Genomic DNA, 57443 nt, shown 5'->3' with positions numbered 1-57443 from the left:
TTCTTCGCGTTGATGTAGCGAACGAAGTCCTCGATGCCGCCCTCGTAGTAGAAGGTGACCTCGCGCGGAACGCCCTCTTCGTCGATGTGGTCGGGACGCTCGTCCCGCAGGCTGATCGACAGGCCCCGGTTCAGGAACGCCATCTCCTGCATGCGGCGCGACAGCGTCTCGAACGACCACTCGGTGGTCTCGAAGACGTCCGGGTCGGCCCAGAAGGTGATCGTGGTGCCGGTCTCGTCGGTCGGCTCGCCCTTCTCCAGCGGGCCGAGCGCGCCCTTCCAGTTGTAGGACTGCCGCCAGAAGTGGCCGTCGGTGCGGATCTCGGCGTCCAGGCGGGTGGACAGCGCGTTCACCACCGCGGAGCCGACGCCGTGCAGGCCGCCGGATACCGCGTAGGACTTGCCGTCGAACTTGCCGCCCGCGTGCAGCGTGGTCAGCACCAGCTCGACCGCCGGCTTCTTCTCCACCGGGTGTAGACCGACCGGGATGCCCCGGCCGTTGTCGGTGACGCGGACGCCGTTGTCGGCCAGCAGCGTGACCGTGATCGTGTCGGCGTATCCGGCCAGCGCCTCGTCGACCGAGTTGTCGACGATCTCGTAGACCAGGTGGTGCAGGCCGCGTTCCCCGGTCGACCCGATGTACATGCCAGGGCGCTTGCGCACCGCCTCAAGACCCTCAAGGACAGTGATCGAACTAGCGTCGTACGCCAAAGGAGATCCTCCTGCCGGGGACGCTCGCCGTCCCGCGATTGACGCGGTGTGCCCCGTAACACACGTAAGGGACGCCCACTACTCCTCGTCGGTGTCGGACAGAGCCTGGGCGACCCACGGCGGCGCAACATCCTGAACCTTCACCATCCTACCCGCTCAGAACCCGGAAAGAGGCACTGAAGGCCGCTGTGCGCGCGTGTGCCGCTCGAACGGGCCCGGAGATGCATCCCCCCATGGATCCAGGGGTGTTCTCCGCCCTACGGCACGCTCGCGCCGCGCCGCACCGGATCGCTCCGAACGCATGTTCCCATTCACCTCTGACACTCCCCTCCAGGCCTCTGACCTGCGCTCCCACACCCGTCCAGGACCGGAAAACGCCGTCCCACCAGCCTGCCGCTCCGAACCCGCCTTTCACACTCGGGCCCCAAACTGTGGATAACTCTCCGCCAACCCCTGTGTCGCCCAGAACACACGCGCACGAGCAACCCTGCGACGCCCCGTCCGACGGCCGCTCCGGGCACGCTTCTTGGACACGCGTGGGCGCGCACGCGTGTCCAAACGGGCAGACCTGTGCGTCGGGAGAGGACGGCCCGGCAGGGCTAGGGCGTGTCTCAAAGTCGGCGCCCGTGGCGAGCGGCGCGCAGTAAGGCAGGTGGCTTTGAGAACGCCCTAGCGGACGCGCCAGGCGCCGGTCCGGCGGGGGCCGGACGAGGGGCCGACGACCTTGACACGCTTGACGGTGCCGTGGCCGAGCTGTTCGTTCAGGCGGCGGACCAGCGTGGACGACAGCAGGCGGAGCTGGGTCGCCCAGGTGGTGGAGTCCGCGACGACGGTGAGCTCGCCCTCGTCGAACTTCTCGGGACGGGTGTGCTCGGCGAGTTCAGGGCCCACCAGGCCCGCCCAGTTGCCGAACACGCCGCCGACCGCGGCGCGCTGCTCCCAGCCCCGCGTCGCGAGCAGGTCGCGGATCGCGTTGCCGAACGGCTTGGGGTCGCCACCGCGCCCCGGCTCGCGAACGCGTCCGGTTCCGGGCGGGGCCTTCCGCTTGCGTCCCTGGCCCGGGAGGGTGCCGCGCTTCAACGCGTCCGCACGAGCCTGGGCCAGCGCCTCGCGCGCGAGCTCGATCCCCGACTTGGCCGGGGCTTCGGAAGCGGCGGAAGCCCCGGAATCCACCGATCCAGAGGGGTTATCCACATCCCGTGGATCCTTGTTCACCGTTCCTCCCCCTTCTGGAACCGGACGCGTCGCGCGGAGATCAACCCGCCGTCACTTCCTCGTCGTCCCCCGCCTCACCGGCTGCGGCGTCCGCACCCGTCCCCTTGGGCGAGGGCGAGCCGGCGATGACGGCGCCGTCCGCGACGTTGAAGGTGGTTCCGGTGAGTTCGGCCGGAACGTCCGCGGGTACGGCGGCGGTGATCAGGACCTGCTCGGCAGGCGCGACCATCTCGGCCAGGCGGCTGCGGCGGCCCGCGTCCAGCTCGGCGAAGACGTCGTCCAGGATGAGGACGGGGTCGTCCCCGTCCGCGCGCAGGAGCTCGAAGGCGGCGAGGCGCAGGGCGAGGGCGAACGACCACGACTCGCCATGGGACGCGTAGCCGCGCGCCGGAAGGTCCCCAAGGCGCAGGACGAGTTCGTCGCGGTGCGGGCCCACCAGGCTGACGCCGCGTTCCAGCTCCTGCTTGCGCGCCTCCGCCACACCGCCCAGCAGTTGCTCGGCGACTTGTGCACGGTCTGTGGACAACTCGACGCCCTCGCCCAGCGAGCTGCGGTACGTCAGATCGGCCGCGCCGCTGTGGGGGGCGAGTTCGGCATACGCGCGCGCGACGAGCGGACGCAGCGCCGCGACGAGTTCGACACGGGCGGCGAGAAGCTCCGCCCCCGTGCGCGCGAGATGCGTGTCCCAGACGTCCAGCGTGGCCAGAACCTCGGGGCCGGGGGAGCGGCGGTGCGCAGCCGCCGACTTCAGCAGGGCGTTGCGCTGCTTGAGAACGCGCTCGTAGTCGGAGCGGACACCCGCGAAACGCGGCGCGCGCGCCGTCAGCAGCTCGTCCATGTAGCGGCGTCGCTCACCCGGATCGCCCTTCACCAGCGCCAGGTCTTCGGGCGCGAACAGGACGGTCCGGAGCATCCCCAGGATCTCGCGCGGCCTGGGGACGGGGGAGCGGTTCAACCGGGCGCGGTTGGCCTTGCCCGGATTGACCTCCAGCTCGATCAGGGCCTTGCGGTCGTCCTTCACCACCCCCGCGCGCACGATGGCGCGCGGCGCGCCCTGCCGGACGAGCGGTGCGTCCGTGGCGGCGCGGTGGCTGCCGTGCGTCGCGACGTACCCGATCGCCTCGACCAGGTTCGTCTTGCCCTGCCCGTTCGGCCCCACGAACGCCGTGACGCCGCGCGTCAGCGGCACTTCGGCCGTCGCGTACGAGCGGAAGTCCTGGAGCGAGAGATGGGCGACATGCACGAGACACGAGGGTAGGCCCTCGCACCAGGCGTCCGGCACGCCTCCGGCCCAACACGTGTGTCCGCCGTCCCGCTCGCACAGGCTGTGGACAACTCCTCCGAACGGCCGAGCCCCGGCGTCCCCAGGGCGGGGATGCCGGGGCTCGGTCGGCCGGGGGCAGCAGTCAGAGCTTGGGCGGGACGACGTCCGCGCCGGGTGAGTCGGCGCCCTTGGCGGACTCGACGGCGTGGCCGCCGAACTGGTTGCGGAGGGCGGCGACGATCTTCATGGCGGGGGAGTCGTCCTGGCGGGAGGCGAACCGCGCGAACAGGGACGCGGTGATCGCCGGCAGCGGGACGGCGTGGTCGACGGCGGCCTGGACGGTCCAGCGGCCCTCGCCGGAGTCGTTGGCGTAACCGCGGATGTCGTCCATCTCCGGGTCCTCCGCGAGCGCGCGGTTCATCAGGTCCAGCAGCCAGGACCGGATGACCGTGCCCTCCTGCCAGGACCGGAAGGTGCCGGGGACGTCGGTGACGACGTCGGAGGCCTCGATCAGCTCGTAGCCCTCGCCGAACGCCTGCATCATCGCGTACTCGATGCCGTTGTGGACCATCTTCACGAAGTGGCCCGCGCCGATCCGGCCCGAGTGGACGAAGCCGAACTCGCCCTCCGGCTTCAGCGTCTCGAAGATCGGCATCATGCGCTTGACGTCCTCGTCGGACCCGCCGACCATCAGCGCGTAGCCGTTCTGGAGCCCCCACACCCCGCCGGACACGCCGCAGTCCACGAAACCGATGCCCTTTTCGGCGAGCTCGGCGCCGTGCTTCTGGTCGTCCACATAGTGCGAGTTGCCGCCGTCGACGACGATGTCGCCGGGCGACAGCACCTCCCCCAGCTTGTGGATGGTCTCGTGGGTCGGCCCGCCGGCCGGCACCATCACCCACACCGCGCGCGGCGCGGGCAGCCGCTCGATCAGCTCCTCGACCGACGCGACGTCGCTGACCTTCGGGTCACGGTCGTAGCCGACCACGGTGTGGCCGCCGCGGCGCAGACGTTCGGCCATGTTGCCGCCCATCTTGCCGAGACCGATGATTCCGAGCTCCATTGCTTCACTCCCCTGCCTGGCGCCGCCGCGCGCGTCACGCGGCGGCGGGATGGTCCCCTTGGTGGGCCCCAGGATGGCTCCTGGCGGCCCCAGATGGCCCCGGATCGTCCCGAGGTCCCCTGTTCTGCCCCCGGACGTGGCGCTTACCCAGAGAGTCGCACAGGCATGATCAGGTACCGGTAGTTGGGGTTCTCCCCGTCCTGCGGCGGCTTGCCCGTCAGGACGGCCGGCTTGGTCGGCGTCGTGAACGACAGCCGCGCGATGTCCGAACCGATCGCCGACAGGCCGTCCAGCAGGAAGCCGTGGTTGAAGGCGATGTCGATGTCCTCGCCCTCCAGCGTGGCCTCCAGGGCCTCCACGGCCTGCGCCTCGTCGCCGGTGCCGGCCTCGAGGACGACCTCGCCCTGGCGGAACGACAGCCGGACGGGCGTGTTCCGTTCGGCGACCAGCGACACGCGCTTGACCGCCTCGATGAACGGAGCGGTCGCGATCTCGGCCAGGCCCGCGTACTCGCTCGGCAGCAGCGAGCGGTACTTGACGAAGTCACCGTCCAGCAGCCGGGAGGTGGTGCGGCGGCCGCCGCCCTCGAACCCGATCATGCCCTCGCCCGCGCCACCCTCGGCGCCGCCCAGGGCGATCGAGACCTCGGCCCCGGCGGTCAGGGACTTGGCAGTGTCGGCGAGCGTCTTGGCGGGCACCAGGGCCACGGCGGAGAAGTCCGGGCGCTCCGGCTTCCAGTGCAGCTCCCGGACGGCCAGCCGGTACCGGTCGGTGGACGCGAGGGTCACGGTCTCGCCCTCGATCTCGACCCGGACGCCGGTCAGCATCGGGATCGTGTCGTCGCGTCCGGCCGCGATCGCCACCTGGGACACCGCGGCGGCGAACTCGTCCGAGCCGACCGAGCCGGCCGCGGGCGGCATCGCCGGGAGCGTCGGGTAGTCCTCCACAGGCATGGTGAGGAGTGTGAACTTCGCCGAGCCGCAGCGGAGCATCACCTTCGCGCCGTCGGTCGTCACCTCCACAGGGTGGGGAGGAAGACTGCGGCAGATCTCGGCGAGCAGACGGCCGGAGACGAGCGCGGTCCCCGGCTCCTCGGTGTCGATGTCGGTGGACACCTGGGCGGACACCTCGTAGTCGAACGCCGACAGCTTCAGCCGGTCGCTCGCCTCGATGTGCATCCCGGCGAGGACGGGCACCGGGGGGCGCACCGGGAGGGTGCGCGCCGTCCAGGCCACGGCGTCGGCCAGGGCGTCTCTGTCGATGCGGAACTTCAAGGGGACCCGCCTCCTGCAGGTTTCGGGCAACGGTGCGCTGGACAGATCTCGGTCCGGGCCGGGCTCGCGGGATTTCCCCAGGCCCTGAGTTGAGATGGATCTTTTCTTGAGTAGAGATAAGAGGAAGTACTAGTCATAGGGGCGGTGGATAGTGTGGACAACCCGCGTTTTCCCAGGTGAGACCCTGAATCTTCGTCCACCGGCCCTGTGCAGGGGACGTGGACGACGCGACGCCGCCTGGGGACGACGAAAAGATCCCCACACGTCGTCCTCATGTCATCCCCCGGTTGTCCACGAGTTGTCCGCAGGTTGTCCCCGCCCTCCCGGCGCCGACGCGGCGCGACGCCCCTCCGGCGGGTGGCACGGACGCTGTTTGCACAGGCCGTCCCCAGGTCATCCACGGACTCGTCCCCATGATGCCGGGCGGCCGTCCCCAGCCGGTCCACAATCCGTCCACGAGTCGTCCTCAGATTCAGCGGGGTTGTCCTCAGGTTTTCCCCCGGGTTATCCACCGTGTGGGGCGGAGTTTTCCCCAGCCTGTGAATGTCGATCTTGTGCGAGCACCCCCGCGAACGGCCGGTTCCGGCGCCTGCCGGGCCGGTTCAGCGCTTGCGCGCCTGGTGCTTGATCCGGCCGGTGAGCTCGGTGACCTGGTTGTAGATCGCCCGCCGTTCGGCCATCAAGCTGCGGATTTTCCGCTCGGCGTGCATGACCGTGGTGTGGTCGCGCCCGCCGAACTGCTGTCCGATCTTGGGCAGCGACAGGTCGGTCAGCTCCCGGCAGAGGTACATCGCGATCTGCCGGGCGGTGACGAGCATCCGGGAACGCGATGGTCCACAGAGGTCCTCGATCGTCGTCCCGAAGTACTCCACAGTCTGCGCCATGATCATCGGGGCGGTGATCTCCGGCCCGGTGTCGTTGGGGATGAGGTCCTTCAGCACGATTTCCGCCAGCTTCATGTCCACCGACTGGCGGTTGAGGCTGGCGAACGCGGTGACGCGGATCAGCGCCCCCTCCAGCTCGCGGATGTTCGTCGCGATCTGGGAGGCGATGAACTCCAGCACGTCCGGCGGCGCGGCCAGGCCCTCCTGGCGGGCCTTCTTCTGCAGGATCGCGATGCGCGTCTCCAGCTCCGGCGGCTGGACGTCGGTGGTCAGGCCCCACTCGAACCGGTTGCGCAGCCGGTCCTCGAGCGTGACGAGCTCCTTGGGCGGACGGTCCGACGAGATCACGATCTGCTTGGACGCGTTGTGCAGCGTGTTGAAGGTGTGGAAGAACTCCTCCTGCGTCTGCTCCTTGCCCTCGAGGAACTGGATGTCGTCCACGAGGAGGATGTCGACGTCCCGGTAGCGGCGGCGGAACCCGTCCGCCTTGCCGTCCCGGATGGAGTTGATGAAGTCGTTGGTGAACTCCTCGGAGCTCACGTAACGCACGCGCGCGCCGTTGAACAGGCTCTGGGCGTAGTGGCCGATGGCGTGCAGCAGGTGCGTCTTGCCCAGGCCGGAGTCGCCGTAGATGAACAGCGGGTTGTACGCCTTGGCGGGCTGTTCGGCCACGGCCACGGCCGCCGCGTGGGCGAACCGGTTGGACGAGCCGATGACGAACGTTTCGAACGTGTACTTCGGGTTCAGCCGTCCGGGCTCTGCCGCCTGCTGTCCGGACGCTCCGCCTCCCGCGGGCGCGGGGGCGGCATCGTCCTTGTAGGACGAGTCGTCGGAACGGAAGGGCTGCTCGTCGGCACCGCCTCCCCGGTAGGGAGGACGCTCGGAACCGCCCTGGAAGATGTCCGAGGGCGGGAACGGCGATCCAGCTCCTGCGCCGCCGTCCGGCCGTCCGCCCCGGGCTCCCTCGCCCCCCGCGCGTTCCGGACGTGCCGTACCGAGCGTGCGGTCGTTCAGGTGCGAGGGCGCGTGCGAGGCGCCCGCTGCCGCGGCGCCGCCCATTCCAGGCCGTCCGTTGGGACGCGGCCCACCGAAGCCGCCATGGTCGGACGCGGGGTAACCACCGTTCTGGTCGGCGGCTGGGCCCTGGCCACCCGGGTAGCCACCGCCGTTCGGCTCTGACACGCCGAAACGGTCCTGGTCTGAACCCGCGTACCGATCCTGGTCGGGCCCCTTGGAAAAACGATCCTGCTCGGACGCGGCGTATCGGTCCTGGTCGGCGCCAGCGGAGAAACGATCCTGGTCGGGCCCACCGGAGAAGCGGTCCTGGTCGGCGCCGGCGGGATATCCACCGCCCTGTGGATTACGGCCCTGCCCCTCGAACGGCGAACGTCCGCCGGCGGGGCCGTAGCCCGCGGGACGGCCTCCGTAGTCGCCGCCACGCGGGGACCAGCCGCGATCGTCGTCCTCGCGCTGAGCCGCCCAGCCGCGGTCGTCCTCGTCACGCTTGGGGGCGGCGGCCCAACCGCGGTCGCGGTCGTCGTCCTGGCCGGACGAGTAGTTGGACGGCCCGTACCCACGGTCGGCGTACGGCTGCTCCGGATAGGGACGTTCGCCATAGGAACGTCCCTCGTAACCCTGGTCGCCGTAGGACGGACGGTCTCGATCCCTGTCGCGGTCCCGCTCACGGTCTCCGCGGTAGGACGGCGCCTCGTCCCCCCTGTAGGGCTGTTCATCGCCTCTATAGGGCTGAGCGTCAGGCTGCCCTTGGCCGCCCTCGTGCGCGGGCGTAGGCGCGGGTGCGGGCGCTTCGGGCTGGACGGTCACCGCTACACGGATCTCCCGGCCGAGCTCTTCGGACAGGGCCTGGGTGATGAGGCCACGCAGCCGGTTCTCCAGGGCGCTCTTGGCGAACTCGTTGGGGGCGGCCAGAAGGGCGGTGTCTTCCACAAGGGCCAGCGGCCGGACGAGCGGGAGCCAGGCCCTGTGGTTGGGAGAAAGGTCACGGTCGGCGAGTGCCGCCACCGCGCGGGCCCAGGCGGATCCGAGGTTCTGTCCGTCCATGCGCATGGCCCCTCCCGAAAGCTCCGGCGTAGTCGTCGCGCGGAGTGCCCCTCAACCCGTCCACCCCACCGGTTCGGGCTGCCACAAAGGCCCGTCGACCATGCGGGAGACTTACTCTCTCACGAGTTGTCCACAGAGTTGTCCACACCATGTGCATGACCATGGGGACGCCTGTGTAAAAGTCCATGGCACGGCCTGAGGGACCGTGGATAACCGGGGAGTAGGTGGTCTCGGCGCACCCTGCGAGACCTGCAGGAACTGGGAGAACCGGTCGGCTGGACCGCACATACCGGGAAACTCGTTCCGTCACTGTAGGGCCTGACTCCGGATGGTCGCAACACGCCTCACGAACCCCGTCCGCACCGTGTTCGTCCCCACAAGATCCACAGTTACCCACAGCTTTCGCGCGGGCGCACGAGCGGAGTCAGGAGTCTTGACAACGGGCCATCGCGCGGGCGCACGAGCCCCTGTGGGAAACGTCTCCAGGCGCATGGACGCGGCCGTCGCGGGGACGCGCGGGGCCTTCCGCGCGTAAGCGGGCACGGTTGTCCCCAGGAGGTGGACGAGGAGCGCCCGTCCGCCGAAGATCGCCAGGTGCCGGGGGCGCTCCGTTTGACCGGATGGGCGAGTAGCCCGTAACGTGCTGAGGTCGAGTCGCATCGACGGAGATGACGCGTGCCCGCCGTCTCGCCCTTTCACGGAGAGCCGGGTGGGCCCCCGCTGCGGGGGACCGGACGCGGCCCGCGGTGCGAATCCTCGAGACTGATCACGCCGACCGCAGCACTGGAGCCTCAAGTGAGCAAGCGTACTTTCCAGCCGAACAACCGCCGTCGTCACAAGAAGCACGGCTTCCGGCTGCGCATGCGCACCCGCGCCGGGCGCGCCATCCTGTCTTCGCGGCGTGGCAAGGGCCGCGCCCGCATCGCGGTCTGACCGACCACTGACGCAATGCTGCCGTCCGGACACCGGATGCGGCGGCGGGACGACTTCACCTTGGCCGTCCGGCGCGGGCGACGCGCCGGACGGCCAACTGTCGTCGTGCACCTGCTCCGCAGGGACCCGTCCGCCGCGCCGTTCCCCGCCGAGGCGCGAGCCGGTTCGCGGCTCGCGAACGCCGTCGCGCCCCGCGACGGGGAGCGCCGGTCGTCCGGACAGGACGGCCACCCCACCGGGCCGGGCGAGCAGCCCGCGTCCGCGTCCGCGCCTCGCGACACTCGCGGGGCGACCTCTGGGGACGCCGTTCAGCAAGCGTCTGTTCGTTCAGCCGCAGAGGCGGTTTCCCGTTCGGCCACGGCGGCGGACTCTCGTTCAGCCACAGGCGAACCACAGCCTGTGGAAAACCGTTCCTCCGGCGCTAACGACACGTCCCGCCCGCTCGTTTCGATGGGTGTGGACAACGAGCCAGGGAACGGCACAGGACGCCAGAACCCCTTGGTACCGGGAGCAACCGGACGCGAGGAGCCCGCACTCGTCGGGTTCATCGTGGCACGGACGGTCGGGAACGCCGTCGTCCGGAACCAGGTGCGGCGCAGGCTGCGTCACCTCGTGCGTGCGCGCCTCGAGCGACTTCCGGAGGGTAGCCTGCTCGTAGTGCGCGCCAACCCCGCAGCGGGAACGGCGCGCGGTGACGAACTGGCCGCTGATCTGGACTCCGCCCTCGACCGGGTGTTGCGGCAGACCACCAAGGGACGGACATGACGAGCGGACCTGCGGGTGCGCGACCTGCGGAATCCCCGGTCGGAACCGGCCGTGCGGATTCCCCGGGCGAAACGGGCGAACCGGGTGCCGCACCGCGCCCCGGTCCGGTCGCCGCTGTCCTGATCCTCTTCGTTCGCGCCTACCGCCGCTTCCTGAGCCCCCTGCTCGGGCAGCAGTGTCGGTTCCAGCCCACCTGCAGCGCCTACGGGCTGAAGGCACTCCAGGAGCACGGCGCGCTGCGCGGCTCCTGGCTGACGGTGCGGCGGATCGCCCGCTGCCATCCGTTCAACCCCGGCGGTTACGACCCGGTTCCGCCGCGCCGCGACCGCGCCTCCGCCGCCGACGCGGATTCCGGCCGTCCGTCCGCGGGCAGCGCCACCGAGCGCGCCGCGTCCGGCACGGACGGGTCCGCCCGGAACGGCGGCGAGCCCGGCCAGAACGGCGACGCCGCGTCCACCGGTCCCGGCCATGCCGGTCCGGACGAGAGCGGCCCGCGCGACAAGGCCGCGGAACCCCCGAAGACCTCCGGCCGCGAGCAGAGCGGCCCCGCCCTAGCAGAGCCCAAGGAGCTGCCCGGTGCTTGACTGGTTGTACACGATCGTCTCCCAGCTCATCGTGTGGATTCACTCCGCACTGAGCCTGGTCTTCCCGAAGGACAGCGGGTGGGCCTGGGGCGGCTCGATCATCCTGCTGACCGTCCTGCTCCGGCTGCTGCTGGTTCCGCTGTTCGTCAAGCAGATCCACGCGTCCCGGAAGATGCAGGAGCTCAACCCGAAGGTCCAGGCGCTTCGCAAGAAGTACAAGAACGACAAGCAGCGCCTCAACCAGGAGGTCATGAAGCTCTACCAGGAGAACGGCGCCAACCCGCTGTCGGGTTGTCTGCCGCTCCTGGTGCAGATGCCGGTGTTCATCGGCCTCTTCCAGGTGCTCAAGCGCATCTCGGACGCCAAGCCGGGCCACGGCGTCTTCAAGATGTCGCCGGACCTGGTCCACAGCGCCCAGAACGCGCCGATCTTCGGGTCGCACATCTCCGACACGTTCCTCAACGCCTGGAGCCACAACCCCAAGAGCTGGAACGCGCTGGTCATCACCGGTGCGGCGGTCGTCATCTCCTCCGTCACCACGTTCTTCACCGTCCGCGCCAGCATGAAGCGCCAGACGCCGATGGCGGACGAGAACAACCCGATGATGCAGGCCCAGAAGATGATGGTCTTCCTGGCCCCCGCGTTCGGCCTGTTCGGCCTCGGGTTCCCGCTGGGCGTGCTCATGTACTGGGTGACGTCCAACTCCTGGACGCTCGCGCAGTCGCACTACATCTACAAGCGCTACCAGTCGCCCGAGGCGCTCGAGAAGGCCAAGGAGGAGGGCAAGACCCCCGCGGCCTCCGGCGCGAAGGCCAAGGCCGGCGCCGGCGCGAAGGCGAAGAAGGGCGAGGACGGGGCCGACGCGGAGACCGCCGACAACGGCGCCGCGCCCAAGGTCGTCCGCAACCAGCCGACGCGTAAGCCGCGCAGCAAGCGCAGCGGCTCCCAGAAGCGCTAGTTTTGACCCCGGTCCGTGCCGAAGAAGGAGATCCCGTTGAGCCAGACCGACACCACCGAGGTCGACGTCCAGGCGCTCGAGCAGGAAGGCGAGATCGCCGCCGACTACATCGAGGGCCTGCTGGACATCGGTGACTTCGACGGCGACATCGACATGGACGTCGAGGGCGAGCGCGCGGTCGTCGCGGTCGTCGGGGCGTCCCTGGACGAGCTGGTCGGCAAGCGTGGAGAGGTCCTGGAGGCGCTCCAGGAGCTGACCCGGCTCGCCGTGCACCGCCAGACCGGCAACCGCAGCCGGCTGATGCTCGACATCGGCGGCTACCGCGAGCGCCGCCGCGCCGAGCTGACCAAGCTGGGCCAGGAGATCTCGGCCGAGGTCAAGCAGGCCGGCGAGGCCAAGCCACTGGCCCCGATGACCCCGTTCGAGCGCAAGATCGTGCACGACGCCGTCGCCGCCGCCGGTCTGCGCAGCGAGTCCGAGGGCGAGGAGCCGGAGCGCTTCGTCGTCGTCCACCCTTCCTGAGCCGTAACGGCGAGCGCCGCCTGTCCGACCCGTTCTCACGGGCCGGGCAGGCGGTTCGTCGTTTCAGGGCGTGTGATTTCGGTTGATTCAGGCGCTCATGTCGGACGTTCGGTAGTCATTGCGTTCAGGCAGGGCCACACGTGCTCGGCTTCAGCCGGTGTTCGGTCGTTGGTGATCAGCGTCGGCGTGGCCCGCGCCGGACCGGCGCCGGAGGGTTCTCCGCGGCCGGATCCTGCGCGATGGCGGGGTCCTGCGCGATGGCCGGATCCTGTGCGACGGCGGGATCCTGCGCCAGTGCGGGATCCTGAGCCTCCGCCGGGTTCTGCGCGAACGACGCATCCCGGGCGGGGTGGTCATCGAGATCCTTGCCGGATACCGGACGTTCGATCACGCGTTCCACGACCTTCGGTTCGTCGGAGCGCTCCACGACGACCTTCTCCACGTGCGGACGTTCCGCCTCGACGTCGTACAGGGGATCCGCGCCCGGCACCTGCTCCGACCGGCGGCGCGGCCGGGTGTAGGCCAGTGTGAAGATCATGCTGATCAGGCCGACGAAGATGAGGATCCAGCCGACCAGGTGGATGTCGAGACCGCTGAGGTCGACCCGTATGGCGAAGGCCAGGATCATCCCCAGGGCGATGAAGGCGAGGCTGACACCGATTCCCATCTCTTGGTGCTCCCTCCCGTGAAGGGCGAGTGACAGCGCCGTCCTCCCTCTACCCGGCCCACGCCGAATATGCGTTCCGGTGCGTTCGGGCCGGTCGTCCGTACCGGTCGCGGACGGACGAAGACGGTCAGAACGAGGCCAAGGGGACGTCCGGAAGGCGCGTGAGCTGGCGTGGCGCCGTCCGCCCAGGTACGCCGCCGCGGGTTTTTGTGGAACGATTCGTCTGGTGGGCACTGCACGTGAGGTATTCGGGGACGCGCTGCCGATCGCGGAACGCTACGCGGAGTTCCTCGCAGACGCGGGCGTCGAACGCGGACTGATCGGTCCGCGCGAGGCCGACCGGCTGTGGGAACGGCATCTGATCAACTGCGCGGTGGTCGCCGAGGCCATCCCGGAGAACGCCAGGGTGGTGGACATCGGGACGGGGGCCGGGCTGCCGGGCCTCGTGCTGGCGATCGTCCGGCCCGATCTGTCGATCACGCTGCTGGAGCCGCTGCTCCGCCGGACGAACTTCCTGAACGAGGCGGTCGAGCTGCTCGGGCTCGAGAACGTCGAGGTCCGCCGCGGCCGTGCCGAGGAGGTCGTCAAGGAGTTCTCCATGGACGTGGCGACCGCCCGGGCCGTCGCGCCGCTGGAACGGCTGGTCCGGTGGGCGTTGCCGCTGCTGCGGCCGGGCGGGGAGCTGCTCGCGATGAAGGGCGAGCGCGCCGCGGCGGAGATCGAGGAGGCCGCTCCCGCGCTCGAGCGATTCGGTGTGCGGACCACTGAACTACTCCAAGTCGGACAAGGTAAGGTCGAGCCGCCGACAACGCTTGTCCGGGTGGTGGCCGAACGCGCGCCGCGTCCCGCCAAAGGGTCGAAAAAGAGGTCTTCATGAGCACGGGACCGGTATCGGGCCGCTCTGGCAGCCCCGACGAATCCGCTGACGAGCAGGCCGCGCACGGCGCGGGCCTTCCCGGACACGCCGATGCGACGGGCCGCCCCGCCGGTCCGTCCGGTCCCGGAGCAGAAGCAGACCAGTCCGGACGGCCCGCTGCGGCCCCCGGCGACGCGGGGGAGCGGCCCGAGGCGCCGCGCCCCGCGCAGGAGGCGGGCTCAGCCCCCTCCGGGCACGCGATGTGGGGAAACACGACGTCCGGAACCGCGGAGACCGTCGGCTACGTCCCGACGGGAGGCGGAGGCGCCACGCTGCCCGCCCCGCGCCAGGGACACACTCAGGGGGAGTCGGAACTCGTGCGCGAGGCGCTGAAGGACGCCAAGGTTTCACATGAAACCTCCGTGACCGCGCTCAAGGTGATGCCGGGCAGTGGCCGCCGGGATGCCGAATGGCCCCGGCCGAGCCGCTGCCGGATCATCTCGGTCGCCAACCAGAAGGGCGGCGTGGGCAAGACGACCACGTCGGTGAACCTCGCCGCGTCGCTGGCGCTGCACGGCGCCCGCGTCCTGGTGGTCGACCTGGACCCGCAGGGCAACGCCTCCACCGCCCTGGGCGTGGACCACCACGCGGACATCCCGTCCATCTACGACGTCCTGATCGAGGACACGCCGCTGGCCGACATCGTCGTCCCGGCGCCGGAGATCCCGAACCTGTACTGCGCCCCGGCCACGCTGAACCTGGCGGGCGCGGAGATCGAGCTGGTCTCCAAGGTGGCCCGCGAGTCCCGGCTGCGCCGGGCGCTGGACGCCTACGACACCGACGGCTTCGACTACGTGCTCATCGACTGCCCGCCGTCCCTCGGCCTGCTCACGGTGAACGCCCTGGTCGGCGGGGACGAGCTGCTGATCCCGATCCAGTGCGAGTACTACGCGCTGGAGGGCCTCGGGCAGCTCGTCCGGACGGTGGACCTGGTCAAGGCGCACCTCAACCCGCAGGTGAACATCTCCACGATCGTGCTGACGATGTACGACGCGCGGACGCGGCTCGCCGCGCAGGTCGCCGAGGACGTCCGCGCCCACTTCGGGGACGTCGTGCTGAACACCGTGATCCCGCGCAGCGTCCGGGTCTCCGAGGCCCCGAGCTACGGCCAGTCCGTGATCACCTATGACCCCGGCTCCAGCGGCGCGCTCGCCTACAGCGAGGCCGCCTCGGAGATGGCGCACCGCTGGGTGGAGGCCGCCCAGTGAGCAAGCCGCCGCGCGGGCTGGGCCGTGGGCTCGGCGCCCTGATCCCGACCGCTCCGCCGCCTCCGCCCGCCGCCGGGCCGTCCGCGTCCCCCTCCGCCGGACGCGACGTCCAGGCGGACGGCGCGTACCCGGAGGCACAGGCGGTCGCGGGCGCGCACTTCGCGGAGATCCCGCCGCGCGGGATCCGGCCGAACCCCCGCCAGCCCCGCGAGCACTTCGATGAGGAGGCGCTGCGGGAGCTGTCGGAGTCGATCTCCATCGTCGGGCTGCTCCAGCCGATCGTCGTCCGGCGCGTCCAGGACGACACCGAGCACGACTACGAGCTGATCATGGGCGAGCGCCGCTGGCGCGCCGCCCAGCTGGCCGGCCTGGACGCGATCCCCGCGATCGTCCGGGACACCGGCGACGACGCGATGCTCCGGGACGCCCTCCTGGAGAACCTGCACCGGCAGCAGCTCAACCCGCTGGAGGAGGCGGCCGCCTACCAGCAGCTCCTGGAGGACTTCGGCGCCACCCACGAGCAGCTCGCCGGACGCATCGGACGGTCCCGTCCGCACATCACCAACACGCTGCGCCTGCTGAACCTGCCGCCGAACGTGCAGCGCCGGGTGGCCGCGGGCGTGCTGTCGGCCGGCCACGCCCGCGCCCTGCTGTCGCTGGACAGCGCCGAGGCGCAGGACCGCCTGGCCCAGCGCATCGTCGCCGAAGGGCTCTCCGTCCGCGCCGTCGAGGAGATCATCGCCACCCGTGAGGCCGACGAGGAGCCGAAGGCGCCCCGCGTCCGTGGCAAGCGCCCCACCGCTCCCGCCCTCCAGCACCTGGCCGACCGGCTCTCCGACCGGTACGAGACCCGGGTCCGGGTCGACATGGGGAGCAAGAAGGGCAAGATCGTCGTCGAGTTCGCCACCCTGGAGGACCTCGACCGCATCATCAAGTCGATGGCCCCCGGTGACAAGGGCGTCGAAGACGACGACTGACCGGCCTTCCTCTCAACGCCCGCCCCGCTCCACCGAGGCGGGCGTTTCGCTTTCCCGGCCGTCCTCGCCCTCCCGCCTGCCCTCCGACTTCCTCCCGGCCCTAGCCCTTCCCGCCAGACCCTCGTCCGCCCCGCCAAACCCCCGTCCGCCCCGCCAGGCCCTCGTCCTCCTCCAGGCGCTAGAAGCGAGACCCTCGCCGGCAACCTCCAGGAGGTCGGCCGGTTGTCGCCGCTCCCGCCGTTTCACGTGAAACACGCCGCCGCTCTCCGAGGGGCCGTCCCGCCCGGTGGCGCGAGCTTCGCTGTCTTGGGTCAGTTTGCCGAGGTGCATCTGGAGGACGGCGGCGTCGAAGTAGGGGAGTGGCCGATGCCTTGTTTCACGTGAACGCCGCCGTTCCCGCCGGACGTGGCGAAGATGCCACCGGCGCCGCCACCGGCGTAGCCGCCCGCGCCCGAGGCTTCCGCGTTGGCGCTTCCCCCGACCCCGCCGACGGTGATCAACGCACGGCGCGCCAGTTGTGCCCACCGGAGTCGCGCCCCTCGTCCCTGAAGGTCGGCGCTGTACAGGGGGCGGTGTTTCACGTGAAACGGCGACGGAGGAGGGATTCGCAGAGCGGGCCGAGGGAGAGCCCCGCGGCGGTGACGGCTCGGGGGAGGAGGCTGGTCTCGGTCATTCCGGGGGCGACGTTGACTTCGAGGAAGTGGACGCCTCCCGCGGCGTCCACGATGAGGTCGGTGCGGGAGAGGTCGCGGAGTCCGAGGGCGCGGTGTGCGGTGAGGGCGGCGTGGGTGGCGGCCTCGGCGGCCCCGGGGGAGAGGCGCGCGGGCGTCACGAACTCCGTGTCGCCCGCGTCGTAGCGGGCGGTGTAGTCGTAGCGGCCGTTCGGGGTGACGATTTCGACGGCGGGGAGGGCGCGTGGACCGTCCGGGCCGTCGATGACGCTGACGGCGATCTCGGTGCCCTCCACGTAGCGTTCGACGAGGGCCGCGTCGCCGTAGGCGAAGCAGGAGACGAGCGCGGCGGTGAGGTCCTCGGCCTTGTGGACGGCGGACGCGCCGAGCGCGGAGCCGCCGCGGGTGGGCTTCACGAAGAGCGGCAGGCCCAGTCGAGTGACGATCAGGTCCTGGACGGCGGCGGCGCCGAGGTCGTGGAAGAGCTCCTTGGGGAGCGCGACGGAGGCGGGCGTGCGCACGCCGGCGCGGGCGACGACGGACTTCGCGGAGGGCTTGTCCCAGGCGATCCGGCAGGCGTCCGGGCGGGCGCCGATGTAGGGGATCCCCACGAGTTCGAGGATGTCGCGGATCGCGCCGTCCTCTCCCATGGCGCCGTGCAGGACGGGGAAGACGACGTCCGGCGGGTCCGTGGCGAGGAACTCCAGGAGGTTGGCGTCGGCGTCCCGGAGTTCGACGGGGATGTCCAGGGTTCGCAGGGCGTCGGTGACGCGGCGGCCCGAGCGCAGCGAGACCTCGCGCTCGTAGGAGAGTCCTCCGGCGAGTACGACGACGTGAGTGAATTCCACTGCGGTTCCTTCAGGGTGGATCAGGAGCGTGCTGGACGGCACCCATCATGGAGGCTGCCGCCGTTTCACGTGAAACGGGCCCGTGTGTCGGCGGGTTTATCCACAGAACGCGCTTCAGGTTCCATCGTGACGCCGCGTCCGGCGAGCATGGACGCATGAGGCGTTCGAGACGACAGCGAGAGCACCTGGCGGGCTGGCGAGCACGAGAAAGGCCGCGCCCTCCGCCTGATGAGCAGACGGAGGGCGCGGCCCGGGGATCGGAAGGGAGGGGGATCAGACGACTTCGGGGCCTGGGGTGTCCACGCCCCCTGAAACGTGGTGGCCGACGCCTCCGAAGGTGTCGCGGGTGCGCAGCTCGTTCTCGATGACACCGGCCAGGCGGCGGACGCCTTCGCGGATGCGGTCCGGCTCGGGGTAGCAGTACGAGATGCGCATGTCGCGGCGGCCGTTCCCGTCGGCGTAGAAGCCGGTGCCGGGAACGTAGGCGACGCGCTCGGCGATGGCGCGCGGAGCCATCGCCTTGGCGTCCAGTCCTTCGGGGAGGGTGAGCCAGACGAAGAAGCCACCGGCCGGACGCGTCCACGTACATCCCTCGGGCATCAGCGTGTCCAGGGCGTCCAGCATGGCGTCACGGCGCTCGCGGTAGAGCTGACGGAACTCCTTGATCTGCTCGCGCCACGGCTGCGTCGCCAGGTACTCCCGGACGGCCAGCTGGGAGAAGCTGGAGTGGCAGAGCACCGCCGACTCGGCCGCGAGGACGAGTTTGGCGCGCACCGCGTGCGGGGCGAGCGCCCAGCCCACCCGCAGGCCGGACGCGATCGTCTTGGAGAACGTGCCGAGGTAGATCACGCGCTCGGAGTCGTCGGCGCGCAGGGCCCGCATGGGCTCCCCGTCGAAGCCGAGAAGCCCGTAGGGGTTGTCCTCGATGATGAGGATGTCGTGCTCGGCCGCGAGCTCCAGGAGACGCGTGCGACGGTCGGCGGTCAGCGTCACGCCCGCCGGGTTCTGGAACGTGGGCACGGTGTAGAGGAACTTGACCGTGCGACCCTCCCGCCGCAGGCGCAGGAGGGTCTCCTCAAGCGCCTCGGGGACGAGCCCGCCCTCGTCCATGGCGACGTGGACGACGTCCGCCTGATACGACGCGAAGGTGCCCAGCGCGCCCACGTAGGACGGCCCCTCGGCGAGGATGACGTCGCCGGGGTTCACGAAGATCCGCGTGACGAGGTCGAGTGCCTGCTGCGCGCCCACCGTGACGATCACGTCGTCCGCGCACGCCTGGACGCCCTCCAGCGCCATCACGTCGCAGATCTGCTCCCGCAGGCGGGGATCCCCCTGCGCGGAGGCGTACTGGAGCGCCTCGGCCCCGTTGCGCGCGATCAGCTCCCCGACCATCCCGCCGAACTCGTCCAGGGGCAGCGCCGACACGTACGGCATCCCCCCGGCCAGCGAGACCACCTCGGGACGCGAGGCCACGGCGAACAGGGCCCGGATCTCCGAAGGCACCATGCCGGCGGCGCGGTCGGCATAACGATCGGTGTAGGCATCTGAACGCGAGTGCTCCACGAGGCACCTCCAGGGGATCGGATGTCCCAGCAAACTACGGCATCGATCCCGTGCCGGCCGGGAGAACCCCCCGCATCCCCACGACCGGATCACCCCACACCCCCCAACCGAACCATCCCCCCACCCACCCGCCCACGCCCGGCCGATCGCCGACCGCGCCGCTGACGACCGTGCTGCTGACGACCGTGCTGCTGACGACCGCGCCGCTGACGACCGCGCCGCTGACGACCGTGCTGCCCACGACCGCGCTGCCCACGACCGCGCCGCTGACGACCGCGCCGTCGAGCGTCGCGCTGCGGAGCGCCGCGCTGCCGCCAACCGCGCCGCCGCCAACCGCCGCCAACCGCGCCGCTGCCGACCGCCGTGCTGCCGACCGCCGTGCTGTCGACCATCGCGCCCTGGTCGACTGGTGGAGGTGCCAGGTCGTCGGCAGTGGCGTGCGGCTCGGTGGCCGGGAGTTGGTGAGTGGGGGGTTTGGGGGAGGTGGGGTCGCTACGATGCCGGGGCGGGCTCGGGGTGCTGTGGTGGCTTGTGGGCGGGGGTTCTGGTGTCGCGTCGTCTCGTCAACATCACGCTGGACAACCTGGACGATCTGCCGCGGCGGTGTCGCGGGTGCGTGTTCTGGGAACTGGATCCGGCGGGGTTCGAGCGGGCGGTGAAGGCGGGCGACCCGGGGCTGGAGAAGGAGGCGTGGGTCTCGGCCACGCTGCTGGAGTGGGGCTCCTGCGGGAAGATCGCCTATGTGGACGACGTGCCCGCGGGGTTCGTCCTGTTCGCGCCGCCGCTGTACGTGCCGCGGTCGATCTCGTTCCCGACGAGTCCGGTCAGCGCGGACGCCGTGTTGCTCATGACGGCCCACATCGTGCCGGACTTCGCGGGCGGCGGGCTCGGGCGGATGCTCGTCCAGGGCGTCGCGAAGGACCTCGTCCGGCGCGGCGTGAAGGCGGTCGAGGCGTTCGGCGACCTGAAGGGGGAGGACGGGGCCTGCATGGTGCCCGCCGACTACCTGCTCTCGGTCGGATTCAAGACCGTCCGGCCGCACCACCGGTATCCGCGGCTCAGGCTCGAGTTGAAGTCCGTCCTGTCGTGGCGTGAGGACGTCGAGGTGGCGCTGGAGCGGCTTCTCGGCTCCATGACCCCAGAGGGCATCCTTCGTCCGGTCTGAGGGCTTCTGAGAGACGCGGCCCGGACGGCGAGGGCCCCGCTTCCGGACGGTGGAAGCGGGGCCCTCGGGGCGCTGAGACGGTTCTCAGATGAAGTCGGCGAGCTCACGCAGCATGGCGGCCTTGGGCTTGGCGCCCATGATCTGCTTCACGACCTCGCCGCCCTTGTAGACGTTCATGGTCGGGATCTGCATGATGCCGTACTCGGCGGGGACCTTCGGGTTCTCGTCGATGTTCATCTTGACGATCTCGATCTTGTCGCCGTGCTCCGCGGAGATCTCCTCCAGGATCGGCGCGACCATGCGGCACGGGCCGCACCACTCGGCCCAGAAGTCGACCAGGACGGGCTTGTCGTTCTGGAGGACGGCGGTGCCGAAGTCCTTGTCGGTCACGGCTTTCATGGAGTCTCCCTTGGTTCTCGTACTACGGACGGCGCGGCGGCCCCCGCCACCGCACCGGACGGCGTTCGGGCGCCGGTCAGCCCTCGCCGGCGAGGACGACCGGGTCGGTCTGCGGGACGATCTCGGCCTCGCCCTGGTCCTGCAGCCAGTGCTCGGCGTCGATCGCCGCGGCGCAGCCCGTGCCGGCCGCGGTGATCGCCTGCCGGTAGGTGTGGTCGACGACGTCGCCGGAGGCGAACACGCCGGGCAGGTTGGTCCTGGTGGTCGGCGCCTCGACGACCAGGTAGCCCTCGTCGTCGGTGTCGAGCTGGCCGGAGAACAGGTCGCTGCGCGGGTCGTGGCCGATCGCGATGAACAGGCCGGTGACCGCGAGGTCCTCCTCGGTGCCGGTCTTGACGTTCCGCAGGCGGACGCCGCTCAGCTTCGTCTCGCCCTGCAGCTCGGCGACCTCGCTGTCCCAGACGAACCGGATCTTGTCGTTCTTGAACGCGCGGTCCTGCATGATCCGGCTGGCGCGCAGCTCGTCCCGGCGGTGCACGACGGTGACCGTCCGGGCGAACTTGGTCAGGAAGATGGCCTCCTCCATCGCGGTGTCGCCGCCGCCGACGACCGCGATGTCCTGGTCGCGGAAGAAGAAGCCGTCGCAGGTCGCGCACCAGGAGACGCCGCGTCCGGACAGCGCGTCCTCACGCGGCAGGCCCAGCTTGCGGTGCTGCGAACCGGTGGCGACGATCACCGCGTGCGCGCGGTAGACGTCGTCGCCGACCTTGACGATCTTCGGGTTGGACTTCAGGTCGACCTCGGTGACGTCGTCGGTGATCAGCTCGGCGCCGAACCGCTCGGCCTGCTTGCGCATGCCGTCCATCAGGTCCGGGCCCATGATCCCGTCCGGGAAGCCGGGGTAGTTCTCCACGTCGGTGGTGTTCATCAGCGCGCCGCCGGCGGTGACCGAGCCCTCGAAGAGCAGCGGCTTCAGGTCACCACGGGCCGCGTACGTGGCGGCCGTGTAGCCGGCGGGGCCGGACCCGATGATGATGACGTTGCGGACGTCGTCGCTCACTGTCACAGTGCCTTTCTCGGTGGCTTTCGGTACCGGAGGGGCGGGAACGCCGGGCCGTCTCAGAGATCCCCGGAGCCGTTCCGGACCGCCAGTCGCGTCAACCGATCCTAGAGCCCGGAGATTCCCGCCCGTCCCGGGACGGGGTTGGGCTGGACATAAGCTTGCCCACATGGCGCGGATTCTTCTCCTGCACTCCATGTACGGGCTCCGGCCCGCCGTCCACCAGGCCGCCGACCGGCTGCGCGAGCACGGTCACGAGGTGCACGTCCCCGACCTCTACGGCGGGCGTGTCGTGGACGACCCGGACGAGGCGATCGAGATCAAGGAGGAGATCGGCCGGGACGAGCTCCTCAAGCGGGCCATCGCCGCGGCGGCCCCGCTGTCGGCGGGCGGGATCGTCTACGCGGGCTTCTCCCTCGGCGGCGCGCTCGCGCAGAACCTCGCCCTCGGGGACAAGAACGCGCGGGGCCTGCTGCTGATGCACGGCACGTCCGACATGGCCGACGACGCGTCCGCCATGGACCTGCCCGTGCAGCTCCACGTGGCCGATCCCGACACCTACGAGCCGGTCGACTGGCAGAACGCGTGGTATCTGCGGATGCGGCGGGCGGGCGCGGACGTCGAGGTCTTCCGCTACCCCGGCGCGGGGCACCTGTTCACCGATCCCGATCTGCCGGACTACGACGAACAGTCCGCCGAGCGCGCCTGGGCGATCGCCGAGGACTTCCTCAAGACTCTCTGAACGAATCCTGAAGAGCGGCTCCAGGAAGCCGCTCCCGAGGGGTTCTCTGAGCGGCGTTCTCCAGAAACGGGTCCGAACGGGAGCGACGGCACGCTCCTTAGGATGCTTCCTGGCGAAGGCCCAAAGATGTCAGCGAGCGCGTCCCGTGAATGAAAAACGACGGCCGTCCGGGCGCCGGACGGCCGTCGTCTGATCTCGGGGCCAGGGTCAGCCGGACACCTGGGTGTGACTGATCAGTTGCCGGTCCTGCGGGGTGCAGGTCGGCCGGACGATCCACACGTCGTAGCGTCCCTGCGAAGGGCCGGGCAGCGCGATGATCGTCGCCGGTGCGCCGTCGTAGCGCGCCTGATCGACCAGCAGGGGCCGGACGGCCCGGGCGACGGCCGCCACGCACTGCTGGACGGACGTGGCCGTCGCGCCCTGCACGGTCATCTGCCGGGCGGGCTCGCCGACCGAGTGCGCGATCTGCGAGCCGAGCGACGCCGCGTGGTAGTCGGTGCCGGTCGTCACGATCGCGTAGCCGCCGGCCGCCGCCGAGGGCGCGCTGCCGCCGGGCCCGCCGGCCAACGCGTGGTCCGGCCCCGACGGGTCGGTCACCGGGGACGAGACGTTGGCGCTGCCGTCATGCGAACCGCCGCCGCGCACGAGGGTCGTTCCGACCGCCGTTCCGCCGCCGAGCACGACCACCGCCGCGGCAGCGGCGGACAGGACCCGCCAGTGCCGCTGTTTGCGCCGCTGTTCCAGGCTCACCACGGTGGCGGTGTGCAGCGACTCGGCGGCCAGGGCGGAGTCGATCCGCTCGGCCAGCTCGGCGGGCATGGACGGGAGGGGCGCCTCCGCCAGGATCCGGGACACGTCCGCAAGGTCGGCGGACAGGTCCCGGCACTCGGCGCAGGTGTCGAGGTGCGCGTTGGCGGAGGCGGCCAGGTCGTCTTCGAGCAGTCCCTCGGCGAGGTCGGCCAAGGTGTCGTAGTCGAGATGCGGGGATTTCATCAGGGTGCGCCACCTCCTTCCACACCTCCGACGTTCCGGGCGTCCTTTCGGTTCCGATGCTGGCGGAGGAGTGGCGCGAGCCTCGCGCGTCCACGGGCGCACCGCGACTTGATCGTCCCAGGTGGGACCTCCAGAACGGCCGCCGCGTCGTCGACCGAATAACCCATCATGTCCACCAGGACGAGCGCCGCGCGCTGCTCGTAAGGCAGCTGCGTCAGGGCCTGCCGGACGTCCAGGGAGACCCCGTGGGCGTCCGTGGGGTCGGGCATCTTGGGCGCGACGGCGTCGAAGGTCGCGTCGTCCCCCATGGGCGTGGCCGGACGCACCGAGCGGCGGCGGATCCGGTCCAGGCAGGCGTTGACGACGATGCGGTGCAGCCAGGTCGTGACGGCGGCGTCGCCGCGGAACCGGCCCGCGGCGCGGAACGCCGAAAGGCAGGCGTCCTGGAGCGCGTCGGAGGCCTCGTCGGGGTCGCCGAGGGTGCGCAGGGCGACGGCCCACATGCGGTCACGGTGCCGGTGCACGAGCTCGGCGAAGGCGTGCGGGTCCCCCTGGGCGTGCCGGGCCAGGAGCTCCTTGTCGGGGACCTCGCCCACCCGCGGCGTGCTCACCGATGCCATGACCGCACGCCTTCGCTGGTCACCGGACGTCCGGGAGCGGCCGCACCTGCTGAGGAAGACACCACAGATTCCTGGGGGGAGGGGACATTCTGCTCACAGGAACGATACCGAGAGACTCCGTCAGACGTCACAACCCGGAAACACGACGGCGCGATCGCCACCCCATCGTTACCGGTCCAGAGCCACCCGAACCGGACCACGGTGCCTCTCGAAGCCACCTGCCCCACCGCGACGCCCCGGCGGAGGACGGTCGAACCCGGGCCGATTCCGTCCTCCACTCCTGGGATGCGCGCAACCTGGACGCCGCTCGCGACGCGCTCTAGCTCGCGGAACCGAGGATCGTGACCTCGCTCAGCTTCGCCTTGAACTGGTCGGGGACGGGGGTGGTGAACCAGACGCACACGTACTGGCCGGCCAGCTGCTTGTCGGCCTTGATCGTGAACGTGCCCGACTGGGAGCTTCCCTTGCCCGCGACGTGCAGGGCGCCGAGATCCTTGGTGTCGCCGACACGGATCTCCATCGGCGCGCCCGAGACGCCCACCGTGTTCAGGCGGACGCTGTCGACCTTGACCTTGCGGCCCATGTCGAAGACGACGCCGATGCCCTTGAGCAGCCTGCCGAAGTCGGCCCCGTGGTAGGTGGCGCTCTGCCAGAAGCGGCTGTGGCTGCCGCCGCCGTTCGTCAGGAGGTCGAGGTACTTGTCGGACTGGCTGTCGCGGCTCGAGCCGTCCTGGATCGAGTAGGCGTTCACCGCCTTCAGCGTGGTCGCGGCGGGCGCGGACGGCGAGGACGACTGGCCGTTTCCGGGGCCCGTGCCGTGCTGGGCCTGGCCCTTGTCCGGGTCGCCGCCGGACAGCGCCCACGCGCTGAGCCCGACCACGACCGTCAGGGCGGCCGCGGCGATGCCGATCAGGCCGCGGTTGACGGGCTTGCGGGGGGCGCCGTGGCGGGTGGACCGTCCGATCGCGGTGGTCGGCTGGGCCGGGGCCGCGCCGGTCGGCGCGGACGACGCCCGGCGCGGCGGAGCGGCCGGACGCGAGGGTGCGGGCTGCGCGGGCTGGGCCGCGGCGGGCGGCTGCCGGTACGCGGTGGTCGCCTGAGGGCCGGCCGGGGCCGGACGGGGCGTCGGCGCGGTGCCGAGCCCGGCGAACAGCGGCAGCGGGGTGCGCGGCACGCGGCGCAGCGCGGCGGCGAACTCGGCCGGGGTGGTGAGCGACTCGGCGTCCGGGCCGCTCGCGGGCGCGGGCAGGCCGAGGCTGCGGCAGACGATGTCGTCCACGGCGGACGGCACGCCCGCCTGCACCAGGCGCGGGGCCACGAGGACCGGGGGCTCGTCGGGCGCGGTGGCGTTCGCCGCGGCCCCCCGGTCCGGGGTGGTCACGGTGAGGTCGTGCGAGCCCGAGCCCCGGGAACCGTTGGAGCCGGACGAACCGGACGTCGGTGCGGCCGGGAGGGACGAGCGGGACGGCTCGCCCGGCCAGTGCGCGGTCAGCGCCGCGTAGAGCATGGACCCGAGGCCCCGGGTGTCCACGCCGGCGGGCGAGTCGGAGTAGTGGTCGGCCAGGACGGCGTCGGTCGCGACGCCGAGGACCTTGACCGTGCCGCCGGTCGTCCAGACCAGGTCGCGGGGGGACAGGCACAGGTGCGCCAGCCCGGCCGCGTGCGCGGCGGCGAGCGCCTCGGCCGCCTCGTACAACAGCGTGGTGGCGCGGCCCGGCTCCAGCGGGGCCTTGGCGAGCATCTGCTCCAGCGTCTCGCCGACGACCCACTCGCTGACCACGTAGGCGCGCTCACCCGAGTCGTCGGCGTCGAAGACCTGGGTGAGACGGGGGTCGGTCAGCCGGGACGCGGCGCGCGCGGCGGTGACGACCTCGTGGACGCGCGGGAAGCCGGGCTCGAACGTGCGGACGGCGACGGCGCGCGCGAGGATCTCGTCGATGGCCTTCCACAGGGACGAGCCACCCGAGTCCTTGATGCGTTCTTCCAGCCGGTACCGACCCGCGAAGCGGGCGCCGGGCTCGATGACGGACGTGCTCACTGCAGTGTCCAGCGCAGGTGGTCAGATCCCATGTTCGTGGCGTGGCAGCTTACGCCTCCGACCCTCCTCTTTGCAGTACCCAGGGTGTCGCCCCGCAAGCCGTAGTCCCCAACATGGTAGTGGCTAGCCCGCTCGTCGGTCGCCTTATCCGCGCGGGTGCCGTGGAGTTTGCCATGCCTTCCCGCGGGCCGCGGACGATACCCGCGAAGCGGACGGTCATGCGCGACCCGGGGGATGCTACCCGTGTCGGGCCGCCCCCGGGACCCGTCCGAGAATGCCCTGATCGGGGCCTCGTAGCCGCCCGATGCCGCTACCACCAGGCCACCTGATCCGGGACGCGCATGCGCATGAGGCCCGTCTTCCGCCTCGCGTGATCTGTGTCTCGTACGCGCACGTCCTGCCCCCACGTGTATGGACCCGCACACCCTGTACCGCCCCGCGCGGGGCGGGGGTCAGCGGCGGCCGGGGAGGCGGGACGAGACCATCGAGAGCATGCCCTGGACCTCGCCCACGCGCATGAGGCGGGCGAAGAGGAGGTACAGGACGCCGCCGCCCGCGCTGCCCACGATCAGGGCGAGCATGCCGGGCAGCAGGCCGCGGCCGAGCGCGGCGGCGATCACCGCGTGCACGGCGTAGGCGAAGCCGATCAGCGGCCAGAGGGCGACCGCCAGCTTCAGGTGGGTGCCGATCACCCGGCGGCCGTCCAGCCCGCCGAGCTTGCGGCGCAGCACGATCCAGCAGACCAGGGTGCCGACGACGTTGGCGAGCGCGAACCCGCCCGCGATCCCGACGATGATCCACTTGGGCGGCAGCAGGTAGAAGGCCCCGACCGCGCAGAGGATGTTCGTGGTGACCGTGGCGAACGCGATGAACGCCGGGGTGCGGGTGTCGTTGTGCGCGTAGAACACGCGCAGCATCAGCTGGTAGGACGAGAACGGGACGAGCGCGACCGCGAACGCCTGCATGACGCGGCCGATGACCTCGGCGTCCGACACCGAGGTGGAGCCGTGCGCGAACAGCACCACGGAGATCTCCGGGCCGAGCACGGCCATCAGCGCCGCCGCCGGCAGGATGATCACCGAGGACAGCCGCAGCCCGGACGAGAAGTCGTCCCGGACCAGGTGGGACGCGCCCTCGGAGGCGTGCCGGGACATCCGCGGCAGCAGCGCGGTGATCACCGACACCGCGACGATCGCGTAGGGCAGCTGGAAGATCATGTACGCGGTGGAGTACGAGCCGTAGCCGTACACGTCGCCCACGCCCGCGTTGTGCGCCTTGGTGCCCGCGCTGTTGGACAGGGCCGTGATCACCGTGAACGCGGCCTGCGTCAGCATGACGTAGAGGAGCGTCCAGCCGGCGAGCTTGCCGACGCCGCTGATCTCGCCCTTCTGGAAGTTCAGCTTCGGCCGCCACCGGAACCCGACCCGGCGCAGCGACGGCCACAGCGCGATCGTCTGCAGCACGATGCCGCCGGTGGTGCCGACCGCGAGCAGGTAGAACTCGGTGTCGCTGATCGTGGACGCGCCGACCGACGCGCCGCTGGACACCCACAGGAAGGCCCCGCCGACCGCGATCATGACGACGTTGTTGAGCACCGGCGCCCACATCGGCGCGCCGAACGATCCGCGGGTGTTCAGGATCGCGCCCGCGAACGCGCCGATCCCGTAGAAGAAGATCTGGGGCAGGAAGAACAGCGCGAACAGGATCGCGATCTTCCGCTCATCCCCGTGGTAGGACGGCGCCGACAGGGTGATCAGCAGCGGCGCGGCGAGCATCGCCAGCACCGACAGCCCGCCGAGGCCGAGCACCGACAGGGTGAACACGCGCTGCTCGTACTGCTCGCCGTAGGCCTTGTCACGTTCCTTGGCGCGGACCAGCAGCGGCACGATGACGCTGGTCAGGATGCCGCCGAGCAGCAGGTCGTAGATCTGGTTCGGGAAGGTGTTGGCGGTGTTGTAGATGCCGAGGAGCGCGCCGTTGCCGAGCGCGGCGACGATCGCCGCCGTCCGCAGGAAGCCGGTCACGCGGGACGCGACCGTGCCGAGCGCCATCATGGCGCCCGACTTCAGCAGGCTCGACCCGCCTCCGCCGCCGTCGCCCCCGCCGGTCTCGGCGGGAGGGGCGGTCGGCGCCTCGGTTCCGGGCGGGATCGGCAGGTCGAGCGCGGTCTCAGCGGCCGTGCCCATCCCCATCGGCGGACGACCCGGTTCCGGTCCCGGCCCCGGGATCCGTCCCGTTCCCGGCGTTCCCGGCGCCTGGAACCGACCCGGGTTCGGAGTCCGCCCCATCCCCGGCGGCATGCCCGGCCCCGGTCCTTGACCCGGACCGTGTGCCGAACCAGCCTCCGGTCCCGGCCCACTCGTCGGCGTCCGGCGTCCCGGCGTCGGCATCTGCACCGTCGGCTGACGGTTCTGCCCCGGCTGGGGGCCAGCCGTCCCGTACGGTGGCGCGGGAGTCGTTCCCGGAGCGTGGTGCCGACCCGGCGCCGTTTCCTGACGCGTGACGTCCTGAGGCCGCCCCGGATACCCCTGCCCCTGCCCCGGACGGCCGGTGTTCGGCTGTCCCGTATTCGGCGGGGGCGGCGTCCTCTGCTGGTCCCACTGGGTATTCGGAGGGCTCTGCCGGTATCCCGGCGGAGGCGTCTGCCCGTGCGGAGGGTTCTGCGGCTGACCTGGAGGCCGGCCCGGAGCCCCGCCCTGTGGACGGCCCTGCGGGTATCCCGGCTGCTGCTGGGGCGTCTGCGGGTGCCCCGGCGCTCCCGGGGCCCGCGGGGGCTCCTGTTCCGGGTTCGGGTAGCCCGGAGTCTCCTGCGACCAGGGGTTCTGCTCCGGGGTAGTAGGGCCCCGGCGCTCCGGTCGCTGGTTCCGTTCCGGTCGGTCCGTCACCGGCTGCCTCCGCTTTCCGGCGGCGCCTCGCTCGCATGGCCCGCACTCCGACGCCCACGAAGAGTACGGCAAGTGCGCCGCCCGTGATGACGAGCGATGTCCGTCCATACCCGGTCGTCCGGACGGTGATGACGTGCGGTTCGCCGTACTCGCGGCCGTCGGCGGACGCCAACTGCACCAGGAGCCGGAACCGCCCGTTCCCGTTGGCGGTGACCGGCAGGTTCCGGGTGACCTTGTCGCCCGGTTTGAGGTCGATCGGGGAGCGCCCCTCCAGCTTGCCGATCTGGAGCTTGGCGGTGTTCTCCGACGCGACGTTCACGATCACCCGGACGGTCTGGTCCGGCAGGTCGTTGGCGACCGTGATGTGCACCATGCCGGAGTTGCCCGCCAGCCCGGTCTGCCCGCTGATCACCCGCACCCGGCCGGTGTCGTCGGCCAGCTCGGAGCTGACGCGGCGGCGCGCGGCGTACGCGGCGGACGGCTTGCCGCGCCACGACACCGACTCCAGCCGCAGCACCGCCCGCTGGTACACGGGGCTGGGCGAGTTCACCACGATCGAGGCGAAGGAGTTGGCCTCCTGCTGGATCCGGTGCACCTGGTCGAGGTAGCCGCGGCCGAGCTCGTACCCCTCGTACTCGTTCGGGTAGCCCTTCGGCTGGCGTTCCTCGGGCTGCGTATGGGCGATCTTGTCGAGCGAGGCGGTGCTCAGCCACGGCATGGTCGCGGTGTCGGCGAGCAGCTGTTTGGCCAGGTCGGCGGGCGGGTTCCAGTGCCGTCCGGGCGCGACGACGAGCGTCCGGCCCGCGGTCTGCGGCCGCTCGGCCGTGATCATCGCGGTCTCGGCCAGGAAGCGCTGCTCGGTCAGCACCTTCGCGCCGGGCGCCCGGGTGTTCTGGTCGAGGATGTCGGCGAGCTTGTCGTCGTAGGTGAGGACGGTGTGCGTCCGGTTGTCGATCTCCGTCGTCGTCACCGCGTTCGCCGTGTAGCCGCTGGCGGCCGGGGTGAACGCGTTGTCGCTGCTCATCAGGATCGGCCCGCTGCCCACCCGGCCGTGCCTGACCAGCTGCTTCAGCGTGCTGGGGCCCGCGACGCCGGCCGGCGGCCACGCCATCGCCGTGCTCGGCTGCGCGCCCAGCACGGACGGGGCGATCTGCGCGTTCTGGTAGGCGAGCGCGACCTGGTTGTTCTGCTTGTTGCGGACGAGCGCGACCACGTCCGGGTCGGCGTAGGGCAGCGCGAAGTACTGGTCGGACTTCATCGCCGACTTGAGCGACTTCAGCCAGCCCTCCGCGGCGGCGCTCTTCGGCGTCTTGACCGAGGTGTCCTCGCGCAGGCCCTGGACCTGGTAGGGCCCGCTCGCCATCTGGCGCGCGTCGTCCAGCAGGGCCGGGTCGACGGCCCAGGTCACCGGGGTCCTGGTGGAGGCGGCGGCGGAGACCAGGCCGGACAGGCGGCCGTCCTTGCCCATCTGGGTGTTCAGGTCGTCGTCGGTGAACCCGTCCGCGGCGGTGCGGTGCTGCCGGTCGATCAGCGGCCAGACCCAGCCGACCTTGACCGGCTTCACGTCTCCGGCCTTCGGGGCGAACGTCACGAACGTGATGACCCCGGCGACGACCTCCTGCGCGGCGTTCACGACCTCGACGCCGACCGGGTACACGCCGAAGCTCCGCATCCCGATGTCGGCGGTGTTCGCGCTGAGGGAGAAGGACTGGGAGCCGTTCGGCACGGCCGCCTTGGCGAGCGGGACGGACCTGGTCCCGACCCCTCTGAGCAGCGCGGACGGCTGCCCGGCGGCGTACCGCTCCAGCTGGGCGCGGGAGCTCAGCGGGGTGCCGTTGTAGCGCATCCGGACGGTCAGCCCGGTCTGCTGGTGCCCGGTGCGGTTCTCGACGGTGCCGGTGATCTGCACCTTGGAGCGCTTGCCGGACGCCTCGGCGGCCTTGGGGCTGACGGTCGCCAGCGCGAGCGACACCTTCCCCTGCCGCGCCTGGCCCGGCTCGGCCGCCGCGTCGGGCAGCGCGGGCTCGGCGGCCAGCGCGCTGGTCATGATCTTCGCGTCGGTCGCGGTCGTCCCGCCGGACGGCAGGGCGAACGCCCCCGGCGCGGTGCTCCCGAGAAGGCAGGGCACCAGTGCGGCCAGGGCCGCCACGCGTCCCGCCGCTCTCACGCCGCGCCAGCCCGGGGACCGCCTCGAAGCGGCCGGGCGTCCAGTCTCCGCACCACGGGCTCGATGGTATCCGCGCCCAGGCTCCCGTCCGACCGTCTGAGCCCCCCGCCCGCCCGACTCGTCGCCGAGATCGACATTCCGGCGACTCCTGATTCACAGGGGGCCATCCCCCGTTCCGGCGCGCCGGACACCGGCCCGGCCTGATCGGCATGGGCGGCCCGACCGGGTTGATCAGCGGCCGGACGTCCTCAGCTCGCGCGGGTCGGCGGGTTCGATGATCAGGGACGGGGCCTGGGGAGGCGGGAAGAGGCGGCAGGGTTTGGCGGAGGTGAGGAGGCGGAGGTCGGCGACGCGGATGCCGAGGGCGGTGGACGGTTCGCCGGTCGCGGTGTAGACGACGTCGTCGGGGGAGCGGGACTCGATGATCCGCCGGTCGATCAGGAGCGGCATCGCGTCCGGCAGGAGGAGGGGGGAGACCAGCCCGGCGGCGTATTCGGTGACGGCGTTGACGGTGTCGGCGCGGGCCGGACGGACCTGGCGGGCGCCCACCTCGCGCCGGACGGCCTCCTGGAGGGGCTGGCGGCCCGCGCACACCACGGCCCCGGCCAGGAAGCGGTCGCCGCGGAAGACGGCCTCGCAGGCGTAGACGCGGGTCACCAGACACCGCTCCGCCGGGAGTCCGAGCGCCTCGGGGAGCTCGTCGGCGGTCGCGATCCCGAAGGGCAGGCGCACGATCTCGTGCCGTGTCTCCCCGCCGAGCAACGCGCGGTGGATGGTGAGGGCGTCCTTCATCTCCGGCTCCGTCCCGCGGGGCCCACACCCCGCATCCGGTGGGTGATCCGTTTCCCCGTGAGCCACTCTGTGAGGGGCCTCCCCACATACCCGTGCGTCCGGTCCCGATGCGCGTCGCCGCGCCCCGGACGTCCCAAACCCCGTTCCGCCGCGGCTCTCCGGCGTCGCCCGGCCGCCTCGCGCGTCCGCGGGATCCACTCCGCTCGGCGCGTCCCTGGCCCGGCCGGGTCCGCCCGCACCGGATCCGCCACGGTCGGTGCGGCACCCGCGGTGGACCGCGCGCCCGGGGTTCCCCGCTACCGTTGTCACGGAGGATCACCGTCGGCCGCGCGGGCGCTCGCGGGGTGATCAGAACGTAACCCGGCTATCGCGCCATGTATAGAGGCGTCGAGGGGGTCGCGGCGGTGAATAGCGCTTTGTCAGCAGTCGACCGAGGACATACGCTCGATGGCCGTGCCTGATCCCAACGCGATCCCGAACGCCCCCGACGCCGGCAGGGCCGCGATCACCGAGCTGCTGTCCCGCGTCGCCCCGGTCGCCGAGGACCTGGCCGGACGGTTCGCCGCCGCCGGACACGAGCTCGCGCTCGTCGGCGGTCCCGTCCGCGACGCCCTGCTGCGCCGTCCGACCAAGGACGTCGACCTCACCACCGACGCCCCGCCCCAGCGCGTCCTGGAGCTGATCGACGGCTGGGCCGACGCGGTCTGGACGATCGGCATCGAGTTCGGCACGGTCGGCCTGCGCAAGGACGGCCACGAGCTGGAGATCACCACCTACCGGTCGGAGACCTACGACCCGAGGTCCCGCAAGCCCGAGGTGTCCTACGGGACGTCCCTGGTGGAGGACCTGCGCCGCCGCGACTTCGCCGTGAACGCGATGGCGGTCAAGCTGCCCGGGTACGAGTTCGTCGACCCGTTCGGTGGCCTGGAGGACCTCGGCCGCGGCCTGATCCGCACGCCCGGCCTGCCCGAGGACTCCTTCAGCGACGACCCGCTGCGGATGATGCGCGCCGCCCGGTTCGCGTCCCAGCTGGGCTTCACGGTCGCGCCGGACGTCGTCGCCGCGATGACCGGGATGTCGTCCCGGATCGAGATCGTGTCGGCCGAGCGCGTCCGGGACGAGCTGTCGAAGCTGCTGTGCGGCGCGCACCCGCGCGAGGGCCTGGCGCTGCTGGTCGACACCGGCCTCGCCGCGCACGTCCTGCCCGAGCTGCCGAAGCTGCGGCTGGAGATCGACGAGCACCACCGTCACAAGGACGTCTACGAGCACTCGCTGATCGTCCTGGAGCAGGCCATCGCGCAGGAGGAGGACGGCCCGGACCTCGTGCTCCGCCTGGCCGCCCTGCTGCACGACATCGGCAAGCCCAAGACCCGCCGGTTCGAGACGGGCGGGCGCGTCTCCTTCCACCACCACGAGATGGTCGGGTCGAAGATGGCGCGCAAACGGCTCACCGAGCTGCGCTACCCGAAGGACGTCATCGGCGATGTGTCCCGGCTGGTCGAGCTGCACCTGCGGTTCCACGGCTACGGGACGGGCGAGTGGACCGACTCGGCCGTCCGCCGGTACGTCCGGGACGCGGGGCCGCTGCTGTCCCGCCTGCACAAGCTGACCCGCGCCGACTGCACCACGCGCAACAAGCGCAAGGCCGAGCGGCTCCGCCGCACCTACGACGAGCTCGAGGTGCGGATCTCCCGGCTCGCCGAGGAGGAGGAGCTCGCCGCGATCCGGCCCGAGCTGGACGGCAACGAGATCCAGGAGATCCTCGGCATCCGTCCCGGCCCGATCGTCGGGAAGGCCTACAAGTTCCTGCTCGAGCTGCGCCTCGACCAGGGACCGGTCGGGAAGGACGCGGCCACCGAGGCGCTGCGCGCGTGGGGTGCCGAGCAGGGCGTCGTCCCGGCCGGGGCCCCGTCGGACTCCGGGAGCGAAGGATGATCGACCTCCAGCTCGGGCGGATGAGCCCCCAGGCGGCGGAGGACCTGACGGCCTTCGACCGCGAGCACATCTGGCACCCGTACGCGCCGATGCCCGCCGCGGTCCCGGCGGTCCCGGTGGTGTCGGCGGCCGGGACGCGGCTGACCCTCGCGGACGGCACGGAGCTGATCGACGGGATGTCGTCCTGGTGGGCGGCGATCCACGGCTACCGGCACCCGAAGCTGGACGCGGCGGTGACCGCGCAGCTGGGGAAGATGGCGCACGTGATGTTCGGCGGGCTGACGCATCCGCCGGCCGTCCGGCTGGCGCGCAAGCTGGTCGACCTCACGCCCGGGCCGCTGACCAAGGTGTTCTTCGCCGACTCCGGCTCGGTCGCGGTCGAGGTCGCGATCAAGATGGCGCTGCAGTACTGGCGGTCGCAGGGTCGGCCGGAACGGCACCGGCTGCTGACCGTCCGGGGCGGCTACCACGGCGACACGTTCGGCGACATGGCCGTCTGCGACCCGGTCAACGGCATGCACCACCAGTTCTCCGACGTCCTCGCGCGGCACGTGTTCGCGGACGTCCCGCCGCTCGGCTACGACACCGAACCGGACGCCGGCTACCTGGACGGCCTGCGCCGCCTCGCCGCCGAGCACGCGCACGAGATCGCCGGAGTGATCGTCGAGCCGATCGTCCAGGGCGCGGGCGGGATGCGGTTCTACGCGCCCGAGTACCTCCACGCGTTCCGCGAGGTCGCCGACGAGCTGGGCGTCCCGCTGATCCTGGACGAGATCGCCACCGGCTTCGGCCGCACCGGCGAGATGTGGGGCTGCGACCACGCCGAGGTCGTCCCGGACATCATGTGCGTCGGCAAGGCCCTGACCGGCGGTTACATGACGATGGCCGCGACGCTGTGCACCGACGAGGTGGCCCGGACGATCACCGGGGGCGAGGCGGGCGTGCTCATGCACGGCCCGACCTACATGGCGAACCCGCTGGCCGCGTCCGTGGCGTCCGCGTCGATCGATCTGCTGCTGTCCCGCGACTGGCGCTCCGAGATCGACACGATCGAGGCCGTCCTGACGGCGGGCCTGGAGCCCGCGCGCGAGCTGCCGGGCGTGGCCGACGTCCGCGTCCTGGGCGGCATCGCGGTGATCGAGATGGACGAGCCGGTGGACATGCCGACCGTCCAGGACACCGCGATGGCGCACGGCGTCTGGCTGCGTCCCTTCGGGAAGCTGATCTACGCGATGCCGCCGTACGTCTGCACCGAGGACGATCTGGAGCACATCGCGGACGCCATGTTCGCGGCGGCGGCCGAGCCCCGCCCCTGACCGGCACGTGTCGGACGGGCGCGCGCCTGAGCGGCGCGCGCCTGACCGGCGCGTGTTTGAGCGATACGTGCCTGACCGGCGTGGCCCTGAGGGGTGCCGCGCTGACTAAAGTGATCGGATGAGGGCTGGGGAGCTGCGGCGGATTCTGGGCGGACGGTACTTCCGCCGCCTGTACGCCGTGCGCCTGGTCTCCCAGCTCACCGACGGCGTCTTCCAGGTCGCGCTGGCCGGATACGTGTTCTTCTCGCCCGAGCGGCAGGCGTCGGCGGGCAAGGCGGCGGCGGCGTTCGCGATCACCCTGCTGCCGTACTCGGCGCTCGGCCCGTTCGCGGGCGTGTTCCTGGACCGCTGGCGACGCCGCCAGATCCTCGCGCGCGCACCGGTGCTGCGCTCGGCGGTCGTCCTGCTCGTCGCGGCCATGGTCGCGGTCGACGCGGACGGCCTGCCCTTCTTCGTCGGCGGCCTGGCCGTCCTCGGGGTGAACCGGTTCTTCCTGTCCGCGCTCTCGGCGGCGCTCCCGCACGTCGTGCGGCGCGAGCAGCTCGTCACGGCCAACGCGTTCGCCGTGACGTCCGGGACGATCATCGCGTTCGTCGGGGCGGGCCTCGGCTACCTGATGCGCGGCGTGTTCGGTGCGGGCCCGGACGGCACCGCGCTCATCCTCGTGGCCGCCGCCGCGATGTTCATGCTCGCCGGGGCGCTCGCCCTGCTGCTGCCGCGCGACCTGCTCGGACCGCACGCGGGCGAGCCGACCGGCGGCGGGACGGCCCGGGAGGTGCTGCACGGCCTGGTGGACGGCGCGCGGCACATCGCGCGGCTCCGTCCGGCGGCGCTGGCGCTCGGCGCGATCTCGTTCCACCGGTTCCTGTACGGCGTCGTGCTGATGCAGACGCTGCTGCTGTGCCGGGGCCACTTCACCGGCGACGCCGAGGAGGGGCTGCGCGTCGCCGCGATCATGCTCGGCGTGTCGGGCGTGGGCTACTTCGCCGCCGCCCTGGTCACCCCGGCGGTCGTGCGGCGGATCACCAAGCAGGCGTGGATCACGGTGCTGCTGGCGGGCGGCGGGGCGTGCGTGCTCGTGCTCGGACTGCCGTTCCAGGAGATCGCGTGGGCGGCGGCGTCGTTCGCGCTGGGCGTCACCTCGCAGGGCGTGAAGCTGTGCGTGGACACGATCCTCCAGGAGACCGTCGAGGACGCCTACCGGGGACGGGTCTTCGCGGTCTACGACATGCTCTTCAACGCCACGTTCGCCGCGTCGGCGGCGCTCGCGGCGAGCTGGCTGCCCACGAGCGGCGTCTCGGCCGGGACGGTCGTCGCGGTCGCCGCCGTGTACGTGCTGGGCGCGCTGGCCTACCGCGCCGCGTCCAACCGGGGGACCGTCATCGCAGACGTTCCTCGAAACGCCGCCTGAGCGGGCCGAAGTCGTCCTCGGGGAACAGGGCGGGCAGCGTGTCGAGCGTCCGCTCCAGCCGGGCCCGCACCCGGTCGAACTCCTCCGACGCGAGCGGCGCTGCGGTGAAGAGGAACTGCCAGTCGAAGGCGCCCCGGGTGAGCGTCAGCGCGTCCATGTACTCGCCGTACCCGATGTCCAGCTTCCAGTCGGCGTACCGGATCGTGGACCACCACAGCTCCGGTTCGGTCCCGCCGGGGCGCGGCCGTATCCCGGCGAGGCTGCCCGTGCCGGTGATCGGATGCTCGTCGATGATGCGCAGCTCCGAGGACGAGAAGAGCTCCCCGTCCAGCCAGGAGTCGATGCGCGACTCGTAGCCCTGCGGCTTCGCCGCCGCGAGGTGCGTCAGGAAGAACTCTCCATGGACGCCGGACTCCTCGGCGCTCCACTGGCGTCCCAGCGTGCGGAACCGGTGGAAGCGGTCGGCGAGGCCCGCCGGGGCGGTGGCGCCGGTGTTCCCGGCCAGCGTTGCCCACGCGGCCTCGGTGTCCGTGACCGCCGCGTCGATGCCGCCGTCGAACCGGTACGAGACTCTGATCGCCGGATGGTCGTCCAGCGCGGCGCACAAGGCGTTCCATCGGGCCTCGTAGGCGTTCGGGGCGACGGCCATGGCACCTCCGCTGGGATGATCAACCGGAGCGGAGGACAATACCTCACCAAAGACGTCGAAACCCCTATTCAGTACGGGATCGCGGCGGGACGGCCCCCCGGCCCGCTACAGCCTGAGCAACTCCTCGGCGGTGCCGCTGAGGACCCGGCTAGCGAGGAACAGGGGTAGGAGGTCACTGGGCGAGGCGGACGTGGGTGTAGTCGTATCCGGCGGACGTCGGGAGGAAGAGGGCGTCGCGGACGCGGGACGACATGAAGATCGTGTGTGAGCGGTCGAGCAGCGGGAGGATCGCGGCGTCCCCGGTCGCGGTGCGGTCGGCCTGCCGCCAGGCGTCGGCGGCCCTCGCCTCGGACGGCGCCGTGAGCGCCTGGTCGATCAGCGCGTCCACCCGCGGGTTCTCGTAGCCGCCGAAGTTCGTGGAGCCCGGGCCGAGCGAACGCCCGGACAGCAGGGGGAGCAGCACCGAGCGGCCGTTCGAGCCGTACCAGTCGGGCGTCCAGCCGGGCGCGGCGATGTCCCACGCGCCCGCCGCGCCGCGGGCGGGGTCGGAGAGCGTCCGGGCGTAGAAGCCGCCGCCGGTGTCCGGGAACAGGACGGCCCGGACGCCGCAGGCCGCGAGGTTCTGCCGCAGCGACTCGGCGATCAGCCGGTGGACGCTGTTCACGCGGTACGGGAACCGGAATGTCAGACCCCGCGGATAGCCTGCCGAGGCCAGCAGACGGCGGCAGGTGGCGGGGTCGCCGGAGTCGTCGGGCGTCGGGAACGGGTCGGCGGGCGCGTACCCGGTGGTGCCGGGCGGGATGACCGTGTGCAGCGGGCGGGCCACGGCCGGCCCGCCGACGATCTTGACCAGGGCGGAGCGGTCGACCGCGTAGGCGAGGGCGCGGCGCACGTTCCGGTCGGCCAGGGCGTGTCCGTTGTTCGGGCTGCGCAGGTTGAAGACCACATAGGGGCTGGTCGAGGGCGCTTCCCGGACGGCGAACCTTCGGTCGCGGCCGGACCGCAGCCGCGGCAGCGCCGAGGAGGGCACCGGCTGGTCCCAGGCGAGGTCGGCCGCGCCGGTCTCCAGCTGCTGCTGCACGGCCTCGGGCGAGTCCTGCCCCAGCGTGATCCGGATGCGGTCCACGTGCCGTTCGCGCAGCGGGTCGCTCCCGGCACGCCACGCCGGGTTGCGGGTGAGCAGGAACGAGGTGTTCGGACGGTACTCGGAGATTCGGTACGGGCCGTCCGAGATCGTGTGCCGCCTGAAGACCGGTCCGTCCGGCAGGTGGCCGTCGTACTCGCGCGGCGCGGCCGCGGTGTACTCGAGCGTGAGGAGGCTGAGGAAGTCGGAGGCGGGCCTGACCAGGCGGAACACCAGCGTCCGGTCGTCGGTGGCGCGCACGCCCTCGATGTCGTGGCCGTTCTGGTAGGCGGCGAACGCGGCGGCGGCACGCGCGTCCGCGTCGGACGAACCGGACGTGGCCGCGCTGACGCCGTGCGCCCCGAGACGCGCGTACCCCCGGCAGTAGGCGTCCATGCCGCGCAGCGTCGAGGTGAAGTAGCCCGTCCCGGCGGACGGCACGGCCGGATTGCAGAGCCGCTTGAACCCGCGCACGAAGTCCGGCGCGGTGACCGGGCGCGGCGGCGCGGTGTCCCACAGGACGCCGCCGCGCAGCCGGACGGTGTAGGTCAGGCCGTCCGCGCTGACGCCGCCGTTCGCGCGGGTCGGGAGCCGCTCCGCCACGTCCGGGCGCACGGGGACGGTCTCGGCGAACACGTTGGACGCGATCGTCCCGAACAGCGTGCGCGCGAACGTCCGGCCCAGCCCGCGCGCGCCCACGCTCTCCGCCGACGCCGGGTCCAGGTGCTCGACGTCGGACGACCCGACGACGCGCAGCGTCCCGCCGTCCCGGGGCACCCCGGCGTGGCGCGCGTCGGACCGCCCCGGCCAGCCCCCGCAGCCCGCCGCGACCCCCGCCATCACGGCGACCGCCACCACCGTGATCGTCCGCCCCGGCGTCCGGTCCGGGGAGAACCGGGCGGGGGGACGGCGGACGGGGCGCCACGCCGGTGCTGACATCGGAGCCTCCCGGAGATATCACGCGGGGTGTCAGGGTAGAGCCAGAGCGTGACAACGGGCGCTGTATGCCGATTTTCCCTATGAAACAAAGTGACCCCTGACGGGACGAACCCGTCAGGGGTCACTCGGGCGGCCGTTCAGCCGCCGGCGCTTGGCGCGGGCCGGTTCACACCGGCCGCCTCAAGGCTCGGGTCAGCGGTCGAGCTCACCCTTGATGAAGGCCTCGACGGCGTCGCGCGCGTCGTCGTCGGAGTACTGCTCCGGCGGGGACTTCATGAAGTAGGAGCTGGCCGACAGGATCGGGCCGCCGATGCCGCGGTCCTTGGCGATCTTGGCGGCGCGGACCGCGTCGATGATGACGCCGGCCGAGTTCGGGGAGTCCCAGACCTCGAGCTTGTACTCCAGGTTCAGCGGGGTGTCGCCGAAGGACTTGCCCTCGAGGCGGACGTAGGCCCACTTGCGGTCGTCGAGCCACGGCACGTGGTCGGACGGGCCGATGTGCACGTCGGCCTTGGCCATCTCGTGCGGGATCTGGGAGGTGACCGACTGGGTCTTGGAGATCTTCTTGGACTGCAGGCGCTTGCGCTCCAGCATGTTCATGAAGTCCATGTTGCCGCCGAAGTTGAGCTGGTAGGTGCGCAGCAGCTCAACGCCGCGGTCCTCGAACAGCTTGGCCATCACGCGGTGGGTGATGGTCGCGCCGACCTGGGACTTGATGTCGTCGCCGACGATCGGGACGCCCGCCTCGGTGAACTTGGCGGCCCACTCGGGGTCGGAGGCGATGAACACCGGCAGCGCGTTGACGAACGCGACCTTGGCGTCGATGGCGCACTGCGCGTAGAAGCGGTCCGCGTCCTCGGAGCCCACCGGCAGGTAGGACACGAGGACGTCGACCTTGGCGTCCTTCAGGGCCTGGACGACGTCGACCGGCGCGGCGTCCGACTCCTCGACCATGTCGCGGTAGTACTCGCCGAGACCGTCGTAGGTGTGGCCGCGCTGGACGATCACGCCCGACGGCGGGACGTCGGCGAACTTGATCGTGTTGTTCTCGCTGGCGTGGATCGCCTCGGACAGGTCCATGCCGACCTTCTTGGCGTCCACGTCGAACGCGGCGACGAACTCGACGTCACCGACGTGGTAGTCGCCGAACTGGACGTGCATGAGGCCGGGGACACGCGTCTCGGGGGCCGCGTCCTTGTAGAACTCGACACCCTGGACGAGCGAAGAGGCGCAGTTGCCCACACCCACGATGGCTACGCGCACCGAACCCATCCGGTAGCTCCTTCTCTGTAGCGGTTTGCGATCCTCGCTCGCCCCGGAGGACGAACGCCACCTCTGCGGGACATGAGGTGGTGTTCACCTGTCCCTCTCGAGGCCGTGCCGCGTGTCAGCGGCCGGTCTCCCGAGGCATGTTCTGAATCGATTGAATGCGTTCTGAAGTTCTGGCTTGTTCCTGCTCCGCCCGCTCGCGTCCGATCAGCTCGTTGAGCCAGCGGACCTCGCGCTCGACGGATTCGAGCCCATGGTTCTGCAGCTCGAGGGTGTACGAGTCGACCCGCTCGCGGGTCCGCGCCAGCGCGGCGCGCACGCTCTCGAGGCGCTCCTCCAGCCGGCTGCGCCGGCCTTCGAGGATCCGCAGCCGCACGTCGGCGCGGGTGTGCGAGAAGAAGGCGAAGTGAACGCCGAACCCCTCGTCCTCCCACGCCGCCGGACCGGCCTCGGTGAGCAGCTGCTCGAGCCGCTCCTTGCCTTCGGCGGTGAGCTTGTACACGATCTTCGAGCGCCGGCTCTGCAGTGCCAGGGGCACGGTCGGCTCCTGCGGCCGGTCCTCGACGATGAGCCCCTTGGCGAGGAGCTGCTTGAGGCACGGGTACAGCGAGCCGTACGAGAACGCGCGGAACATGCCGAGCAGGATGTTGAGCTGCTTGCGCAGCTCGTACCCGTGCATCGGGGACTCGTGGAGCAGCCCGAGCACGGCGAGCTCCAGCACGCCCGCGCCCTTCTTGCCCGCCATGAGTTGTCCCGTCCGTTCGTTCGCAGAGCCGATATCTCCATGTGATGTATCGAGTGAATGTATCGACTCGATACATCTGAAAGATACGTACCACCGCGCGTCCTGGCAAGTCCGCCCGATGCGATCACCGCCACACGCACCGGACGCCCTGCCCCTGACCTGCAATTTCCCGCGAGGTTAGGCCCGCTGCGGAGGCTCTGCCACCGCTCTGCCTCCGCACGGCGCACGCCCCGGCACCGCTCTGCGTCCATGGAGCAGACGTCCCGGCGCCGCTCTGCTTCCGCGCAGCGGACGCCCTCGGGCAGTGGAGTCGGACGATCCTCCGGGCAGCGGATGCCCTCGGGCAGCGGAGTCGGCGGTCCTCCGTGGAGCGGATGTTCTTGGGCGGCGGCGTGGGCGGTCCTCCGCGCCGCAGCCCCCTGCCGTGGCGGCGAAGCGGGCGATCTTCCCCGGGCGGGCCGGGCGGCTTACCCTGCTGGCATGCGGGCCGGACACGGCGCTCGGGACCGCCGCCCATGAGGCCGCGGCTGGTCGTCGACTACGGCCTGGCCAAGCGCGCGGCCCTCGCCGAGCTGCGCGCCGGACACCTCACCCGGGCGGACGCCTGCGACGCCCAGCCCTACCTGCTCCGCGCCGCCCGGTTCCACGGGGAGCCGACCGAGACGCCCTGCCCGGTCTGCCACGCCGTCCCGCTGACCCTCGTCCGGTACGTCTACGGGGACGAGCTCGGACGTCTCGACGGGCGGGTCACCGGCACCGCCGAGCTGGCCGAGATGGCGCGCCGGTACGGCGAGTTCCGGGTCTATGTGGTCGAGGTGTGCCAGGGTTGCTCGTGGAACCACCTTTCGCGTTCCTATGTCCTCGGTCACGGAGATCCGCCGCCCGATCGGTGAGCCCGCCCGTCCGCCGGGAACCCCCTGCCGGACCTGCCCGTTCACCGTTCCGGGCCCGCGTGCGAGCCGCCGCGAGCCGTCCCCAGGGCCCGCCGGCGTCCGGCACGTGCCTCTCCCGTTCACCGGGTGGCCCAGTACTCTTCCGACACCACATCTGTCGTTGTCCCCTGCCGAACGAGGTCACGTGAGCACTCCAGGCCAGCCCCGACCGGAACCCGGTCCGCTGCGGCCGGGCGGACGGCACGTCCCCGCGCCCGGCGGCAGCCCGGACACGTCCGCGAACCCCTCCCCGACCCCCGGCCGCGACGCCTTCGGCGCCTTCGGCGGCCCCGGTGACAGCCCTGCTCCGGGCGGCTCTCCGCCGTCCGCGGGCCCGGGCGAACCAGACATCCTTTCGGGGGGTTTCGGATCCCCGCCCGGTCCGGGAGGGACGTCCGCGACCGGCTCCGCCGCCGGTGGCGCGGGCGGCTTCGGCTCCGCCCCCCTCAGTGGCGGGACGGGTTCGAACGCCCCGTCCGGTTCGAACGCCCCGTCCGGCGCCACCCCTCCGCCGGGCTCGCCGTCCTTCGGCGGCCCCGGCGCCCCGGCCTCGCCGCCCCCGCACGGGCCGAACACCCCGGGCCCCGGCGCCCCGTCGTTCGGCGGCCAGGGCGCCCCGGGCGGGCCCGGCGCGACGGCGAGCTTCGACACCCCTGGCCTTCCCCCCAAGCCCGGCCCGAACGGGCCCATCGGCATGGGAACCCCGAACGGCCCGAGCACGCCTGGAGGCCCAGGTGCGCCTGGCGGCCCCGGCGGGGCGTCTGGCATGGGGATGCCGGGCAGCCCTGGTGTGCCCGGTGGTGGCATGGCCGGTCCGAACGGTCCCGGTGGGCCGAGGCCCGGTACCCCGGGTGGTCCGAACGGCCCGGGTGGGCCGAACAGCTTCGGGATGCCTGGGCCTGGCGGGTCTGGTCGGCCGGGCGGTTCTGGTCGGCCGGGCGGTGCTCCGAGAGGGCTGCCGGGTGAGGGTGCCATGCCCGGCGTGTTCACATTCGGGTACGGAGAGCCGGAAGGTCCGAGAGGTCCCGGAGGTCCGGGAGGGCCCGGTGGGCCTGGCGGTCCCGGTGGGCCTGGCGGTCCGGGCGGCGGCGGGCGGCGGCGGAAGCCGCCGGAGAGCGGCCGGCGGCATTGGTACGACCACCTGCGGTCCCGGACGACGGGCTGGCGGCGGTTCCTGCCGTCCTGGAAGCTGGTCATCGGGTCCGGGCTGCTGGTCTCGGCGGGCCTCGGGACGATGATCGGCATCGCGTACGCCCAGACGCCCGTCCCGGACGAGGGGAAGGCGGACGCGACGAAGACGGCCGCGATCTTCTACTACAACGACGGCAAGACCGAGGTCGGACGGATCGGCAAGAACCGCGTCACCGTCCCGATCAGCAAGGTGCCGGTGGACGTCCGCTACGCGGTCGTCGCCGCCGAGAACCGCTCCTTCTACTCCGACAGCGGCTTCTCGATCTCGGGCATCAGCCGGGCCGTGTGGACGAACCTGTCCGGCGGCGACACGCAGGGCGGCTCGACGATCACCCAGCAGCTCGCGAAGAACTACTACCTGAACGACAAGCGGACGATGAGCCGTAAGTTCCAGGAGCTGTTCATCTCGCTGAAGCTGGAGGACAAGCTCGGCAGCAAGGACAAGATCCTCGAGCTGTACCTGAACACGATCTACTTCGGCCGCAACTCCTACGGCATCGAGGCAGCGTCCAACACCTACTTCGGCAAGCACGTCAACGAGCTCAAGCCGGACCAGGGCGCGCTGCTCGCCGCGATCATCCAGCAGCCGGGCAAGTACGACCCGCGCAGCGGCAACAAGCAGTGGGTGGCCGAGACCAAGGCGCGCTACCTGTACGTCCTGGACGGCATGCGCAAGATGAACCACCTGACCGACCAGCAGTACGCGCAGTACAGCAAGCAGATGCCCGCGACGAAGGAGATCGGCGGTCCGTCCACGTTCGGCGGGCAGCGCGGCTACATCATCAAGCGCGCGCTGAAGGAGCTGGACCGGCAGGGCATCACCGAGCAGATGGTCATCGAGAAGGGCCTGCGGGTCACCACGACGTTCGACCAGCGCAAGATGACCGCCGCGAGGAGGGCCGTCGAGACGACGGTTCCGGGCGTCGATCCCAACAAGCTGCTGAAGAAGCACATCCGCCTCGGGCTGGCGTCCGTCAACACCGGCAACGGCGAGGTCGAGGCGATCTACGGTGGCCCGAGCTACCTGAAGGACTCCTACGACAACGTCTGGATGGGCAGCGCGCAGGCCGGATCGGCGATGAAGCCGTACGTACTGGCCGCCGCGCTGGAGAAGGGCTACGGCCTGAAGAGCCTGGTCGAGGGACGGTCCGGACGGGGCTTCGACGGCCAGGGCAACTCGGTCGCGGGCGGCGCGCCCAACGACGTGACGCAGGGCGGGCTGCCGAACTCCCACCAGGCCAAGGGCGGGATCACGCTCATCCAGGCGATGAAGGAGTCGACGAACACCGCGTTCGCCCAGCTGTCGCTGAAGACCGGCCCGTCCGAGATCGTCTCGATGGCCGAACAACTCGGCGTGAGTTCCGACATGGTCGGGAGTTACAAGGACAAGTACGGCATCGCGCTGGGCATCAACAACATCAGACCGATCGAGCAGGCGTCCGGGTATTCGGTGTTCGCCAACGGCGGCACCTGGTACCAGCCGCACGTGATCCGCAGGGTCGGCACGTCGGACGGCAAGGTCTACAAGAAGCTCGACTGGCAGGTGAAGCGGGCCGCGCTGTCCAAGCCGATCACGCAGGACGTCACCTACGCGCTGCAGCAGCCGGTGAAGCCGGGCGGCACCGCGCCCTCGGCGGCGCTCTCGGACCGTCCGGTGGCCGGTAAGACCGGTACGACCGACAAGAACATCGCGACGTGGTTCGTCGGGTACGTCCCGCAGATCTCGACGGCCGTGACCATGTACAACAACGACCGGAAGACGCTGGTCGTGCCCGGCATCGGCGAGGTCGTCGGCGGCAGCGTCCCGGCGAAGATCTGGCACGCCTACATGGCCGAGGCCACCAAGGGCATGGCGGCGCAGGACTTCCCGCCGCCCGCGTGGGTCGGCACCCCGCAGAAGTGGGTGGACGTCTACAAGGAGAAGAAGAAGGACAAGCGTCCGCCGTGGTGCGACAACAACCCGTGGGCGCAGTACGACCCGCAGTGCCGCGGTGACGGCAACGGGGGCGGTAACGGCGACGGCAATGGCAACGGCCAGCAGCCGTGCCAGTCGCCCTTCCCGGACGGCAACTGCAACCCGAACCAGCCGCCGTCCGACCCGCCGCCGAACTGGTGGTGCTCCATGCACTCCGGCGACCCGCGCTGCAAGGGTCACAAGAAGGGGCGGGGCAACAACGGCCCGGTCTGGCCGAACTCCGTGACGGACCGTCCGAGACTGCTCGTGACACCGCCCCGGACGAGACCGTGACCCTGGAACCGACCGGCTGACGCCGAGCCCGGCCCGACAACCCGTCGGGCCGGGCTCGCGTCTTGTCAGGGGGAGTGAGAAGCCCGTCATCGACTGTGGGTGCTCGGGTCGATGCTCAGCGTGATCTGGCTCATTCGGTGACAAAAGCGTAAATCCGCCCTTGAACTGGGATTTTTTGTGTCGTTCCCGCGTTGATCCGTCGTCCGGGAGCGTCAGGGCCGCCCCCAGCGCCCCGTGGTGCGCAGTACTCTCGGACAGCGCACAGCCGTACCCCCACCAATGAGGTCGTGTGAGTTACCGAAGCCAATACGGACCGGAATACGGAGAGGGCCCGCCCCAGGGGCAGGGCCCCAACCGCCCCGGCGGTAGCGCCATGCCCCCCGGCCGGGGTACACCGAACGGTGACCCCGGCGCCCCCGCGCGAGGTCGCAGACCTGCCCGCGTCGGAGGCCGGGGCGCGCCGTCCCGCCAGGGTGGAGGCAGGCAGGCCCCAGGCCGCCGCGCCGCACCCCCGAACGCGCCGCGCCGCGCCGCCCCCGGCGGTCCCGGCGTCGGTAGCCCCATGGGCCCCGGCGGCCCGGGAGGCCCCGGAGGCCGCGGCCCCGGCGGCGGTGGACCGGGTGGTCCCGGCGGTCCCGGCGGCCCGGGAGGCCCCGGTGGGCCCGGTGGGCCGAGCGGCCCCGGCGGCCCCGGTGGGCCCGGCGGGCCGAGCGGCCCCGGCGGGCCAGGTGGTCCTGGCGGTCCGGGAGGAGACGACTTCTGGGGCGCGGAGGAGAGCGAAGGCCGCCGCGGACGCCGCGGAGGCGGCGCCGGTGGCGGCGGCAAGAACGGCAAGCCGCGCAAGGAGGGCTGGCGACGCTACGTCCCGTCCTGGAAGATCGTCGCGGCCGTCACGGCGCTGTGCGTGCTCGCGTTCACGACGCTGATCGTGGTCGGCTACATGCTCACCGACGTGCCCAAGACCGCCCAGGACGGCGTGAACGCCCAGGGCACGACGATCACGTGGGCGAACGGCAGCACGCCGATCGTGCGGACCGGCACGCACCGGCAGAGCGTCCAGCTGAAGCAGGTGCCGCCGGTCGTCCAGAAGGCGGTGCTCGCCGCCGAGGACCGCAACTTCTACGGTGAGACCTGGGGCGTCTCGCCCAAGGGCCTCGGCCGCGCCGTCTACAAGACGGTGACCGGCGGCGACGTCCAGGGTGGTTCGACCATCACCCAGCAGCTCGCCCGTAACTACTACTCGGGCCTGAGCCGGGACAAGACGATGAGCCGGAAGGTGAAGGAGATCTTCATCTCCATCAAGCTCCGGCGCAAGGTCGACCCGAACCAGATCCTGGAGATGTACCTGAACACGGTCCCGTTCGGGCGCAACGCCTACGGGATCCAGGCCGCCTCGCGGGCCTACTTCGGTAAGGACGTCGGAAAGCTCGACTACAGCCAGGCCGCGATGCTCGCCGCGATGATCCAGCGGCCGAGTTTCTTCGCCACCCAGGGCACCACGATCAACCACAAGCTGCTGGTCGAGCGTTGGCACTACGTCCTGAACGGCATGGTCAAGATGGGCGTCATCACCGACAAGCAGAACCAGGACGCCCAGTTCCCCCATACCACCCGGCGCTGGAGCGACGTCAAGGGCAACTCGCAGGCCGTCTACATCCAGCAGCGGGTGGAAGCGGAGCTGAAGGGACTCGGCTTCGACGACACCTGGGACAAGGACGGCGGCAAGATCACCACGACCCTCGAACCCAAGTGGATGAAGTACGCCCAGGACGCGGTGAACGAGGCGGGCGTCAAGCAGTGGCCGAAGAGCGTCTACAACGGCCTGGTCTCCGTGGACCCGAGCAACGGTGAGATCAAGGCGTTCTACGGCGGCGACAAGCGGCACAACGGCGACTACGACACCGTCTTCAACCCCAGTGCCCAGGCCGGTTCGTCCTTCAAGCCCTACGTGCTGGCGACGGCGCTCAAGCAGGGCTTCAGCGTCAAGTCCACGATCGACGGCCGTTCGCCCCAGTGCTTCGACTCCCAGGGCGAGGACCTGAACGCCGGGGTCTCCCCGGAGTCGTGCCGCGTGAAGGGCGGCTACCGCGTCCAGAACGACGAGGGCGACCCGCCCATGGGCGTCATCGACCTGGTCAAGGCGACCGAGAAGTCGGTCAACACCGCCTACGTCAAGCTCGGCCTCAAGCTGGGGACGAACGAGGTCGCCAAGACCGCCATGGACTTCGGCGTCCCGCAGAAGTCGATCGACGGCATCAAGCAGGCCGGCGGCGGCATCCCGGGTGGTATCTCCCTCGGTATCGCCGACGTTCCCGCGGTCAACCAGGCGGCCGGCTACGCGGCCTTCGCCAACGGCGGCCTGAAGGTCACCCCGCACCTGATCAAGAAGATCCAGCGCTACAACCCGAACAGCAAGAAGTGGGTGAGCGTTCCGCTTCCGTGGGACAAGCAGAAGCCCCAGCGGATCATGAGCGCGGATCTCGCCGCCCAGGCCGACGTCGCGATGCAGGCGGTGGTGCGCAGCGGTACCGCGACGAAGGCGAAGCTCGCCGACGGACGCCAGGTCGCCGGTAAGACGGGTACCACCGAACAGAACGTCGCCGCCTGGTTCGTGGGCTACGTTCCGCAGCTGTCCACGGCCGTGACGATGTTCAACAAGGATCACAAGACGATCCAGAACATCCCCGGCTTCCAGGGCAACAGCGTCTACGGTGGCACGATCCCCGCGAAGATCTGGAAGTCCTTCATGGAGAAGGTCATCCAAGGGGAGAACCTCGCGGCGAAGCCGTTCCCGGCTCCGACCTACGAGGGCACCCAGCCCAAGCAGTGGGACCAGCCGACCGCCTCGCCGAAGCCGACCGATTCGCCGACCGAGGCCCCGAGCTGCCCGGCCGGCCAGACCCCGGGCCCGGGCAAGGGCCGGAAGGCGTGCAGGCCGACCACCCCGACCACTCCGACGACGCCGCCTCCGTCGACGCCCCCGTCCACGCCGCCCGGTGGCAAGCCGGCGTGCCAGTGGGAGAACCAGCCGCTCTGCGACCCGAACAAGCCGCCGCGCGGCGCGGGCAACCCGCAGCCGAAGTGGTGGTGCGACGCACACCCGGACAACCCGGACTGCACCAAGGGGCCGAACGACCCCGGTCCGAACGGGCTCCAGCCGCAGGCGCTTCCCCAGTACTCGGGGACGCCTCCTCGCGAGTTCGATTGAGCGGGACACCGCGCTGAAAGGCCGACGCGGGCCGCCGTCCAGAGATGGGCGGCGGCCCGCGCCCGTTTGCCGCCGCCCGAAGGCGACCCGCGCCGCAAGACGACGAGGCGCGCCCTCCCCAGCGGGAGCGGCGCGCCTCGTCCGTGCTCGCGGCGGCTATTGGAAGATCGGCCGCCAGGCCGTGCAGCGGCTGTAGGAGATCTGGGGGTAGGTGCCGCTCGTGTCGACGTTGCTCGCCAGGCAGGTGCGGACGCGGAACATGCCGGTGCACTTGGAACCGAAGCTCGACGTGTGGGTCTGGCCGGGCTTGGCGAACTCGACGCCGTAGTCGCACATCGGGCCGCCGTCGGAGTGCTGGTGCTCGAAGACGGCCCAGCCCTTGGACGCGGTCATGCGCAGGACGAGCGTCCCGACGAACTGGCCGCTCCTGGTGTCCCAGTTGCCGGAGGCGCTGATCCCGGCCGCGGCGGACGGCGCCGACCAGCCGCCGGTGGTCTTCGGGGGCTTCTTCCCGGGCGGGGACGCCGACTTGCCGGGACTGGACGACTTGCTCGGCGACCTGGTCGGGCTGCCGCTCTTCTCCGCCTTGGCGGGCGCGCTGGACGGCTTCGTGGACGCCTTCGACGTCGGCGGCGTGCTCGGGGTGGGCGTGCCGACGGCGGCGACGGGCGCGGAGGGCTTGTCGTCCGGCCAGAGGGCGTAGGCCGCCGTCCCGGCGACGAGCAGACCGGCCGCGACACCTGCGGCGACGCCGACCATCGGGCCGACGCGGCGCCTGGGCGGCGGGGGCGAGCCCGGAACCGTGTGCGGGGACGAGGGCGGGCCCGCCGCCCCCATGCCGTGGGCCGCCACGTGGCCGGGCGGCTGCGTCGCAGGCGAGTGCGCGGCGGCCGGATGACCCGAGGCGAGGCTTGGGGAGGCGCCGGAACCGGCGGGGACGCCCGGGAAGCCCGGAGAATCGGCGGGCACGCCGGGAAACCCCGGAGAGTCGCTGGGGACGCCCGGAAAGCCTGGCCCGTCCGCTGGGACACCGGGGAAACCGGGAGCGTCCGGCGCGGCACCGGGGAAAGCCGGGAGCGCGGGGACGCCGGGGAAGCCCTGCGCCGAGGCCGGGGACTGCCGTCCGGCGTCGGTCCGGGCGTTCTGGTCGCCGGACTGGAGGGGGCTCGCGGCGAGGTCGGCGCCCATGCCGAGCATCTGGGACGCGGTGGGCTGCGGCGGGACGGTCCCGGAGGCGCGTCCGGTGAGCAGGCGCAGCAGCAGCTGCTCGGCGGACGGACGACCCGACGGGTCCTTGGCGAGACAGTCGGTGACCAGCGGCAGCAGGCGCTCGGGGACGCCGTCCAGCGCGGGCTGCTCGTGCAGGATGCGGTGGGTCGTCATGGCGTCCGCGCCGAACGGAGGCCGTCCGGTGGCGACGAAGACCAGGGTGGCGGCCCAGGCGAACACGTCGACGGCGCTGGTCGGGGACGTGCTGCTGAGCTGCTCGGGGGCCATGTAGGCGGGGGTGCCGACGACGGCGGTGGTCTGCGCGGCCTCCGGCCCGGACGCGCGGGCGATGCCGAAGTCGATCACGCGCGGGCCGTCCGGGCCCATGATCACGTTGGCGGGCTTGAAGTCGCGGTGCACGATTCCGGCCTGGTGGATCGCGACGAGCGCGGTCGCGGTGGCGACGGCGATCCGGTCGAGGTCGGAGCCGGTCCGCGGGCCGCGCTCGACGACCAGGGCCTGCAGCGACGGCCCGGGAACGTACTCGCTGACCAGGAAGGGACGTCCCTGGTCGGTGCCGACCGTCAGGACACGCGCGGTGCAGAACTCCGCGACGGCCATCGCCGCGTCCGCCTCGCGGGCGAACCGGCGGGCCACGTCCTCCGAGACCGCGCCGGGCGCCTCGCCGCCGAGAAGCTTGATCGCGACGAGCCCGTGCTCGGCCGATTCGGCCAGATAGACGACGCCTTGCCCGCCCCGGCCCAGTCGGCGGCGGATATCGTACGAGCCCAGCGTCCTGGGATCCCACGGCCCCAGTGGTTCGCCGATCGCGACCGGATCCATGCGCCGGGCCCCCTCTGGTTTCGCGGACTATGGAGTGAGACGAACGAGTATGCCGACCGACCACCCGAAGATCAGGATTTGATGGCACTGTGAGGCTACCTACCGGCCGGCTCCGGCCGAGTGACCGCCGTGCGCTCGCCCTCTGGCTCGGGTCCTGGGTCGGCGTGATGTTCTTCGTCGCCGTCGTGCCCCGGGTGCTGCCGTCGATCTACGACGGCAAGCCGTACCTGGACCGCTGGGCCCAGTGGGACGCGGTGCGCTTCCTCAACATCGCGACCTACGGTTACGGGGGCGTTCCCGGCGAGAAGTTCGATCCCGGGTGGCCCGCATTCTTCCCTGGGTATCCGCTCGCTCTCAAGTTCGTCGGGCTTTTCACCGGCGGTGACTACAAACTCGCGGGCCTGGTGATCTCGTTCTTCGCGGGCGGTGTCGCGGCGCTCGCGCTCGGTCGCCTCGCCGAGGACGAGCTGAAGGCCCGGCCGGGCCGCAGGGGCCTGATCCGGGCGAGGCTGTCCGGCTGGACGTCCGGCCTCACCACCGACAGCGACCGCACCGACACCGGCCGCGGCGCCGAACACGCCGCGGGCGGAACTGTCCGTCGTGGAGTCCACGCGACGGACGTGGCGGTCTCGCGAAGAACCGTCCGCAGGCCCGCGCCGTCCGCGAACGGCCGCAGCATGGATGGCGATGCCGACGCCGAGCGCGAGCCCGGGGACACGGCCGGGACGGTCGGCGCGGGCGCGGTCGCGGCGATGCTGGCGAGCCCGGCGGCGGTGTTCCTGTTCGCGGGGTACTCGGAGTCGTTGTTCCTGGCGTTCGCGCTGCCCGCGTGGCTGATGGCCCGGCGCGGACGCTGGGCCTGGGCGGCGCTGCTCGGCATGCCAGCCTCGGCCGTCCGGATCACCGGGCTGTTCCTCGTCCTCGCGATGATCGCGGAGTACGTGGTCGGACGGCACGGACGCCGCGAGCAGGGCTGGCGTCCGCTCGCCTGGCTCGTCCTGCCGTTCACCCCGCTGGCCGCCTACACCGTCTACCAGTGGCACCGGACGGGCGACTGGATGGCGTGGCAGCACGCGCAGGAGGCGGGCTGGCACCGCCGGTTCACCATGCCGTGGGACGCATTCACCCTCACCTGGCGATCGGCGTTCGAGACCAACTACGAATTCACGCTCGCGTTCCGCATCGAGATCTTCGCGGCGGCGGTCGGCGTCCTGCTCTCGCTCTACCTGCTCTACCGGAGGCGCTGGCCGGAACTGGTCTATGTCGGGCTCCAGCTCGCGGCCCTGATGACCTCGTCCTACTACCTGTCGGTCGGGCGCGCGACGTTGTTGTGGTGGCCCCTGTGGCTGTGGTTCGGGATGCTCGCGCTGCGTCACCGTTGGCTGTTCGGAGCGGCCGTGGCGGTCGCCGTGCCGTTCGCCGTGCTCCAGCTGCTCACCTTTTCCTCCGGTGGCTGGGCGGGGTAAGCAAACCTTCATCCCACGCACAGGTTGTTTCACCGAGAGCCACTTGCGTGACGTCCGGAGAATCGGAAGGGTGACGGATCGTCCAATCCCCTACCGAGGAGGATGCATGCGACGTACCGCTCTGGCTCTGGGCACGATGGGACTCGTCGGCGCCCTGACCACTGGTACCGCCATGGCCGCGCCGTCCGACGCGCACGCGGCGAAGGCGCACGGCTGGAGCCTGTCGGTGAAGGGTGGCAAGGCCAACGGGGCGTACACGATCTCCAAGAAGGGCTTCAAGTCCAGCCTGTACCTGAAGAAGACCGCCAGGAACGGCAAGTACCTGGTCTTCGAGCACTGGCAGGCGACCAGGGGCGGCAAGTGGGGCCGCCCGGGCGTCAACTGGACGAAGTCGAACGCGCTGTACAAGGCGACGTTCAGCGCTCCCGAGACCGGCTATCTCGCCGCCCGGCTCTGCTGGGCCGACAAGGTCGTCGTCCACAACCACAGTGTGTCGTTCAAGAACCTGAAGTGCGGCGCGGTCCACAGGTGGAAGCTCGCCCGCTGACCCGGCTCCTGCCGGGGGACGCAGGCCACGCGTGAGACGGCGGGACGCGCCCCAGGGCCCGGGGCGCGTCCCGCCGTTCGCCTTCCAGCCCGTCGCGGGCATCTCGCCAGATTCCGGGCCTCCAAGGTCAAGATCTCGGAAGCGTCGTATGAATCCGCTGGTCGGAGGGGTACTCACCCGATCATGTGGATCACGCGCCTCATGGCCACCCCAGTCGGCCTGAGCCTCACCCTCACTGCCGTTGCCGCGCCCGCGGCGACCGCGGCAGCGCCGCACAGGGCCTCCGTCGAGGCGACGGCGTCCCTCAACTGGGCCGACCACTGAACCCGGCGGCGACATGCCGGAGCCACAGGCCACGATTTCGCAGGTCAGCGCGTCGGACGGGACGGATGCCTCAAGCCGTGTGCGACGATCACCGGGTGAAAAGGGAGGGTGACGCACCGATGACGGTCGGCCCAAGGCTTCGACGGACACCGTCGCCAGGGTTGCGACGAACACCGCGGACAGGGCTTCGACGGACCCTGCCGGCGATGCTCCTCGTGCCGCTGCTGGCGCTGACCGGCCTCACGGCCTGCGGCGGGACGTCCGGGGGCGACGCGAACGCGTCCGGACCGTCCGCGCGCGCGAGCGCCCGGCAGACGGCCGGAGCGCCGAAGACCGGCCGCACGTCCGCGCCCACCGGCGCGATGCGCCAGGTCCCGGCGTCGAGCCTGCCCGCCGAGGCGCGACGCACCCTCCAGCTGATCGCCGCGGGCGGCCCGTTCCCCTACCGCAAGGACGGGGCCGTCTTCGCGAACCGCGAGCACCGGCTGCCCCGCGAGCCGAACGGGTACTACAGGGAGTACACCGTCCCGACCCCGGGCGCGGGCGACCGCGGCGCCCGGCGCCTGATCGGCGGACGGGACGGCGAGCGCTACTACACGCAGGACCACTACCGCAGTTTCGTCCGGGTCACCGGGGGATGATCCGTCCGGCACACGGACGGACACGGATTTCTTGGAGTGTGACGTGGACGCGAACCAGGCCCTCGACGAGGTGCTGACCGGACGGCTCAAGCCGGGCGTCTACCAGTGGCGCGCGGCCCCCGGACGAGCCGCCTCGCACGACCTCGGCTGGATGGAGCGCGCGGCGGACCAGGGCTGGCGCCCCTTCCACATCGACGGCCGCCGCGCCCGCGACAAGGACGCCTTCCTGCGGGTGACCGCCGACTCCTTCGACTTCCCCGACTACTTCGGGAACAACTGGGACGCCCTGGAGGACTGCCTCACCGATCTCTCCTGGGCCCCGGCCGACAAGGGCTACGTCGTGCTCTACGAGTCCTGGGCCGAACTCGCCGAGGCCGACCAGGCGTCCTTCCGCACGGCCCTGGACGCCTTCGCCGACGCCGTCGCGTTCTGGCGCGACACCCCGACCCCGATGACCGTCATGCTGTCCAGCGTCGGCGTCGAGGTCGCGGGCGTCCCCCGCCTCACCTGACCCTCCGGTCAGTACGTGGAGGCCGAGCCGGACGAGCCGACGATCGCCGCCCAGAGGCCGATGTAGAAGATCCAGAAGATGACCCAGCCGAGGGTGACGATGTAGCCGAGCACCAGCCCGGCCGTCGCCATCCCGGAACCGCCCTCGCCGGTCCGCTTGATCTGGCCCTGCGCGATGTGCCCGAAGATGATCGCGAGCACGGACGTGAAACCGCAGAAGAAGATCCCGACCAGGCCCAGCACCATCGACGCGGTCGCCATGCCGTTGGTCGTCGGGGCGGCCGTCGGCCCGCCGTAGTAGTTGTGCTGGACGGGTGCGGGGACGGGAGCGGGCTGGGCGTACGGCTGGGGCTGCTGGGCGGCGTAGGGGTCCTGCCCGTAACCGCCGTACGGATCGTAGGGGGGCTGTGCCATTGACTTCCCGATCGGGTCGCGCGCCCGCCGTCGAACCTGCTCCGCGCGTGCGCTGGTGGTAAGGAACCCGGATTATGCCAGTGTGTCTGACATCGGGTCTGCGCGATATTAGATGGTTCGTACCCTGACGCGGTTCCCGCCGCGCCCCCGGAGTTCCCACTTCGCACGGCCGACACTGGCCAGCCGCCGGGGACGGTCAGGCGAGTCGCGGAGGAACGGTCAGGCGAGGTGGTCGCGGAGGAAGGCGATGTCGGCGGCCTGGCCGTCCGACGGGGTCTCGACGACGACCGGCGCGCCCGCGCCCCGCACCACGCCGAGGATCAGCTCCGGGTCGATCGTGCCCGCGCCCAGGTTGGCGTGCCGGTCGGCGCCGGAGTCGAACGCGTCCCGGCTGTCGTTGCAGTGCACCAGGTCGATCCGCCCGGTGATCGCCTTGATCCGGTCGACGGCGTCGACCAGGTCCTCGCCGCCGGCGTGCGCGTGGCAGGTGTCCAGGCAGAACCCGACCTTGGAGTCCAGGCCGGGGATGCCAGCCAGGACCTCCCAGAGCCGGGCGATCCGGTCGAACCGGCGGGCCATCGCGTTGCCGCCGCCCGCGGTGTTCTCGATCAGCACCGGCACCGGGACGTCGTCCAGCCGCTCGAACACCTTGCGCCAGTTCTCGAACCCGGTCTCCGGGTCGTCGTCCTTCAGCACGTGCCCGCCGTGCACGATCAGGCCCTTCGCGCCGACCGACGCGGCGCCCTCGAGGTGCTGCGCGAGCAGCTTGCGGCTCGGGATCCGGATCCGGTTGTTGGACGTGGCGACGTTGATGACGTACGGCGCGTGGATGTAGACGTCCACGCCGGAGCCCGCCAGGTCGGCCGCGCCCTCGGGGATGACCGGCTTCTTCCAGCCCTGCGGGTCGCCCAGGAAGAACTGGACGACGTCCGCGTTCCGGGCGCGGGCGCTGTCGAGCGGGTTGGTCTGGTCGACGTGGGCTCCGATGCGCATGGCCACGAGCCTATCCGCCCGTCCGCCCGACGCTCCCGGAAGCGACTCGGGTCGCCGCCCCGGAAGCGGCCCAGGACGCCGCTCAGGAGGCGAGCCCTCGCGACGACCTCGGGCGTGTACTCAGATGCCGAAGCCGCCGTGCCGCAGCGCGAAGCCGAAGCCGACGAACGAGGCGACCAGGCCGATGACGTTCAGCCAGCGCTCACCCGTCGTCTTCGACGTCATCTGGGAGTACAGCGCCAGGGGAAAGCCGATCACCCCGGCCAGCGCGCCGAAGAAGTGCGTGGCCGGGATCCAGCCGAGGATCAGGGCGATCAGCCCGACCACGAACGCGCCGCCGGCCAGTCCGTCCTGGAACCCGTGCCGTTCGGCTCCGCGTGTGCGCGCGCCGACGACGTTGCTCTTGCCGCTGCTCCCCGCTACCTCCGGTTGTGGCATCGGGACACCCCCTCGCTAGGTGCGATGTGTGATCTGCGGTGTTCTCGGGGTCGGTCGTTGTGTGCCGGCGGCGTGCCCGCCGGGCGCCGTGTGGGACGGCCGGACGCCCCGGGCGGGACGAGCCGCGCACGTCCCAGAGATTCCCGGCAGGGACGGGGATCAATCCGGAGCACGTGCGCGGAAAATGTCGCCGGCACCCGGTAACGTCGAACATGAATTCGACCGGACGTGTCCGGCCGGGGAGGGACTGATCATGAGGGAGAGCGAACTGGCGGTCATCGGCGACGCCGAGCTCGTCGAGGAACTGTCCATGCTGACGACCCAGACCGCCCGCATGCGGGCGCGGATGGTCGACATCATGACCGAGCTCGAACGCCGCCGCTGCGCCCGTCCGGCACAGCATGCCGGGTCCGTCCGGAACTGACGGCGGGTCCGCAGCCGAGACACGGGCGTACGGTGGTCGCCGCGACGGGCGCGTCCCGCGGGCGAGGCCGGGTCGGCGCGGCGGGGGTGGGAGTCCCGGAATGGCTCACACGCTGCCGAGTCTTGATAGCCTGTATCGGTCTCGCGGCCGGTCCGCCAGTGTGGACGGGCGCCGAAAGGCGCGGCCGCGACGGACGCAACAGCCCTCCTGTCACGGAGAGACCGTGACCGCATCAGTCCAGAGGAGGTAGGGACAAGCATGCGTCGCTACGAAGTCATGACCATTCTCGACCCCGCGATCGACGAGCGCACCGCCGGTGCCGCTCTCGACCCGTTCCTGAAGGTCGTCAAGGACGACGGCGGAAGCGTCGAGAAGGTCGATGTCTGGGGCCGCCGTCGGCTGTCCTACGACATCCAGAAGAAGTCCGAAGGCATCTACGCGGTGATCGACCTCACGGCTGAGCCCGCGACGGTCAAGGAGCTCGACCGCCAGCTCAACCTGAGCGAGACGATCCTGCGTACCAAGGTCATCCGCCCCGAGGTCCACTGAGCCGGAGCGGTCCAGTCCACCACCAGCCGGAGCGAGCCCCATGGCAGGCGACACCGTAATCACGATTGTCGGGAACCTCGTAGAGGACCCGAATCTGCGCTTCACCTCGAGCGGCCAGGCGGTCGCTTCCTTCCGCATCGCCTCGACCCCGCGGTTCTTCGACCGCCAGGCGAAC

Annotated in this window: 51 protein-coding genes (2 of these 51 cut by a window edge); 25 read left to right on the top strand and 26 right to left on the bottom strand. The window is 71.3% G+C overall.

Annotation, left to right across the window (positions count from 1 at the left end; all coding sequences use genetic code 11):
- The 6 genes from gyrB to dnaA all read right to left on the bottom strand — a co-directional run.
- Nucleotides 1-710, bottom strand: the 5' end (the start) of a protein-coding gene (gyrB, locus tag P696_RS0111185; RefSeq protein ID WP_084337229.1) for a DNA topoisomerase (ATP-hydrolyzing) subunit B. Its footprint begins 1234 nt before the window's first position; only the first 710 of its 1944 coding nucleotides appear in the window; its start codon is at nt 708-710; the stop codon falls past the left edge of the window.
- A 669-nt stretch (nt 711-1379) separates the two neighbouring features.
- On the bottom strand, nt 1380-1904 hold the full coding sequence (locus P696_RS44755; RefSeq protein WP_157429623.1) for a DciA family protein: 525 nt from the start codon (nt 1902-1904) through the stop codon (nt 1380-1382).
- A gap of 61 nt (nt 1905-1965) precedes the next feature.
- The gene (gene recF, locus P696_RS44750) at nt 1966-3168 is read right to left on the bottom strand and encodes a DNA replication/repair protein RecF (RefSeq protein WP_084337227.1); all 1203 of its coding nucleotides are present in this window, start codon (nt 3166-3168) and stop codon (nt 1966-1968) included.
- A 163-nt stretch (nt 3169-3331) separates the two neighbouring features.
- Nucleotides 3332-4252: a phosphogluconate dehydrogenase (NAD(+)-dependent, decarboxylating) gene (gene gnd, locus P696_RS0111170; RefSeq protein ID WP_026412407.1), complete on the bottom strand. Its 921-nt coding sequence runs from the start codon at nt 4250-4252 to the stop codon at nt 3332-3334.
- A 143-nt stretch (nt 4253-4395) separates the two neighbouring features.
- Nucleotides 4396-5526, bottom strand: a complete 1131-nt coding sequence (dnaN, locus tag P696_RS0111165) for a DNA polymerase III subunit beta (protein WP_026412406.1) — start codon at nt 5524-5526, stop codon at nt 4396-4398.
- A 602-nt stretch (nt 5527-6128) separates the two neighbouring features.
- A complete protein-coding gene (gene dnaA, locus P696_RS0111160) occupies nt 6129-8477 on the bottom strand; it encodes a chromosomal replication initiator protein DnaA (RefSeq protein ID WP_425394142.1) in 2349 nt (782 codons plus the stop codon).
- 789 nt (nt 8478-9266) lie between these two features.
- Between dnaA and rpmH the strand changes: the two genes are divergently transcribed.
- The 5 genes from rpmH to P696_RS0111145 all read left to right on the top strand — a co-directional run bounded on the left by rpmH (nt 9267) and on the right by P696_RS0111145 (nt 12233).
- On the top strand, nt 9267-9404 hold the full coding sequence (rpmH, locus tag P696_RS54215) for a 50S ribosomal protein L34 (protein ID WP_021592695.1): 138 nt from the start codon (nt 9267-9269) through the stop codon (nt 9402-9404).
- Between the two features lie 450 nt (nt 9405-9854).
- On the top strand, nt 9855-10169 hold the full coding sequence (rnpA, locus tag P696_RS54205; protein ID WP_084337303.1) for a ribonuclease P protein component: 315 nt from the start codon (nt 9855-9857) through the stop codon (nt 10167-10169).
- The gene (gene yidD, locus P696_RS59250; protein WP_026412404.1) at nt 10166-10753 is read left to right on the top strand and encodes a membrane protein insertion efficiency factor YidD; all 588 of its coding nucleotides are present in this window, start codon (nt 10166-10168) and stop codon (nt 10751-10753) included. Before rnpA ends, yidD begins: the two co-directional genes overlap by 4 nt.
- Nucleotides 10746-11711 carry a membrane protein insertase YidC gene (gene yidC / locus P696_RS0111150; protein ID WP_026412403.1) on the top strand — a complete coding sequence of 322 codons (966 nt, stop codon included), beginning with the start codon at nt 10746-10748 and terminating at the stop codon, nt 11709-11711. The genes yidD and yidC overlap by 8 nt, the downstream gene beginning before the upstream one ends.
- 36 nt (nt 11712-11747) lie before the next feature.
- Nucleotides 11748-12233: a Jag family protein gene (locus tag P696_RS0111145; RefSeq protein ID WP_026412402.1), complete on the top strand. Its 486-nt coding sequence runs from the start codon at nt 11748-11750 to the stop codon at nt 12231-12233.
- Between the two features lie 175 nt (nt 12234-12408).
- Here the strand turns inward: P696_RS0111145 and P696_RS57385 are convergent, their stop codons facing one another.
- Complete coding sequence (locus P696_RS57385; protein WP_034484132.1) at nt 12409-12900, bottom strand: DUF6458 family protein; 492 nt, start codon at nt 12898-12900, stop codon at nt 12409-12411.
- 226 nt (nt 12901-13126) lie between these two features.
- Here P696_RS57385 and rsmG point away from each other — a divergent pair, with 226 nt between their 5' ends.
- The 3 genes from rsmG (at nt 13127) to P696_RS0111125 (ending at nt 16001) form a co-directional block, all read left to right on the top strand.
- Complete coding sequence (gene rsmG / locus P696_RS0111135; protein WP_026412401.1) at nt 13127-13777, top strand: 16S rRNA (guanine(527)-N(7))-methyltransferase RsmG; 651 nt, start codon at nt 13127-13129, stop codon at nt 13775-13777.
- A 419-nt stretch (nt 13778-14196) separates the two neighbouring features.
- Nucleotides 14197-15024, top strand: a complete 828-nt coding sequence (locus P696_RS44735) for a ParA family protein (protein ID WP_051467374.1) — start codon at nt 14197-14199, stop codon at nt 15022-15024.
- Nucleotides 15021-16001: a ParB/RepB/Spo0J family partition protein gene (locus P696_RS0111125; RefSeq protein ID WP_026412400.1), complete on the top strand. Its 981-nt coding sequence runs from the start codon at nt 15021-15023 to the stop codon at nt 15999-16001. Before P696_RS44735 ends, P696_RS0111125 begins: the two co-directional genes overlap by 4 nt.
- Before the next feature lie 577 nt (nt 16002-16578).
- Here the strand turns inward: P696_RS0111125 and P696_RS0111115 are convergent.
- The 3 genes from P696_RS0111115 to P696_RS0111105 form a co-directional block, all read right to left on the bottom strand.
- Nucleotides 16579-17520 (bottom strand): D-alanine--D-alanine ligase family protein, encoded by a 942-nt coding sequence (locus P696_RS0111115; protein ID WP_026412398.1) that lies wholly within the window; start codon nt 17518-17520, stop codon nt 16579-16581.
- 273 nt (nt 17521-17793) lie between these two features.
- Complete coding sequence (locus P696_RS0111110; protein WP_084337301.1) at nt 17794-19026, bottom strand: aminotransferase-like domain-containing protein; 1233 nt, start codon at nt 19024-19026, stop codon at nt 17794-17796.
- Nucleotides 19027-19117: 91 nt separating this feature from the next.
- Nucleotides 19118-19426: a hypothetical protein gene (locus tag P696_RS0111105; protein ID WP_026412396.1), complete on the bottom strand. Its 309-nt coding sequence runs from the start codon at nt 19424-19426 to the stop codon at nt 19118-19120.
- Nucleotides 19427-19630: 204 nt separating this feature from the next.
- On the opposite strand from P696_RS0111105, the gene P696_RS0111100 reads away from it, so the two are divergent.
- Nucleotides 19631-20248, top strand: a complete 618-nt coding sequence (locus P696_RS0111100; protein ID WP_026412395.1) for a GCN5 family acetyltransferase — start codon at nt 19631-19633, stop codon at nt 20246-20248.
- An 84-nt stretch (nt 20249-20332) separates the two neighbouring features.
- Here the strand turns inward: P696_RS0111100 and trxA are convergent, their stop codons facing one another.
- Nucleotides 20333-20647 carry a thioredoxin gene (trxA, locus tag P696_RS0111095; RefSeq protein ID WP_026412394.1) on the bottom strand — a complete coding sequence of 105 codons (315 nt, stop codon included), beginning with the start codon at nt 20645-20647 and terminating at the stop codon, nt 20333-20335.
- 76 nt (nt 20648-20723) lie between these two features.
- The gene (trxB, locus tag P696_RS0111090; protein ID WP_026412393.1) at nt 20724-21713 is read right to left on the bottom strand and encodes a thioredoxin-disulfide reductase; all 990 of its coding nucleotides are present in this window, start codon (nt 21711-21713) and stop codon (nt 20724-20726) included.
- A gap of 163 nt (nt 21714-21876) precedes the next feature.
- Between trxB and P696_RS0111085 the strand changes: the two genes are divergently transcribed.
- Nucleotides 21877-22449: a dienelactone hydrolase family protein gene (locus tag P696_RS0111085; RefSeq protein WP_026412392.1), complete on the top strand. Its 573-nt coding sequence runs from the start codon at nt 21877-21879 to the stop codon at nt 22447-22449.
- A 207-nt stretch (nt 22450-22656) separates the two neighbouring features.
- Here P696_RS0111085 and P696_RS0111080 read toward each other — a convergent pair whose 3' ends face one another.
- The 6 genes from P696_RS0111080 to P696_RS44725 all read right to left on the bottom strand — a co-directional run bounded on the left by P696_RS0111080 (nt 22657) and on the right by P696_RS44725 (nt 31944).
- Complete coding sequence (locus tag P696_RS0111080) at nt 22657-23442, bottom strand: anti-sigma factor family protein (protein WP_026412391.1); 786 nt, start codon at nt 23440-23442, stop codon at nt 22657-22659.
- Nucleotides 23442-24062 (bottom strand): RNA polymerase sigma factor SigM, encoded by a 621-nt coding sequence (sigM, locus tag P696_RS0111075; RefSeq protein ID WP_026412390.1) that lies wholly within the window; start codon nt 24060-24062, stop codon nt 23442-23444. Before sigM ends, P696_RS0111080 begins: the two co-directional genes overlap by 1 nt.
- A gap of 319 nt (nt 24063-24381) precedes the next feature.
- Nucleotides 24382-26100, bottom strand: coding sequence for a protein kinase family protein (locus P696_RS0111070; protein ID WP_026412389.1), 1719 nt, complete (start codon nt 26098-26100; stop codon nt 24382-24384).
- 452 nt (nt 26101-26552) lie between these two features.
- The gene (gene murJ, locus P696_RS0111065) at nt 26553-28292 is read right to left on the bottom strand and encodes a murein biosynthesis integral membrane protein MurJ (RefSeq protein WP_245627604.1); all 1740 of its coding nucleotides are present in this window, start codon (nt 28290-28292) and stop codon (nt 26553-26555) included.
- Nucleotides 28270-31152, bottom strand: coding sequence for a DUF6049 family protein (locus P696_RS44730; protein WP_211245694.1), 2883 nt, complete (start codon nt 31150-31152; stop codon nt 28270-28272). The genes murJ and P696_RS44730 overlap by 23 nt, the downstream gene beginning before the upstream one ends.
- Nucleotides 31153-31383: 231 nt before the next feature.
- Nucleotides 31384-31944 (bottom strand): aminoacyl-tRNA deacylase, encoded by a 561-nt coding sequence (locus P696_RS44725; protein WP_064743994.1) that lies wholly within the window; start codon nt 31942-31944, stop codon nt 31384-31386.
- Between the two features lie 447 nt (nt 31945-32391).
- Here P696_RS44725 and P696_RS0111050 point away from each other — a divergent pair, with 447 nt between their 5' ends.
- The 4 genes from P696_RS0111050 to P696_RS0111040 are packed head-to-tail and all read left to right on the top strand — an operon-like array spanning nt 32392 to nt 36606.
- A complete protein-coding gene (locus P696_RS0111050) occupies nt 32392-33879 on the top strand; it encodes a CCA tRNA nucleotidyltransferase (RefSeq protein ID WP_026412387.1) in 1488 nt (495 codons plus the stop codon).
- Nucleotides 33876-35195 carry an adenosylmethionine--8-amino-7-oxononanoate transaminase gene (locus P696_RS0111045; RefSeq protein WP_026412386.1) on the top strand — a complete coding sequence of 440 codons (1320 nt, stop codon included), beginning with the start codon at nt 33876-33878 and terminating at the stop codon, nt 35193-35195. Before P696_RS0111050 ends, P696_RS0111045 begins: the two co-directional genes overlap by 4 nt.
- Complete coding sequence (locus tag P696_RS59245) at nt 35126-35317, top strand: pentapeptide repeat-containing protein (protein WP_425394145.1); 192 nt, start codon at nt 35126-35128, stop codon at nt 35315-35317. Before P696_RS0111045 ends, P696_RS59245 begins: the two co-directional genes overlap by 70 nt.
- On the top strand, nt 35314-36606 hold the full coding sequence (locus P696_RS0111040) for an MFS transporter (RefSeq protein ID WP_026412385.1): 1293 nt from the start codon (nt 35314-35316) through the stop codon (nt 36604-36606). The genes P696_RS59245 and P696_RS0111040 overlap by 4 nt, the downstream gene beginning before the upstream one ends.
- On the opposite strand, the gene P696_RS0111035 is transcribed toward P696_RS0111040, so the two are convergent.
- From P696_RS0111035 to P696_RS0111020, 4 genes are all read right to left on the bottom strand, one after another.
- Nucleotides 36575-37255, bottom strand: a complete 681-nt coding sequence (locus P696_RS0111035; RefSeq protein ID WP_026412384.1) for a hypothetical protein — start codon at nt 37253-37255, stop codon at nt 36575-36577. The genes P696_RS0111040 and P696_RS0111035 overlap by 32 nt on opposite strands.
- A 172-nt stretch (nt 37256-37427) precedes the next feature.
- Nucleotides 37428-39317 carry an ABC transporter substrate-binding protein gene (locus tag P696_RS0111030; protein ID WP_245627603.1) on the bottom strand — a complete coding sequence of 630 codons (1890 nt, stop codon included), beginning with the start codon at nt 39315-39317 and terminating at the stop codon, nt 37428-37430.
- 192 nt (nt 39318-39509) lie between these two features.
- Nucleotides 39510-40589, bottom strand: a complete 1080-nt coding sequence (locus P696_RS0111025; protein WP_026412382.1) for an inositol-3-phosphate synthase — start codon at nt 40587-40589, stop codon at nt 39510-39512.
- Nucleotides 40590-40704: 115 nt separating this feature from the next.
- Nucleotides 40705-41331: a PadR family transcriptional regulator gene (locus tag P696_RS0111020; RefSeq protein WP_026412381.1), complete on the bottom strand. Its 627-nt coding sequence runs from the start codon at nt 41329-41331 to the stop codon at nt 40705-40707.
- Nucleotides 41332-41846: 515 nt separating this feature from the next.
- Between P696_RS0111020 and P696_RS0111015 the strand changes: the two genes are divergently transcribed.
- From P696_RS0111015 to P696_RS44715, 3 genes are all read left to right on the top strand, one after another.
- The gene (locus P696_RS0111015) at nt 41847-42224 is read left to right on the top strand and encodes a DUF5318 family protein (RefSeq protein WP_026412380.1); all 378 of its coding nucleotides are present in this window, start codon (nt 41847-41849) and stop codon (nt 42222-42224) included.
- A 1021-nt stretch (nt 42225-43245) separates the two neighbouring features.
- A complete protein-coding gene (locus P696_RS44720; RefSeq protein WP_170026406.1) occupies nt 43246-45702 on the top strand; it encodes a transglycosylase domain-containing protein in 2457 nt (818 codons plus the stop codon).
- A 562-nt stretch (nt 45703-46264) separates the two neighbouring features.
- The gene (locus P696_RS44715) at nt 46265-48910 is read left to right on the top strand and encodes a transglycosylase domain-containing protein (RefSeq protein ID WP_157429622.1); all 2646 of its coding nucleotides are present in this window, start codon (nt 46265-46267) and stop codon (nt 48908-48910) included.
- A 156-nt stretch (nt 48911-49066) separates the two neighbouring features.
- On the opposite strand, the gene P696_RS57375 is transcribed toward P696_RS44715, so the two are convergent.
- Nucleotides 49067-50962: a serine/threonine protein kinase gene (locus P696_RS57375; RefSeq protein WP_051467302.1), complete on the bottom strand. Its 1896-nt coding sequence runs from the start codon at nt 50960-50962 to the stop codon at nt 49067-49069.
- 89 nt (nt 50963-51051) lie between these two features.
- Between P696_RS57375 and P696_RS52270 the strand changes: the two genes are divergently transcribed.
- The 5 genes from P696_RS52270 (at nt 51052) to P696_RS52265 (ending at nt 54451) form a co-directional block, all read left to right on the top strand.
- Entirely contained in the window at nt 51052-52428 is a 1377-nt protein-coding gene (locus P696_RS52270) for a hypothetical protein (RefSeq protein WP_157429621.1), read from the top strand.
- Nucleotides 52429-52534: 106 nt separating this feature from the next.
- Entirely contained in the window at nt 52535-52975 is a 441-nt protein-coding gene (locus P696_RS0110990) for a hypothetical protein (RefSeq protein ID WP_157429620.1), read from the top strand.
- Between the two features lie 183 nt (nt 52976-53158).
- Entirely contained in the window at nt 53159-53299 is a 141-nt protein-coding gene (locus P696_RS55780; RefSeq protein ID WP_157429619.1) for a hypothetical protein, read from the top strand.
- Nucleotides 53300-53505: 206 nt separating this feature from the next.
- The gene (locus P696_RS0110980) at nt 53506-53940 is read left to right on the top strand and encodes a guanyl-specific ribonuclease (RefSeq protein ID WP_211245692.1); all 435 of its coding nucleotides are present in this window, start codon (nt 53506-53508) and stop codon (nt 53938-53940) included.
- 43 nt (nt 53941-53983) lie between these two features.
- Nucleotides 53984-54451 (top strand): barstar family protein, encoded by a 468-nt coding sequence (locus P696_RS52265; protein ID WP_051467299.1) that lies wholly within the window; start codon nt 53984-53986, stop codon nt 54449-54451.
- A gap of 8 nt (nt 54452-54459) precedes the next feature.
- Here P696_RS52265 and P696_RS44695 read toward each other — a convergent pair whose 3' ends face one another.
- The 3 genes from P696_RS44695 to P696_RS44690 all read right to left on the bottom strand — a co-directional run bounded on the left by P696_RS44695 (nt 54460) and on the right by P696_RS44690 (nt 56295).
- Entirely contained in the window at nt 54460-54864 is a 405-nt protein-coding gene (locus P696_RS44695; protein ID WP_034484124.1) for a DUF4190 domain-containing protein, read from the bottom strand.
- 219 nt (nt 54865-55083) lie between these two features.
- The gene (locus P696_RS0110965) at nt 55084-55857 is read right to left on the bottom strand and encodes a deoxyribonuclease IV (RefSeq protein ID WP_026412377.1); all 774 of its coding nucleotides are present in this window, start codon (nt 55855-55857) and stop codon (nt 55084-55086) included.
- 120 nt (nt 55858-55977) lie between these two features.
- Nucleotides 55978-56295 carry a hypothetical protein gene (locus P696_RS44690; protein ID WP_051467298.1) on the bottom strand — a complete coding sequence of 106 codons (318 nt, stop codon included), beginning with the start codon at nt 56293-56295 and terminating at the stop codon, nt 55978-55980.
- Nucleotides 56296-56548: 253 nt separating this feature from the next.
- Here P696_RS44690 and P696_RS56860 point away from each other — a divergent pair, with 253 nt between their 5' ends.
- The 3 genes from P696_RS56860 to P696_RS0110945 form a co-directional block, all read left to right on the top strand.
- The gene (locus tag P696_RS56860) at nt 56549-56719 is read left to right on the top strand and encodes a hypothetical protein (protein WP_170026404.1); all 171 of its coding nucleotides are present in this window, start codon (nt 56549-56551) and stop codon (nt 56717-56719) included.
- A 258-nt stretch (nt 56720-56977) separates the two neighbouring features.
- On the top strand, nt 56978-57268 hold the full coding sequence (rpsF, locus tag P696_RS0110950) for a 30S ribosomal protein S6 (RefSeq protein WP_026412376.1): 291 nt from the start codon (nt 56978-56980) through the stop codon (nt 57266-57268).
- Between the two features lie 40 nt (nt 57269-57308).
- Nucleotides 57309-57443, top strand: the 5' portion of a protein-coding gene (locus tag P696_RS0110945; RefSeq protein WP_026412375.1) for a single-stranded DNA-binding protein. It continues 423 nt past the right edge of the window; only the first 135 of its 558 coding nucleotides appear in the window; it begins with the start codon at nt 57309-57311; its stop codon lies beyond the right edge, outside the window.

The sequence above is a fragment of the Actinomadura oligospora ATCC 43269 genome (assembly GCF_000518265.1).
In the GTDB taxonomy this organism is placed as follows: Bacteria; Actinomycetota; Actinomycetes; order Streptosporangiales; family Streptosporangiaceae; genus Spirillospora; species Spirillospora oligospora.
The sequence above is the reverse complement of the archived record's forward strand: the minus strand, read 5'-3'. Positions and strand labels throughout refer to the sequence as shown.

What these genes read in the sequence shown, in the direction of transcription:
- gnd (WP_026412407.1), bottom strand. Translation starts at nt 4,252, where the DNA reads ATGGAGCTCGGAATCATCGGTCTCGGCAAGATGGGCGGCAACATGGCC.
- dnaA (WP_425394142.1), bottom strand. Translation starts at nt 8,477, where the DNA reads ATGCGCATGGACGGACAGAACCTCGGATCCGCCTGGGCCCGCGCGGTG.
- rnpA (WP_084337303.1), top strand. Translation starts at nt 9,855, where the DNA reads ATGGGTGTGGACAACGAGCCAGGGAACGGCACAGGACGCCAGAACCCC.
- yidD (WP_026412404.1), top strand. Translation starts at nt 10,166, where the DNA reads ATGACGAGCGGACCTGCGGGTGCGCGACCTGCGGAATCCCCGGTCGGA.
- P696_RS57385 (WP_034484132.1), bottom strand. Translation starts at nt 12,900, where the DNA reads ATGGGAATCGGTGTCAGCCTCGCCTTCATCGCCCTGGGGATGATCCTG.
- P696_RS44735 (WP_051467374.1), top strand. Translation starts at nt 14,197, where the DNA reads ATGCCGGGCAGTGGCCGCCGGGATGCCGAATGGCCCCGGCCGAGCCGC.
- P696_RS0111110 (WP_084337301.1), bottom strand. Translation starts at nt 19,026, where the DNA reads ATGGTGCCTTCGGAGATCCGGGCCCTGTTCGCCGTGGCCTCGCGTCCC.
- trxA (WP_026412394.1), bottom strand. Translation starts at nt 20,647, where the DNA reads ATGAAAGCCGTGACCGACAAGGACTTCGGCACCGCCGTCCTCCAGAAC.
- P696_RS0111085 (WP_026412392.1), top strand. Translation starts at nt 21,877, where the DNA reads ATGGCGCGGATTCTTCTCCTGCACTCCATGTACGGGCTCCGGCCCGCC.
- P696_RS0111080 (WP_026412391.1), bottom strand. Translation starts at nt 23,442, where the DNA reads ATGAAATCCCCGCATCTCGACTACGACACCTTGGCCGACCTCGCCGAG.
- sigM (WP_026412390.1), bottom strand. Translation starts at nt 24,062, where the DNA reads ATGGCATCGGTGAGCACGCCGCGGGTGGGCGAGGTCCCCGACAAGGAG.
- murJ (WP_245627604.1), bottom strand. Translation starts at nt 28,292, where the DNA reads ATGGGGATGGGCACGGCCGCTGAGACCGCGCTCGACCTGCCGATCCCG.
- P696_RS44725 (WP_064743994.1), bottom strand. Translation starts at nt 31,944, where the DNA reads ATGAAGGACGCCCTCACCATCCACCGCGCGTTGCTCGGCGGGGAGACA.
- P696_RS0111050 (WP_026412387.1), top strand. Translation starts at nt 32,392, where the DNA reads ATGGCCGTGCCTGATCCCAACGCGATCCCGAACGCCCCCGACGCCGGC.
- P696_RS0111045 (WP_026412386.1), top strand. Translation starts at nt 33,876, where the DNA reads ATGATCGACCTCCAGCTCGGGCGGATGAGCCCCCAGGCGGCGGAGGAC.
- P696_RS0111040 (WP_026412385.1), top strand. Translation starts at nt 35,314, where the DNA reads ATGAGGGCTGGGGAGCTGCGGCGGATTCTGGGCGGACGGTACTTCCGC.
- P696_RS0111035 (WP_026412384.1), bottom strand. Translation starts at nt 37,255, where the DNA reads ATGGCCGTCGCCCCGAACGCCTACGAGGCCCGATGGAACGCCTTGTGC.
- P696_RS0111030 (WP_245627603.1), bottom strand. Translation starts at nt 39,317, where the DNA reads ATGTCAGCACCGGCGTGGCGCCCCGTCCGCCGTCCCCCCGCCCGGTTC.
- P696_RS0111025 (WP_026412382.1), bottom strand. Translation starts at nt 40,589, where the DNA reads ATGGGTTCGGTGCGCGTAGCCATCGTGGGTGTGGGCAACTGCGCCTCT.
- P696_RS0111020 (WP_026412381.1), bottom strand. Translation starts at nt 41,331, where the DNA reads ATGGCGGGCAAGAAGGGCGCGGGCGTGCTGGAGCTCGCCGTGCTCGGG.
- P696_RS0111015 (WP_026412380.1), top strand. Translation starts at nt 41,847, where the DNA reads ATGAGGCCGCGGCTGGTCGTCGACTACGGCCTGGCCAAGCGCGCGGCC.
- P696_RS44715 (WP_157429622.1), top strand. Translation starts at nt 46,265, where the DNA reads ATGGGCCCCGGCGGCCCGGGAGGCCCCGGAGGCCGCGGCCCCGGCGGC.
- P696_RS57375 (WP_051467302.1), bottom strand. Translation starts at nt 50,962, where the DNA reads ATGGATCCGGTCGCGATCGGCGAACCACTGGGGCCGTGGGATCCCAGG.
- P696_RS0110990 (WP_157429620.1), top strand. Translation starts at nt 52,535, where the DNA reads ATGCGACGTACCGCTCTGGCTCTGGGCACGATGGGACTCGTCGGCGCC.
- P696_RS55780 (WP_157429619.1), top strand. Translation starts at nt 53,159, where the DNA reads ATGTGGATCACGCGCCTCATGGCCACCCCAGTCGGCCTGAGCCTCACC.
- P696_RS0110980 (WP_211245692.1), top strand. Translation starts at nt 53,506, where the DNA reads ATGCTCCTCGTGCCGCTGCTGGCGCTGACCGGCCTCACGGCCTGCGGC.
- P696_RS44695 (WP_034484124.1), bottom strand. Translation starts at nt 54,864, where the DNA reads ATGGCACAGCCCCCCTACGATCCGTACGGCGGTTACGGGCAGGACCCC.
- P696_RS0110965 (WP_026412377.1), bottom strand. Translation starts at nt 55,857, where the DNA reads ATGCGCATCGGAGCCCACGTCGACCAGACCAACCCGCTCGACAGCGCC.
- P696_RS44690 (WP_051467298.1), bottom strand. Translation starts at nt 56,295, where the DNA reads ATGCCACAACCGGAGGTAGCGGGGAGCAGCGGCAAGAGCAACGTCGTC.
- P696_RS56860 (WP_170026404.1), top strand. Translation starts at nt 56,549, where the DNA reads ATGAGGGAGAGCGAACTGGCGGTCATCGGCGACGCCGAGCTCGTCGAG.
- rpsF (WP_026412376.1), top strand. Translation starts at nt 56,978, where the DNA reads ATGCGTCGCTACGAAGTCATGACCATTCTCGACCCCGCGATCGACGAG.